We start from the raw sequence: 57,671 nt of genomic DNA on the forward strand, positions 1-57,671 counted from the left end.
CACCGCCGAACACAACGTACGAGTGTGGCCCCCGAATCACCGATTCGGGGGCCACACTCATATACACGACCCGGCCCGGTATTCGACCACCATCGAATACCGGGCCAGAGCCATACCCAGACCCATTTCTCATGCGTCGCTCTCGTGCCGGGGCACGACGATCATCGGTACGGCCAGCACCCGGAGCATTTTGGCAGCGGTGGTGCCGAGGAAGAGTCGTTTGGGTGCAGCGAGCCGGCTCGAACCGACCATGATCACATCGCCGGCATGCCACTCGACGGTGCCGACCGCATCCTCGATGCTCTTGCCCTGTGCGATCGACGTGGTGATCGGTGTGTTGTCGGGTAGGCGTGAGCCCGCGGTGTCGAGAGCCTGCTGCGCCAGCGTCACCGCGGATTCCATGGCGTGTTGTTCGTCGTCTGCCGACCGGTGTCCGGGCATGTCGTCGCGGGAGACCAGAGAGAGGAATCGCAGTGGCAGGTCACCTGCGGTTCCCAGCTGGGCGGCGGTGTCGATGAGGGTCTCGGCGCCAGGCCGGCGGCCGATCGCGGTGGTGAGTTCTCGGATGCGAGGTGCGCCCGTATACCGAAAACCGCTGGGCGCCAGTGCGACCGGGACCGGCGACGAGTGGAGCAGATCGTTGACGACCGAACCCAGCGAATGTCGGCCGACGAGGATGCCCCCACCGGACCCGCCGACGACGAGGATGGTGGCTCGGAGACGCTCCACCTCCTTGATGAGCCCGTGTGCCGCGTTCTCCTCCACCGTGATGTGAGTCTGTACGGAGATGTCGTCGGGTACCGCGGCCCGCGCCTCATCGAGCCACTGGTGGGCCTGTTCCTCGAGCAGCTCGGCGAAATCCGGGGTGTCGGCCGCATGCGAGGCCGTGTCCGGAGGGATCACGAGGGTGATGTCCACCGACGCATGGAAGGTTCGCGCGAGGCAGACCCCCAACGCGACGGCATCGGCGCCGCCCGATGTGGCGATGTAGGCGACGAGCAGCTTCATCGTGTACTCCGATCGTGCAGTCGGGAACGAGACGTCCAACAGTGCGTCCCCATCATCTCAACATGCGCGCGGAACACGTGGTGATGCTTCGCCGCGGCGCGGCCGTCTCCACGAGCGTGTCGTCGAGACGGCCGCGCCCAGCAGCGCCGTCAGCTGAGGTGATGCACCTCCTGCAGTCCGTAGACCGGGGTGGGGATGCCCTCGAGGCGGGCTTTGAGCTGCAAGGCCAGGTAGAGCGAGTAGTGACGTGATTGGTGCAGATTGCCGCCGTGGAACCAGAGCCCTGGTTGGCGCGTGGGCTTCCACATGTTGCGTTGTTCGCCCTCCCACGGTCCGGGGTCCTTGGTCGTCTCGGAGCCGAGGCCCCAGACTTTGCCGACCCGGTCGGCGACCTCCTGGCCCATCAGGTCGGCGGCCCATCCGTTCATCGACCCGTATCCGGTGGCGTAGACGACGACGTCGGCGGGGAGTTGGGTGCCGTCGGCGAGCACCACGCTGTCCTCGGTGAGATGGTCGACCTCGCCGTGTGCGAGCTTGATGGATCCGTCGGCGACGAGTTCGCACGCACCGACGTCGATGTAGTAGCCGGACCCACGTCGCAGGTATTTCATGAACAGGCCGGAGTCGTCGTCGCCGAAATCGAGATCGAACCCGGCCGCGGTGAGACGGTCGTAAAACTCTTTGTCGCGCTCACGGATCTGGTCGTAGAGGGGGATCTGGAACTGGTGCATGATGCGATAGGGCAAGGAGGCGAAGGTGAGATCCGCCTTCTTGGTCGTCATCCCCGACGCGACGGCCTGCTCGCTGTAAAGTGCGCCGAGTCCGATCTCCATCAGTGAATCCGACCGGACGATGTGAGTCGATGAACGTTGCACCATTGTTGTGTCGATCCCGTTGTCCACGAGGGCTTTACAGATGTCGTGGGCCGAGTTGTTGGCGCCGATGACGACCACCTTGCGCCCTGCGTAGCCATCCGGACCGGGATGTCGGCTGGAGTGGTGTTGTTCGCCGGCGAAGACATCCTGTCCGGGGATCGTGGGCACGTTGGCCTTACCGGACATGCCGGTGGCGAGTACGAGCTGGGTGGGGTGCAACGTCATCTGCTCTCCGTCGCGATCGACCTCGACGGCCCACGTCCCGGCGTTCTCGTCGTACTCGGCGGACAGGCACGTCGTGCGGCTCCAGTAGGGCACCTCCATGACCTTCGTGTAGAACTCCAACCAGTCACCGATCTTGTCCTTGGGCGCGAACACCGGCCAGTTGGGTGGGAACGGCAGATAGGGGAGATGGTCGTACCAGACCGGGTCGTGCAGACAGAGGGTCTTGTATCGCTGACGCCATTGATCCCCTGGCCGATCGTGCCGGTCGACGACGACGGAGGGCACGCCCAACTGACGCAGACGGGCGCCGAGCGCGATGCCACCCTGACCGCCGCCGACGACGAGCACATACGGCTGCACCGTGCGGCCGAGTGCGTTCTGCTCGTCGGACAGCTTCTCCGACCAGGATCGACGGTCCGGGTCGGATCCGTGTACGGCGCCGAGAACCCGAGTGGGACCGCTCGGTTCCTCGTGCCCCTTGAGTTCTTGCAGTGTGGTCAGCAACGTCCAGGCGGTGTCGGTGCCGCCGTGCTCGTCGTCGGGGCGCAACCGTAGGTGCCCGACGCCGCGCCCGGTCGCCGTCTCGAACTCGATGAAGGCGGACACGACATCGTCGTCGACCGTCGGTGGTTCGCTGGTGCGCAATCCACACGGATCGGTGTCGTCGAGGCGGTGGGTCAGCATGTCCGCGATCTGCTCACGGCCCTCGACGGTCTTGAGGTTCCAGGTGAACGAGACCAGATCGCGCCAGAAACAGTCGGTGGCAAACATGCCGCACGCTCTCGCTATGTCGCGGGCCGCGAGTGCCGCTTCGAAATCGGCGAGCCAGCGATCGACGCGCTGCTGCGGGTCGGGCGTCCGAACGTCGTCGTCGGTCGACGGTTCCAGGGTTTGCGTCATGCGGTCCTCCTCGATCACGGGGCGGTGTTTGTTCGGTCCGCCGATGTGTGATCCACAGCACACCGCTGCGCGCATCCGGTCGGCAAGGGTTGCATCCGGTTGCGACCGGGCCGACTGGTGCAGGAGACTTTCGTTCGCGTGTGATCTGACGCACAATCGGGCTGTGCCCGAACCGAGCGATGCCGGACCCGAACCCGCGGTCTCCGCGGGCGACGACCCGCGTCGGTACGCCCAACTGTTGAGTGCCGTGTACGACGCGGCGATGGCCGGCGAGAAGATGCCTGCCCGGCCCAGGGCGCTCATCGGCGATTCCTGGGATCGGGTGCTCGATGCCGGAGTGGATCCCGACGCAGGCGCCGGCATACCCGGCCTCGACCGCACGGGGATCGAGACCGGACGGCACGAGTCGGGGCTGGACGCGGTTCTCGATGACCTGACCCGAGGGTTGGATTCGGTGATCGCCGATGGCGACAACATCCTGGTGGTGGCCGACGCACTGGGACGGGTGCTGTGGCGTAGTGGTTCGACGGGAGTCCTGCGCCGCGCCGATCGACTGGGATTCGTCGAGGGCGCCGACTGGGCGGAGAACTCCGTCGGTACCAATGCCATCGGGACCGCCCTGACCACCGGCCGGGCCGTGCAGGTCTTCTCCGCCGAACACTTTGTCCGGACCCATCATTCGTGGACCTGCGCCGGTGCCCCGATCCGCGATCCGCGCACCGGGGAGATGCTCGGTGTGGTCGATGTCAGTGGTCCGGCGGCCACCATCCATCCCACCACGGTGGCGTTGGTCGACGCCGTCGCGAAGCTCGCGGAGTCACGACTCCGTGACCATCATCGGGAATCGCTCGACCGTCTGCGGTCGGTGGCCGCACCGATGCTGGCCCGCTTCGGAGGTCCGGCGGTTGCCGTCGACCACGACGGCTGGGTGGCGGCACTCGACGACGTTGCCCCACGGGCGCGGGTGATGCTGCCGAGTCGCGCCGCGCCCGGGCGGCTCTGGTTGCATGGCCTCGGTGAGTGCGATCTGGAACCGTTGCCCGGCGGTTGGCTGGTCCGTGTGGGTACTGCGGCCTCGTCGGGCACCCGGATCGAACTCGACCTCCGCGACTCGCGGACACCACGTCTCGCGGTGTCCGGGGCCACGGGCACCTGGGCACTGCAGCCGTCCCCGCGGCACGCGCAGATCCTCGCACTGCTCGCAGGCAATCCGGGCGGGTACAGCGCGGCCGAGATGTCGACACGACTTTTCGGCGTGCCCGATCGAACCATCACGGTCCGGGCCGAGATGTCGCGGCTGCGCAAACACCTCGGTGGGCTGCTCGCCGCGAATCCGTACCGGTTCGTCGACGGCGTGACCGTGCGCGTTCACCCGGCGGCGTCCACGACCACGTGTGGCGCTGATCGGTCCGGGGCGGTCGGGTCGCCTACATTCGGTACGTGAGCACCCACGTCGACGGATATCTCGACCACATCATGGCGGTCTGCGCCCAGAACCGGTCGGGCGAGCCCGCCGACTACATTCCCGAACTCGCGCAGGTCGACCCGGAGGGGTATGGCCTGTCGATGTCGGTGCACGACGGACATGTGTACTCGCACGGGGATGCGCAGACGCTCTTCACCATCCAGTCGATCTCCAAGCCGCTGACCTACGCCATGGCGCTCTCACGTGTCGGATTCGTCGAGACCGACGCAAAGATCGGGGTGGAGCCCTCTGGTGAGGCGTTCAACGAGATCAGCGTCGACGGTCGGGGCCGGCCGAAGAACCCGATGATCAACGCCGGGGCGATCCTGACCGCCTCGATGCTCCTACCGCCGGTGCGCGAGTTCGACGCGTCGGTGGTCGACCGGGTCTTCGACGAGATCGTGGACTTCTACTCGGCCTGTGCGGGACGCCGACTGAGCCTCGACGCCGACGTCTACCGATCCGAGGTGGCCACCGGCGCGCGTAACCGTGCGATCGCGTACATGCTCGACAGCTTCGGCGAGGTCGACTGCGACCCCGATGCCGCCCTCGACCTGTACACCCGTCAGTGCTCGCTGCAGGTGACGACCGACGACCTGGCCGTGATCGGTGCGACCCTCGCCAACGGCGGCGTCAATCCCCGTACCGGGCGAGAAGTGATCAACCAGGAAGTGGCGCAACGAGTCCTGTCGGTGATGACGACGTGCGGGATGTACGACGGGGCGGGGGACTGGGTGTCGTCTGTCGGGTTGCCCGCCAAGAGCGGGGTCGGTGGCGGCATCCTCGCGATCCTTCCGGGACAGCTGGGTATCGGTGTCTACTCACCCCGGTTGGACGCACACGGCAACAGCGTCCGCGGGATCGACACGTGCCGCCATCTGTCCACCGATCTCGGTCTGCACATGTTCAATCTGGCCCGTGAGAGCCGGGTGACGATCCGCGCCGTCTACGACATCGACGAGTTCGGTGTCAGCGCGGACTGGAGCGAACGCGAGCGGGGGTATCTGCGCACCTGTCGTGATCGCGTCCGCGTCTACGAACTACAGGGCGACCTGACCTTCTCCGGTGCCGAGAGTGCGATGCGCCGACTCGAGACCGACCTGGGACTCTTCGACGTGGCGATCGTGGACATCTCCCGGATCGGCGTCATCGACCCGGTGGCGCGGACCATGATCCTCAGCTTCAAACACACCCTCGACGATCGTGGTCAGCGAGCCATGCTGGTTGACCCCGACGGCGTGGTGCGCGCCAGCGTGGAGCGACACCGAAATGATCGAATCCTCCCGGATCTCGCTGTGCCCGAAGTACTTCGGGGATTCGATCCGACCCTTCCGCATGTCCACGGGTCGCTGGAGGATGCGGTCACCGACGCCGAGGCGTTCCAGCTGAAGAGACGTTACGGCGACGGCGAGGACTTCGGTGTGGGGTGATTGCCCGGCGCACTGTGATCGCTAAGCTGGCGTCGTGCGACTCGTCATTGCGGAATGCCAAGTGGACTACGTCGGTCGATTGACCGCACACCTGCCGATGGCCAAGCGGCTGTTGCTGATCAAATCCGACGGGTCGGTCAGCGTGCACGCCGATGATCGCGCCTACAAGCCGCTGAACTGGATGAGCCCGCCGTGCTGGATGGCCGAGTCGGCGGTTCCCGACGGCGTCGAGGCGCAGGCGTACTGGGTGGTCACCAACAAGGCGGGTGAGGAACTGCGCATCACCATCGCATCGATCGAACATGACTCCGAGCACGAGTTGGGGGTCGATCCGGGGCTGGTGAAAGACGGTGTGGAGGCCCACCTCCAGGAGTTGCTCGCCGAACACGTGGAGACCCTGGGAGCGGGGCACACCCTGATCCGGCGGGAGTACATGACCGCCATCGGGCCGGTCGACCTGCTCTGCCGCGACGAAGAGGGCGCCACGGTGGCGGTGGAGATCAAACGGCGCGGCGAGATCGACGGGGTCGAACAGCTGACCCGGTATCTGGAGCTGCTCAATCGGGACCCCATCCTGGCCCCGGTGGCGGGCGTCTTCGCCGCGCAGCAGATCAAACCCCAGGCACGCACGCTCGCCGAGGACCGCGGGATTCGGTGTCTGGTGCTGGACTACGACGCGTTGCGCGGTGCCGAGAGCACCGAGTTCCGGCTGTTCTGAACCCCTCGACGGCTGGGTGTGGCAGACCGTCGGAGGTTACGAGTTGTTCTGGGCCCCTGATGAATTCGAGCCTGACGAAGTCGATCCTGATGCCGATCCGTTGACGCTGCTGCCGTTCTTGGTCGACCGCTTGATCTGCGACTGCGGGGACAGCGAACGGTTCAGCAATTCGATGTCGTCGTTGTCGGTGACGTCGGCGAGATCCTCGTGACGATCGAGCAGTTGCGACGGAATCTTGGTCAGCTGGACACGGACCTGCTCGAGCTGATCGACGACCTGTTTGCGCGCGGAATCGACCTGGCCGGCGAGGTCACGTGAGCGCGCGAGACGTTCGGTCACGATCTCGTGGGCAGTGTCCTTCATCCGCTGGATCTCCTGCTGCGCGCGATCACGCTGGGACGCCAGGTCGGCGTCGTGACGTTCGCGTTCGGACTGACGTGTGCGTGAACTCTGCAGCTCGAGTTCGGCCGCCTCGCCCTTTGCCTTGGTGACGATCCGGCGGGCCTCGTCACGCGCGGCGGTCATGGTCTCGGAATGCTCCGACTCCATCGCGGCCTTGCGTTCGGCGATCTGCTCTGCCGCTTCGTCGGCGTCCTGGGCGGCCTGGGCCTCGATGGCGTCGGCCTTCTCGCGGGTCTGGCGTGCCCATTCCTCGGCCGCCGTGGTGGTCTTCTGCGCCTGTTCCTGTGCCTCGGAGCGAATCCGTTCGGCATCCGCCTCGGCGTCGTCGCGCATCGCCTGCGCCTCTTGGCGGGCCACCGACGTGGTCTCGGCGGCTTCGGCAGCTGCTTCGGCCCTGACCTCGGAGGCCTCGTCGGCGGCGAGCTGCAGCATCCGGCCGAGGCGTTCGCTCATCCCCTGGGCGGTGGTGGGCGGCACCGACAGTTTGTCCACCTCGCGGCGCAACTCCTCGATCTCGTTACGCGCCTCTTCGAGGTGTGCGACGAGTTCGGTTGCGTTCGCGGTGGCCGCATCGCGGTCGGCGGCCAGCACCCGCAATTCGGCGTCCATCCGGCGTAGATGATCTGCCACCTGCTCGCGGTCGAAGCCGCGCATCACGATGGCGAACGGGAGGTGCCGTGGTGCGGGAGCTGACATGCGGCACAGTCTAACTCAGGGGGATGGGTCGGTGACCTGTGGAATCCCCGCGGGCCGACCGCTCAGTGCGCGGCGGCTCCGGACGCCGGTTCGACCAACTCGAGGAGTACGCCGCCTGCATCCTTGGGATGGACGAAGTTGATCCGCGAGTCTGCCGTACCGCGCCGTGCCTCCGGGTAGAGCACCCGCAGGCCTGCTGCCGTCAGCCGGGAGACGACCTCGTCGAGGTCGGTCACGCGAACCGCGAGCTGCTGTAGACCCGGACCGTTGCGATCGAGGAACTTGGCGATCGTCGACGACTCGTCGAGTGGTGCGAGCAACTGGATCACGGTGCCACCGGCCTCGGCCGCCGCGCGCGGGCCGACCATTGCCTCCCGGACGCCCTGATCGGTGTTGGTCTCCTCGTGGAGGGTCTCGAAACCGAGGTGATCGAGGTACCACTTCTTGGCGGCGTCCAGATCGGGGACCGCGATACCTGCGTGATCGACGGCGACGACGAGGTCGGAGATGAGGGCGGTCGCGCCGGGGTCTGTTGCTGTGGTGGTCATGCCACCACGGTAGCGTTGGAGGTACAAGCGCACAGAGCGGGCGTTCGGTCCGCGCGGTTTCCCCCGAATGCTGGAGGTCTTTCATGTCCACGAACACCGAACAGTCGTCGACGGTCATCGTCGCCGGGGCGCGTACTCCGTTCGGACGTCTGATGGGGTCGTTGAAGGACTTCAGCGCGGTCGATCTCGGTGCCATCGCCATCAAGGGTGCACTCGACAAGTCGGGTGTGCCGGCATCGGCGGTCGACTACGTGATCATGGGGCAGGTGCTCACCGCCGGTGCCGGGCAGATGCCCGCGCGCCAGACCGCGATCAAAGCAGGTATCGGCTGGGACGTGCCCACCTTGACCATCAACAAGATGTGCCTGTCGGGTATCGACTCGATCGCCCTCGCCGATCAGCTCATCCGCGCCGGGGAGTTCGAGTGTGTCGTGGCCGGTGGTCAGGAGTCGATGACCCAGGCGCCGCATCTGCTGCCGGGTAGCCGGGGTGGCTTCAAGTACGGCAACACCGAGCTCGTCGACCACATGGCCTACGACGGCCTCTGGGACGCCTTCACCGATCAGCCGATGGGTGCGCTGACCGAGCAGGGAAATGACGTCGGCGCGAGCGCGTCGACGGGAACTGTCGCAGGCGGCGGTTTCACTCGCCAGGAGCAGGACGAGTTCGCGGCGCAGAGTCATCAGCGCGCAGCCACGGCCTGGAAGAACGGTCTCTTCGCCGACGAGGTGGTCGGCGTCTCGATCCCGCAGCGCAAGGGCGATCCGATCGTCTTCGCCGAGGACGAGGGCATTCGCGCCGACACGACGGCCGACTCACTGGGCGGACTGCGCCCGGCTTTCCGTAAGGACGGCACCATCACCGCGGGCAACTCCTCGCAGATCTCCGATGGTGCTGCCGCGGTGATCGTGATGAGCAAGGCTAAGGCAACCGAGCTGGGCGTGACCTGGCTGGCCGAGGTCGGTCCGCACGGCGTCGTGGCCGGTCCCGACTCGTCGCTGCAACTGCAGCCGGCGAACGCCATCGAGAAGGCGTGTGCCCGGGCCGGCGTCACGCCCGCCGATCTCGACTTGATCGAGATCAACGAAGCGTTTGCTGCGGTCGGCCTGGCCTCGGCTCGTCAGCTCGGCGTCGATCCGGCGATCGTCAACGTCAACGGCGGCGCGATCGCTGTCGGCCATCCGATCGGTACCTCCGGCGCGCGCATCACCTTGCACCTGGCACTGGAACTGCAGCGTCGAGGCGGCGGGATCGGTGCGGCGGCACTGTGCGGCGCGGGCGGTCAGGGCGACGCCCTCATCGTGCGCGTGCCCAAGAGTTGAGAGACTTCTACTACACAAAGTCGTAGAGACGTGGTCTCTTCGGCACAATGGAGACCATGTCGAACATCCTGGATCTGCGCACCCCGGCGAAACGGTTCCGACTCGTCGCCATCCTCGAAGCGATCACCTGGCTCGCCCTGTTGATAGCCATGTTCTTCAAATGGGTTCTGGGCCACACCGAGGCGGTCGCCGTGCCCGGAATGGTGCACGGCATCGTGTTCGTCGCGTTCGTGCTGATCTCCTTGGTCACCGCCATGCAACTGCGATGGGGTGTCAAGGTCACCGGCCTCGCGCTGGTGTCCAGCATCCCTCCGTTCGGCACCCTGGTGTTCGAGTGGTGGGCGCAGCGCAACGGGCATCTCGCCGAGTTGTCCGACGAGCCGACATCCCAGCGGCTGGCCGTCTGACGAGGAGCCACGGTGATCGTCGCCTTCAGCCTGACCCCCTCGGGTGGGGACGCCGTCGACGATGACGGCGGCATGAGTGCTGCCGTCGCGGACGCCGTTCGTGTCGTCCGGGAGTCTGGACTGCCGCATCAGACGACCGCGATGTTCACCTACATCGAGGGCGAGTGGGATGAGGTGATGGCCGTGGTGAAACGAGCCGCAGATGCGGTCGCCGCGCGTGCCCCGCGAGTCGGGCTCGTACTCAAGGCCGACATCCGCCCCGGTCACACAGGTGAACTGTCGGGCAAGGTGGAACGGGTCGAGCGGCACCTCGCGTGACCCCGACGAGAGCGGCAGGTGCCGTTCGGGCTCGCGTCGCGGTCTCGGCGGTGTTCGCTCTCAACGGGTTCCTCGCGGCGATGTGGGTGGCCCACATCCCCGTCATCGCCGAGCGCACCGGCATCACGCACGACCTGTTGGGCGGCCTGCTGTTACTCCTCGGTGGGGCGGCGTTCGTGGGGATGCAGGTGTGTGGCCCGATCATCGACCGATGGGGTCCACGCCCCACGACCGTCGCCGCTGCGGCGGCCCTGTCGCTGCTGATCCTCGCACCGATCACGGCCACCGGGGCCGGAAGCCTGGCGGCGGCCCTGGCGGGTTTCGGTTTCGCCAACGGGGCACTCGACGTCTCCATGAACGCACAGGCGGTGCGGGTGGAACGCGAGTACCGGCGACCCATCATGTCGTCGTTCCACGGATGGTTCTCGGTCGGCAGCCTGGTCGGTTCGGGCATCGTCGCGTCGATGCTGTGGCTCGATGTGGACGTGCGAGCCACGGTGGCGGGCGCGACGGTGGTCGGGTTGGTGGTGATCGGCTGCGTGATGGGGGACCTGGAACGTGGTCCGGAAATCGATGACGGTGCGCCGATCGCCGATGATCGACCGGTTCCCGAGGGCTCTCGCTGGTGGACCGGGATCGATCTGCGACGCCTGGCACTCATGTCGGCGGTGGCCTTCGCGCTCATGCTCGCCGAGGGCACGGCCTACGACTGGAGCGCCCTGCACATCGTCGAGACGTTCGATACCCCGGAGGCGATCGGTGCCGTCACGTTCGGTGCGTTCAGCGCCGCGATGACGATCGCTCGATTCGGGGTGGACCGGGTGTCGGCGACGATCGGGCCCGAATCGGTGGTCCGCTACGGCGCGATGATCGGGCTGGCCGGGATCACGGTTGCGGTCGTCGCACCGTCTGCGGGGTGGGCGATCGCCGGCTGGACGGTCTTCGGAGTCGGGCTCGCCGGCCTCATCCCACAGATCTTCACCGCTGCCGGCAACCTCAGCGCCACGGCGAGCGGCCGCGCGATCTCGCTCGTCGTCGGTTGCGGGTACCTGGGAATGTTGGCAGGCCCCGCGGTGGTCGGGTTCATCAGCAATCGCAGCAGTTTGGCCGTCGGGTTGGTCGTGGCGATCGTGGCCCTGGCGTTTGCCGCGACCGCAGCGGGTGTGGTGCGCGTACCTGCCGGTGACAGCGGTCGGCCCGCACCGCGCGACATGCCACACTAGAGATGTGACACGACCAACGAATCGGCAGCAGGCGGCAGCAGCCGCCCGGCAGCAGGCACAAGCAGCGGTAGCCATGTCGGGAGCAGTCGACCTCTCGGGACTCAAGGAACGCGCCGACGCGCAACGGCAGCAGGCACAGCGACCTGCGGCACCGGCCGGGGACACCGCGGGCGGTGCGCCTTCGGGAACCGGCGTCGTCGACGTCACCGAGGAGAGTTTCGAGACAGAGGTGCTCGCCCGGTCCACGCGCCAGCTCGTGGTGGTGGACCTGTGGGCGGAATGGTGCGAGCCGTGTAAGCAGCTCTCACCCGTTCTCGAATCGCTGGCCGGCCGTTCGAGCGGACGTTGGATGCTCGCCAAGGTCGACGTGGACGCCAATCCGCGCATCGCGCAGGCGTTTCGCGTGCAATCGATCCCCATGGTGGTGGCCATCGCGCAGGGACAACCGGTCGCGGCTTTCAACGGGGTGCGTTCGGAAGCGGAGATCTCCTCGTGGATCGAGGAGATCCTCGGGCAGGTCGGTGATGCCCTACCCGGTGTGGACGTCGGTGAGTCCGAGCCCGAGCCCGAGGACCCGCAGATGGTGTCGGCCGCCGAGCAACTCGACCAGGGCGACTTCGAGGGCGCTCTCGCCGCGTATCGCGCGATCGCCGAGGCAGATCCGACGAACATCGAAGCAGCCTCGGCTGCAAGGAATCTCGAGTTCGTCCTGCGTGCGCAGGCGCACGATCCCGCGATCGTCGACAACGCCGCGCCCGCCGACCTCGACGCCCAATTGGCCGCCGCCGACGTCCTGCTGTTGGCGCAACAACCGGACGCGGCGTTCGATCGGATCATCGAGGTCATCAAGGTGACCGCGGGCGACGACCGCACCCGTGCGCGCACCCGCCTGCTCGAACTGTTCGAACTCTTCGATCCGGCCGAACCCTTCGTGATGTCGGCTCGTCGGAAATTGGCGACCGCGCTCTACTGACACCTACACCTGGTGAACCGCCCGGTACTGAACCGGGAGTTCCCTCAGACGGGGGAGCCCGCTACGGACGGACCGGGTGCGAGGAATACCGCCGAGTTGGCCGGCAGCATGACCTGGGCAGAGGTCATGCGGCCGTGCCATCCCGGGCCGTCGGCGACGACGCTGCCGAGATTGCCTTTGCCCGCTCCGCTGTAGGCGGCCGAATCGGTGTTGAGGATCTCGGTCCAGGTCCCGGTCTGGGGTAGACCCACCCGGTAGTCGTCGCGGTCGAGACCGGAGAAGTTGAACAGGCAGGCGACCGTCGACCCGTCCGCCCCGTGTCGCAGGAAGCTGATGACGTTGTTGGCGGTGTCGTTCGCGTCGATCCAGGAGTAGCCGTCGGGCGTTGCGTCCTGGCTGTAGAGGGCGGGTGACTCACGGTAGATGCGGTTGAGGTCGGTGACCAGGGCCGAGATTCCCGAATGCAATTCGCCCTCCCAACCCTGCGTTTGATGCCAGTCCAGGCTGCGACTCTCCGACCATTCACCGGTCTGGCCGAACTCCTGTCCCATGAACAGCAATTGCTTTCCAGGGTGGGACCACATGTACGCGAGGAGGATTCGCACGCCGGCGGCTTTGGTGAAGGAGTCGCCGGGCATCCGTCCCCAGAGGGTGCCCTTGCCGTGCACCACCTCGTCATGGGAGATCGGCAGCACGAAATTCTCGGTCCACGCGTACATCAGCGAGAAGGTGATCTCGTGGTGGTGAAAGCTCCGGTGCACCTGATCTCGGCCCAGATAACCGAGGGTGTCGTGCATCCAGCCCATGTTCCATTTGAAGCTGAACCCGAGACCGCCCAGATTTGTCATCTGGGTCACCCCTGGCCATGCGGTGGACTCCTCGGCGATCGTCACGACGCCGGGGAAGTGCTTGGCCACGGTCGCGTTGGTCTCCTGCAGGAACTGCACCGCCTCGAGGTTCTCGCGTCCGCCGTAGATATTCGGCCGCCAGCCGCCATCGGGGCGGGAGTAGTCGAGGTAGAGCATCGACGCGACTGCGTCGACCCGTAGCCCGTCGATGTGGAACTCGGCCACCCAGTACAGGGCGTTGGCCACCAGGAAGTTACGGACCTCGCGGCGACCGAAATTGAAAACGTAAGTGCCCCAGTCGAGTTGCTCGCCACGCATGGGATCACCGTCTTCGTAGAGCGGCGTTCCGTCGAACCTCGCGAGGGCCCAGTCGTCTTTCGGGAAGTGCGCGGGCACCCAGTCGACGATGACCCCGATGCCCAGTGTGTGCAGATGGTCGACGAGATGGCGGAAGTCGTCGGGCGAACCGAATCGTGCGGTCGGCGCGTAGTACGACGTGACCTGATATCCCCAGGAACCGCCGAACGGATGTTCGGCGACCGGCAGGAACTCGACGTGCGTGAAACCCTTCTCGACCACGTAGTCACCGAGTTGCTCCGCGAGTTCACGATAGGACAGTCCGGCCCGCCACGAACCGAGGTGCACCTCGTATACGCTCATCGGCTCGTCGACCGGGGTGCTCGCGCTGCGCCGCGCGATCCATTCGTCGTCGGACCACGTGTGGGTGGACTCGTCGACCACCGAGACGGTCGACGGTGGTGTCTTGGTCCGTCTGGCCATCGGGTCGGCCTTGTCCCGTATCGCGCCGTCGGCACCGTGCACGCGGAACTTGTACTGCTCGCCCGCGGTGATGTCCGGGATGAACACCTCCCAGACCCCACTGCTGCCCAGGGTGCGCATCGGAGCCTGTCGCCCGGTCCAGTTGTCGAAATCGCCGATCACTGCCACGCCGTGAGCGTTGGGCGCCCACACCGAGAAGGCGACCCCGCGCACCTGCCCGTCCGGAGTGGTGTAGCTGATCGGGCGGGCGCCGAGGATCTCCCAGAGTGACTCGTGCCTGCCCTCGGCGAAGAGGTGGATGTCGAGGTCGCCGAGACTGGGCAGGAAGCGGTACCCGTCGGCCACGACATGGCTGGTGGTGGTGCCGTCGGCGTTGCCATAGGTGACCCGGTAGCGATAGTCGACCAGATCGGCGATCGGGACGGTGACCACCCAGAGGTCATCGCTCTGATGATGCATCGGATGGTCGACCCCGCCGATCACGGCGACGACCGACACCGCGTCCGGCCGCAGCGTGCGCAGGATCGTGTGTCCGCCGGGGGCGTCGTGGGCCCCGAGGAAGCTGTGTGGATCGGGATGGGTCAGGTTGAAAAGGCGACGCAGGTCGTGGTCGGATGCGAACGGGTCCGGGCTCGTGGTCACGTCAACCTCACTGGGTCCGGTAGGCGAGTCGTCGGGCACTGGTCGGATCCAGCGGAGGCAGCGCGAGGATGTGAGCGACCTGTCGCCACGGTTCTAGCTGAATGTAATTGGCCTGGCCCCAATGGTATTCGTCGCCGGTGACCTCGTCGGTCACGGTGAATCGATCCTGCCATTCGAAGCCGAGCGCAGGCATGTCGAGCCAGAGCGTGGAGATCTCGGTGCCGAACGGATTGAGGTTCACCACCACGACCACGCGGTCGCCGGATACCGGGTCCAATTTGGAATACGCGATCAGCGCTGGGTTGTCGAGATGGTGAAAGGTGATGTTGCGCAACTGCTGCAGTGCCGGATGACGACGACGGATGGCATTCAGGTTGCTGATCCACGGTTCGAGCGATTCGCCGCGGCTCGCGGCCGCCTTGTAGTCGCGCGGACGCAGCTCGTACTTCTCCGAGTGCAGATACTCCTCGCTGCCCTCTGCGACGGCCACGTGCTCGTAGAGTTCGTAGCCGCTGTAGACGCCCCAGGTCGGGGCGAGGGTGGCCGCGAGCGCGGCGCGTGCCGCGAACATGCCTGGGCCGCCGTGTTGCAGGCTGGCGTGCAGGATGTCGGGAGTGTTGACGAACAGGTTGGGTCGTGCCTCGTCCGCGTGCTCGGCGATCTCCCGGCCGAACTCCTCGAGCTCCCACTTCTGGGTCTTCCACGTGAAATACGTGTAGGACTGGGTGAATCCGATGCGAGCCAGACCGTAGAGCCGTGCCGGGCGGGTGAACGACTCGGACAGGAACAACACGTCCGGATCGCGTTTCTTGACCTCGGTGATCAGCCACTCCCAGAAGTTGGGGGGCTTGGTGTGCGGATTGTCGACCCGAAAGATCTTGACGCCCAGTCCGACCCAGTGCAGCACGACCTTGAGGACGGCTCGGTAGATGCCGTTGCGGTCGTTGTCGAAGTTCAGTGGGTAGATGTCCTGGTATTTCTTCGGCGGGTTCTCGGCGAATGCGATCGTGCCGTCGGGCAGCGTCGTGAACCATTCCGGGTGCTCGCGCGCCCAGGGATGATCCGGGGCGCACTGCAACGCGAGATCCAGGGCCACCTCGAGTCCGAGTTCGCTTGCCCGGCTGACGAAGTAGGCGAAATCGTCGACGGTGCCCAGCGCGGGGTGTATCGCGTCGTGGCCGCCCTCGGCGGACCCGATTGCCCACGGTGACCCGACATCGTCGGGTCCGGCCACCAGGGTGTTGTCACGGCCTTTGCGGTTGATCATCCCGATGGGATGGATGGGCGGCAGGTAGACGACGTCGAAACCCATGTCGGCGATGCGCGGCAGATCATCGGCCGCGGTGAGGAACGTGCCGTGGACCGGATGACCCTCCCCGTCCCAGCCGCCGGTCGAGCGCGGGAACATCTCGTACCAGGAGCCGACGAGGGCGCGCCTGCGGTCCACCCAGATGCGATACGAGCGGGACTTGGTGACGAGTTCACGTACCGGGTGGACGGCGAACAGATCGGCGACCTCCGCGGAGATGGCGAGGTTGACCCGGTTCTCGATACGCCGCCGCCGCGCGCGCAGACCACGGATCGCGTCGTCGAGCGTCTCCTGGGATTCGATCGGCACCCGGTCGCGGGCGGTGGCGAGCAACCGCGCGCCGATCTCGAGATCGTTGGCGAGGTCGGCCGCACCCTGGCCTGCGGCGATCTTCTTGCCGATCGCGTCACGCCAGGTGGCATAGGGATCGCTCCACGCCTCGATGCGGAACACCCAGAAGCCGACGGTGTCCGGGACGAACGCGGCGTTGAACGCGTCTTGGGTGTTCGCCGGCTCCATCCGGATGTCGAGCGACCGCTGACCGGGGCCATCCACGTGCAGAGTCACCCCGAGTGCGTCATGTCCCTCGCGCCAGGCCGTCGCGCTGATCGGGATCAACTCACCCACAACGGCTTTCGCCGGCAGCTGTCCGGCCGACACCAGGGGTTGGATATCTTCGATCCCCATCCGCCCGATCACCCGGGGCCTCCTCTCGTCAGACCTCGCGACTCAGTGCGTACGCGGCCGGCATCGCTGCCGTCCTCAACCGTAGGGGATCTCGGCCAGTCTGCCCAACGCAGAGCGGACCAGATCACCGTCGGTCGTACGCCAGAAGGGCGGCAGCGACGCGAGCAGATATCCACCGTATCCGGCGGTGGCCAACCGGGAGTCCAGAACGGCGACCACCCCGCGGTCCGAGGTCGACCGCAGAAGTCGTCCGGCACCCTGTGCGAGGAGCAATGCCGCGTGATTGGCGGCGATCGTGAGAAATCCGTTGCCACCGCGGGCCTCCACGGCGCGCTGGCGGGCGGTGAGCAGCGGATCGTCGGGTCGCGGGAATGGGATCCGGTCGATCACCACGAGAGTGCACGACGGCCCGGGGACGTCGACACCCTGCCATAGCGAGAGCGTGCCGAACAGGCAGGTCTGCGGGTCGTCGGCGAACTTGCGGACCAGTGCCGACGTCGCGTCGTCGCCCTGACACAGCACCGGGTGGTCGATGCGCGTACGGATCGCCTCGGCGGCCTCCTTGGCGGCCCGCATCGAGGAGAAGAGTCCGAGGGTGCGTCCACCTGCGGCGTCGACGAGTCCGGCGAGTTCGTCCATCGTCGCCGGCGCGATGGCGTCACGACCGGGCCGCGGAAGGTGGCGAGCCACATAGAGGATCGCGGACTTCGGATAGTCGAACGGCGAGCCGGCATCGAGTCCCGACCATCGGACGGGCGCGCGGTCCGACGGCGTGGTGAGGCCCGTGGCCGTCGTGCCGATGTCCGGCTCGGGCAGGGGATCGGGGTCGGTACCCTCGGCACCTCCGGCATCGCGCCGGCGCGCCGACGGAAGGCCCCAGGTGGCCGCGAGCGCGTCGAAATTCCCGCCGATCGTCAGTGTCGCCGACGTCAACACGATTGTGGCCTGCGCGAACAAGGTCGAACGCAGGAGACCACCGACCGAGAGCGGCGCGATCCGCAGGATCGGGCGGGTGTCGTTGCCGACCCGATCGTGTGCAACCCACACGACGTCATGACGTTTCGACTCGTCGGGCTGGTCGAAGTTGCCGATGACACGCACCACCGTGTCATGGGTTTCCTCGAGAGAGGTGAGCGCCGCCGACCGCGCGGCCGCCGAGTCGTCACCACCGGAGCCCGGGGTGCGTACCGGGCCGATCGCGTTGCGCGCCTGCCACAGTCGGTCACGCAGCATCGCCAGTGTCTCCGGGATCCCAGAGGGTAAGCGAGTCCATTCCCGCGCGGGCATCTCGGCGAGGACGTCTCCGAGTTGTTCGCCCGCACCTAACACGGCGTCGCTGATCTCGTCGTCGAGGAGCTTGCCGCAGCGACGGGCGACCAGCGTGATCGACGCCGCCGACAACTCGGCGGTGGAGACCGACGTGATGCGATCGACCAGTTCGTGTGCCTCGTCGATCACCACGACGTCGTGCTCGGGCAGGATGCTCGCCGGACTCATCGCGTCGATGGCCAGCAGCGCGTGGTTGGTCACCACCACGTCGACCTGCCCGGCCGCGCGCCGGGACCGCTCGGCGAAACAGTCATCGGCATAGCTGCAATTGGCGGCGCCGAGACATTCGCGCGCGGTCACGCTGACCTGCCGCCAGGACCGGTCCGAGACGCCGGGGGTGAGGTCGTCACGGTCGCCGGTCTCGGTGTCCGACGTCCACTCCCGCAGTCTGGTGACCTCGCGTCCCGTCCGGGACAACTCGAAGGCGTCGAACAGTTCGGTGGCCGGCTCCTCCGCGGTCCCACTGTGGATCTTGTTGAGACACAGGTAGTTTCCGCGTCCTTTGAGGATCGCGAAGGTGGGCTCCCGGTGGAGTGGCTCCCGCAGGGCCGCCGCCAGGCGGGGCAGGTCCCGCTCGATGAGCTGGCGCTGGAGCGCGATGGTGGCGGTCGAGATCACCACGGTCTTACCGGATTCCGTGGCGTGTCGGATCGCCGGGATCAGGTATGCCAGGGATTTGCCGGTACCCGTTCCGGCCTGTACGGCCAGGTGCTCTCCGGTGTCGATGGCGTGGGCCACCGCCGTGGCCATGCGGACCTGCCCGTCGCGGCGGCTACCGCCGAGGGCGGTGACCGCGGAGTCGAGCAGCGCGGTCACCGGTGGTGTCGTGCTCATCCGGTGTGTGCGGAGCCGTCATAGAGCAGGTCGCCCACCAACTCCACACCGGCAGCGTGCATCGCGTCGAGTGCCGTGGCCGATGTCTCCGGTGACACCGCAGCGGTGAAATTCAGCAGGACTCGGGTGTGGAATCCGGCGGCGACGGCGTCGAGGGCGGTGGCTCGCACACAGTGGTCGGTGGCGATGCCGACCACGTCGACCCGTGTGACACCGTGATCGGAGAGCCACGCGGCGAGGCCGGTGCCGTTCTCGTCGGCACCTTCGAACCCGGAATACGCTGCGCTGTACTGACCTTTGGAGAACACCGCCTGCGCCGCCGTCGCGTCGAAGGACGGGTGGAACCAGACGCCGTCGGTCCCGACCCGGCAGTGTGGCGGCCAGGAGTTCACGTAGTCCGGGTCGTCGGAGAAATGATCTCCCGGATCGATGTGATAGTCGCGGGTGGCGACCACGGCTCGGTATTCGCCGACGATGGTGTTGACCGCGGCCGCGACCGCGGCGCCGCCGTTCACACCGAGCGAGCCACCCTCACAGAAGTCGTTCTGTACGTCGACCACGATGAGGGCCTGGTCTTTGGCCGGTCGCTCAGACATCTCGATCCTCACCGAGTAGATAGCGGGTGGGCACGGCCGGGTCGCCGTGGGACAGACCAAGACCTTCCCATGGCAGGCTGACCAACGCGTCGGCGAGGTGCGCGCGTCCCTCGTCGAGAGTCGGTAGTCCGTCGACGGGATCACCGCCTCGCACGAGCGGGATCTGCAGCGGACGGGCGTCGAGTCCACGCGTGGACGGCGCGTCGTCGGTGGCGCGATAGACGATCTCTTCGACGATGGTGCCCGTCGAACGTGCGGCGCGAATCGCAGTCTTGGCGCCGCCCTTGGATTCTTTGTGGCTCGATCGTTTGGCGACCGGTAGTCCGCCGACCTCGACGAGTTTGTAGACCATGCCCGCGGTGGGTGCGCCGCTGCCGGTCACCAGCGAGGTACCGACCCCGTAGGTGTCCACCGGTTCGGCGCGCAGTGATGCGATGGCGTACTCGTCGAGGTCTCCGGACACCACGATCTTGGTGTTCGGCGCACCGAGGTCGTCGAGCTGATCGCGCACCTGCCGGGCCAGCACCCCGAGGTCGCCGGAGTCGATGCGCACTCCACCGAGCTCGGGGCCGGCCACCTCGATCGCGTTGCGAACTCCGCGGGTGATGTCGTAGGTGTCCACGAGCAGGGTGGTGCCGATGCCGAGGGCCTCGATCTGGGCGGCGAAGGCCGCCTTCTCGTCCGGGCCGTCTGGCCCGGTGAAACCCAGGGTGAACGCGTGCGCGGCGGTGCCTGCGCTGGGCACACCGTAGGTGCGTGCGGCCTCCAGGTTCGAGGTCGCCGCGACGCCGGCGAGGTAGGCCGCGCGGGCCCCGGCCACCGCGGCCCGCTCGTGGGTGCGCCGCGACCCCATCTCGATGATCGGGCGCGAGCCCGCTGCGCTCACCATGCGCGCCGCCGCCGACGCGATGGCGCTGTCGTGGTTGAGGATCGACAGGATCAGCGTCTCGAGCAGGACCCCCTCGGCGAACCCGGCACGGACGGTGAGGATGGGCGAACCGGGAAAATAGAGTTCGCCTTCGCGATAACCGTCGATGTCGCCGGAGAAGCGGTATTCGCGCAACCACTCGACGGTGTCGTCGTCGAGGAATCGGCTCACCGATGCCAACTCGTCGGGACCGAATCGGAATCGCGCCAGCTCGTCGAGGATCCTGCCGGTGCCGGCGACCACGCCGTAGCGGCGGCCGTCGGGCAGACGGCGTGCGAACACCTCGAAGGTGCACTGCCGGTGCGCCATCGGATGACGCAGTGCTGCCGAGACCATGGTCAGCTCGTACTGATCGGTCAGCAGGGCGGTGTTCTCTGTGGTCACGATGGCCTACCCTTGTGTCTTATGGCGCCTGAATCTCGTGCGCACGAGGCTACCCCCGGAGGGACAGCGGTCGCCGAACCCGCTGTCGCCGACGGCGCGGCGGCTCTCGATCGTCCGTGGGTGACGATCGTATGGGACGACCCGGTCAACCTGATGCGCTACGTCACGTTCATCTTCCAGAAGATCTTCGGGTACTCGGAATCCCAGGCGAACCACCTGATGATGCAGGTTCACACCGAGGGCAAGGCGGTGGTGTCCTCCGGCGACCGTGACAAGGTGGAATCCGACGTCCGGAAACTGCATGCCGCAGGGCTCTGGGCCACCATGCAGCGGGACACCTGAACGGGGAGACACACCGACATCGTGCGTACCTGGAAACGCAAGGGCCGAGGTGCGGGTATGCGCATCTGTTCGCAACTCGACCCCCATGAGTCCGAACTGCTCGCATCGATGGTGACGTCGATGCGTGAGCTGCTCGTGGAGCGGGAATCGAGCGCACCTCGCGACGATCTCTCCGAGGTCACCGGTATCCGCACCGGTCACACGGACGCCCCGAACGATGCCACCCTGGGCAGGCTGTTGCCCGACTTCCATCGTCCGGACCAAGACCGCGAGTTGGCCGCGGACGTGGTCAACGGCAACCTCAACGCCGCGCTGCGCAGTGTCCACGAACCGCACATCATCTCCGCGAAGCTCGCTGCGAGCCAGGTCGTGTTGGACACGTTGCCCAGCGGTGGCGGCGAGTTGGCGTTGACCGAAGACCAGGCGATGAGCTGGTTGACGGCGCTCAACGACGTGCGGCTGGCACTCGGCGCGATGCTCGCGATCACCGATGACACGCCGGATCAGCTGCCACCCGATCATCCGTATGCGGCGCATCTCGACGTCTACCACTGGCTGACCGTGATGCAAGAGCTCCTCGTCGAGTCGTTGATGTGAACACGCAACCGCGGGAGGACGATCGATGACGCTGATCGCGCCGCCGGGTAACCGGATCACGGATGTGGCCGGGATCGAGGTCGGACACCACCACCGTGTGGATCCCGATGCCCGGGTCGCCGGGGACGAACCCGGTCGGGGCTGGGCCACCGGCGCCACGGTGGTCCGGATCAGCGCCCCGGGCGCGGTCTGCGCGGTCGATGTGCGTGGCGGTGGGCCGGGCACCCGCGAGACCGACCTGCTGGACCCGGTCAACACGGTGCAGACGGCCCACGCGATCGTGCTGACAGGCGGTAGCGCGTACGGCTTGGCCGCCGCCGACGGGGTGATGACGGGACTGGAACGTGCCGGCGCGGGACTGTCCATGGACGATCGCGGTCATGTGGTGCCGATCGTGCCGGCGGCCGTCATCTTCGACCTCCCGGTGGGGGCATGGGAGAACCGCCCGGACGCCGACTTCGGCCTGGCCGCGCTGGCCGCGGTCACCCCGGACGTCGCCGTCGGCAGTGTCGGTGGCGGAGCAGGCGCGCGGGCCGGCCCCCTCAAGGGCGGCGTCGGTACCGCGTCGGTCTGGTTGGAGTCGGGACCTGCCGCGGGCGTGACCGTCGGCGCACTCGTGGTGGCCAACCCGGTGGGGGAAGTGATCGACCCCACGACCGGATTGCCCTGGGGCGCAACCGATGACGACATGGTGAGGTACCGGCTCGGCACTCCCGTCGCGGACGAGATCGCACACCTGACCGCCTTGTCGGCCAAGCAGACCGTGCTCAACACCACCATCGGTGTGATTGCGACGGACGCGGAACTGGACCCGGCTTCGACACGTCGGGTGGCCATGGCTGGACACGACGGACTGGCGCGGGCCATCACGCCCGCGCACTCGCCGCTCGACGGTGACACGATCTTCGCGGTCTCCACCGGTGCCGTACCGGTCCAGTCGCCGGTGCCCGGATCCCCGCTTGCCGTGCCACGCGGGATGAACCCCGACGTCGCAGTGCTCGCCGAGGTCTGCCGAGCCGCGGCGGGGGTCGTCCGGGACGCCATCGTGCAGGCAGTACTCGCCGCCGAGTCGGTCGCCGGGGTGCCCGCTTATCGCGACGTGTTGCCCTCGGCCGTGCACTGACGAGCTACCGCGCCGAGGATGCACACGGCACCGACGATGCACCGCGTCGGCCACCACCCAGGGCGCCGTCCCGGGGGCGCACGGAATAGCGTTGATGCGGCAGACGTTGGTGCGATCGCGGTCGGAGAAGGTGACGGGAGGAGTCGTCGAGTGCTGACGATCAGTCGGGAATTGGTCGATGCGATGGTGGCCCACGCGCGTGCCGACCATCCGGACGAGGCATGCGGGATCATCGCGGGACCGGAGGGTTCGGACCGCCCGGAGCGGTTCGTCGCCATGACGAATGCCGAACGCTCGCCGACCTTCTACCGTTTCGACTCGGGTGAGCAGCTCAAGGTGTGGCGTGAGATGGATCGCAACGACGAGGAGCCGGTGGTGATCTATCACTCGCACACCGCCACCGAGGCCTACCCGAGCCGGACCGACGTCTCGTACGCGAGCGAACCGAACGCCCATTACGTGTTGGTGTCCACCCGGGACGCCGAGACCGAGGAGATCCGCAGCTATCGCATCGTCGACGGCGTGGTCACCGAAGAACCGATCGAGATCAGGAGCTGAACGCCATGGCGGTAACCGTGTCCATCCCGACCATCTTGCGCACCCACACCGGGGGTGAGAAGCGCGTCGAGGCGACGGGCGCGACGTTGGCAGAGGTCATCGACAATCTCGAGGCGGGCAATCCCGGCATCAAGGAGCGGCTCGTCGCCCCCGACGACAGCGGCGCAGCCAAGCTGCACCGGTTCGTCAACATCTACGTCAACGACGAGGACGTTCGGTTCTCCGGCGGTCTCGCCACGACGATCGACGACGGCGACGACGTCACCATCCTCCCGGCCGTCGCAGGCGGATAGGCGGCGACACAGCAGGTGGCACGCTACAACTCACTGATCGAATCGGTCGGACACACGCCGCTGATCGGTCTGCAACGGCTCTCACCCCGATGGAGTGACTCCGACGAGGGGCCACACGTGCGGCTGTGGGCCAAACTCGAGGACCGCAATCCGACCGGGTCCATCAAGGACCGTCCGGCGCTGCGGATGATCGAGCAGGCCGAGCGGGACGGTCTGCTCTCGCCGGGCTCGATCATCCTGGAACCGACGAGCGGCAACACCGGGATCTCGTTGGCGATGGCCGCGAAGCTCAAGGGCTATCGACTGATCTGCGTGATGCCCGAGAACACGTCCTCCGAACGCCGTTCTCTGCTGCAGATGTTCGGCGCGCAGATCATCTCGTCGCCTGCGGCAGGCGGTTCGAACACGGCTGTCGCGATGGCCAAGGAACTCGCCGCCGAGCATCCCGACTGGGTGATGCTCTACCAGTACGGCAACGAGGCCAACGTGGCCGCCCATTACGAGGGCACCGGTCCCGAGCTCTACGCCGATCTGCCCGAGATCACGCATTTCGTCGCAGGCCTCGGCACCACCGGGACCCTCATGGGGGTCGGACGCTATCTCCGCGAACAGAACTCCGAGATCGAGATCGTGGCGGCCGAGCCCCGCTACGGCGATGAGGTGTACGGACTGCGCAACATAGACGAGGGTTTCATCCCCGAGTTGTACGACGACTCGGTGTTGACCCGTCGGTTCTCCGTGCAAGGGGTTGACGCAGTGGCCCGGGTGCGGGAACTGATCGAACTCGAGGGGATCTTCGCAGGCATCTCCACCGGCGCGATCCTGCAGGCGGCCCGCGGGGTGGCACGCGGTGCACTGAAGAAGGGCCTGCGTGCCGACATCGGGTTGGTCGTGCCCGACGCGGGCTGGAAGTATCTGAGCACCGGCGCCTACGAAGGTAGCCTGGAGCAGGCAGAGCAAGCCCTGTCCGGCCAGCTCTGGGCCTGACGGCCCGCGCCGGTCGCCGGTTCTTCTCTCTCCGGTCGAGTGGCCACGAGCGAGCGCAGCGAGCCCGAGGCGTATCGAGACCACGTCGGGTCCACCCGATCCGAAACCGCCCGACCCGAGACCACCCACCGACCGATGAACTCAGACAGGAACCCCCGATGGCAGCCACCCCCGCGCGACCGGGCATGACTGCGCCGAGTGCCCGTCCGCTCTGGCAGCGGTCGGTGATCATCATGGCGGCGATCACGGTCCTGCTGTTCGTCATCGAGGGCATCGACGCGGCCACCGATTACCGGCTCGACGACGCAGGCATCGAACCGCGCCAGATCGACGGACTCGACGGCATCCTGTGGGCGCCATTGCTGCACGCCGACTGGCAACACCTCATCGCCAATCTCATCCCGGGTCTCGTCCTCGGATTCCTGCTCCTCATGGCACGGCGGTTCGTGATCGTCACGGCCATCGTCTGGGTGGTCTCGGGGCTGGGCGTCTGGCTGTTCGCGCCGCCGCTGACCGTCACCGTCGGCGCCTCCGGGGTGATCTTCGGTTGGTTGACGTTCCTGCTGATCCGCGGTTTGTTCAACCGCAATCTGTGGCAGATCCTCGGTGGCGCCGTGCTGTTCGTGATTTACGGCTCGATCCTGTGGGGCGTGCTCCCCAACAACTCCGGGGTGTCGTGGCAGGCGCATCTGTTCGGTGCGATCGGCGGTGTGCTCGCAGCCTGGTATCTCGCGGACCGGGATCGCCGCCGCAAGGTCGCGCACCCCCAGACCCCGGGGGTGCGGTCATAACGTCGCAGACCGCTCCGATCGGCATCTTCGACTCGGGCGTGGGGGGATTGACGGTTGCGCGCGCCATCATCGACCTGCTGCCCGACGAAGACGTGGTGTACATCGGTGACACCGGTAACGGCCCGTACGGGCCGCTGCCGATCCCCGACATCCGTCGTCACGCGTTGGCGATCGGTGACGATCTCGCCGAACGCGGCGTGAAAGCGATTGTCATCGCATGTAATACGGCGTCGGCGGCCTGCCTGCGGGATGCCCGCGAACGGTACGCCCCGATCCCGGTCGTCGAGGTGATCCTGCCCGCGGTCCGGCGCGCGGTGGTCGCCACCAAGACGGGCCGGATCGGTGTCATCGGTACCGAGGCCACCATCTCCTCACGCGCATACCAGGATTCGTTCGCAGCGGCACGTGACGCCGAGATCACCGCGGTGGCATGTCCACGGTTCGTCGACTTCGTGGAGCGGGGCATCACCAGCGGACGACAGATCCTCGGTCTCGCCCAGGGGTATCTGGAACCGTTGCAGGAGGCCGACGTCGACACTGTCGTCCTCGGGTGCACGCATTACCCGCTGTTGTCCGGTGTGATCCAGCTGGCGATGGGTGACGAGGTGACCCTGGTGTCGAGCGCGGAGGAGACCGCCAAGGATGTGTTCCGGGTGTTGACCGAGGCAGATCTGTTGCACCCGCACACCGATCGCGTGGCGTCACGCGTCTTCCAATCGACCGGTGATCCGGAGTTCTTCGCGCGACTGTCGACACGCTTTCTGGGGCCGGCCATCGGTCAGGTGCAACACCTGTAGGTGAGCGTCGGATCACGAACGGGTCGTTTGTCCAGTCGTTGGCCAGTTGTGACCCGGACGCCTGACCGACCGCATCGGGGGCGTGGCACAGTAGGGCGTATGCGTCTCACGGTCCTGGGGTGTTCCGGCAGTGTGGGTGCACCCGGTGCCGCCTGCTCGGGGTACCTGCTCTCCACCGCCGGGCACCGGCCTGTGCTGCTGGACTGTGGTCCGGGTGTTCTCGGCGAACTGCAGCGGTACGCCGAGCCGATCGACGTCGACGTCGTGCTGTCGCACCTGCACGCCGACCACTGTCTCGACGTGCCCGCCATGCTGGTCTGGCGCAGGTATGCACCGCGGCCTGCCACCGAACGCGCAGTGCTGTACGGGCCACCGGGCACCGCCCTGCGCCTGGGTGCCGCCTCCGCGGAGATCCCGGGCGACATCGACGACATCTCCGACACGTTCGACACGCAGGAATGGCAGCACGGCTCGGAGGTCTCGATCGGCGGCCTCGAGTTCCTCCCGATGCAGGTCAATCATCCGCCGCAGACCTTTGGCCTGCGTATCACGGGGCCCCAGGACCAGGTGATCGCCTACAGCGGCGACACGGCCATGTGCGATGAGGTCGTCGACCTCGCGCAGGGCGCCGACATCTTCCTGTGTGAGGCCACCTGGTCGCATGCGCCCGACGAGCGCCCGCCGAATCTGCACTTGTCGGGATACGAGGCGGGACAGATCGCGACCAAGGCGGGCGTGCGATCGCTGGCGCTGACCCACGTCGCGCCGTGGTCCGACGCCGAGACGATCCTGGCCGAGGCCCGATCCACGTTCTCCGGTCCGGTGGACCTCGTCCGGGCCGGCCAGGTCTTCGACCTCACTGCGTGAGCCCGTCGGTCCGGGCCGGATCGCCCGTGTCGAGTGGCGTCGGCACGCATCGTTAGAGTTGACGCCGTGACGACACGAGCTGACGGCAGGGCCGACGACGAACTCCGACCGATCACCTTCACCCGAGGATTCACCGGTCACCCGGCGGGTTCGGTACTCGTCGAGTTCGGCCAGACCCGGGTGATGTGCACGGCCAGCGCCACCGAGGGTGTGCCCCCGTGGCGCCGGGGATCGGGCCTTGGGTGGCTCACCGCGGAGTACGCGATGCTGCCGGCGGCTACCCATGAGCGGTCTCGACGGGAATCGGTGAAGGGCAAGATCGGTGGGCGTACCCACGAGATCAGCCGGCTCATCGGACGGTCGCTGCGCGCGTGTATCGACCTCGCGGCGCTCGGCGAGAACACCATCGCTCTCGACTGCGACGTCCTGCAGGCCGACGGCGGAACCCGCACCGCGGCCATCACGGGCGCCTACGTCGCGCTGGCGGATGCGGTGACATGGCTCGGTGCCGCGGGCCGGCTCAGCGATCCGCAGCCGCTGTCGTGCATGATCGCCGCGGTCAGCGTCGGGGTGGTCGACGGGCGGGTGCGTCTGGACCTGCCGTATGAGGAGGACTCGCGCGCCGAGGTCGACATGAACGTCGTCGCGACCGATGCCGGCACCTTGGTCGAGGTGCAGGGGACCGGCGAGGGCGCCACCTTCCCGCGGGCCACCCTGGACAAGCTGCTCGACTCGGCGATGGCCGGTACCGAGCAGCTCTTCGCCGCACAGCGGGCGGTGTTGGCCGACCCGTATCCCGGCGTCCTGCCCGGCGCGGACAAGTGACCACCGTCCTGCTCGCCAGCCGCAACGCGAAGAAGCTGGCGGAACTGCAGCGCGTCGTCGACGCGGCGGGGATCACCGGCCTCGAGGTCGTCGGCCTCGACGCGGTCGCGGAGTATCCCGAGGAACCCGAGACCGGCGCCACCTTCGAGGAGAACGCCCTCATCAAGGCCCGAGCAGGTGCGCGGGCGACCGGATTAGCTTGTCTGGCAGACGATTCCGGGCTCGCCGTCGACGCTCTGAACGGAATGCCCGGCGTGCTCTCGGCGCGTTGGTGCGGACGCCACGGCGACGACCCGGCCAACAACGAGCTGTTGCTCGCACAGATCTCCGACGTACCCGACGAGCGCCGCGGCGCGGCGTTCGTGTCGGCATGTGCGCTCGTCGAGAGCGACGGCACCGAGACGGTGGTGCGCGGAGAATGGCGCGGCACCATGTTGCGTGGGCCGCGCGGCGCCAACGGGTTCGGCTACGATCCGCTGTTCGTCCCCGACGATGCGGTGGCACAAGGCCGTTCGTCTGCGGAACTGTCCCCTGCGGAAAAGGACGGGCTCAGCCATCGGGGCAAGGCGCTGGCGCAACTCGTACCCGCCCTGCGGGAATTGTCCCGCCGCTGACCTGTTGCCGGGCCTGACGCGGGCACGCCGGGGCCCGAGCTCACCGTGCGAGGTGACGTGATTCGAACGTCAGCCGGTGCGATCCGTGAGTGACGGAACCGATCCTCGACCACGGTGCACGGCCAGCATCCGGTCCACCGAGTCGGGCCAGCGATAGCGTTCGGCCCGCGTGCGCGCGGCGCGCTCGCGGGCCTGCCGCGAGACCGCGAGCACCTGCTCGATCGCCGCGGCGAAGCCATCGGCGGAGTTGCTCGCCAGGGCGCCGCAACTGTCATCGACCATGCCGGCGACCGCCGATGATCGCGAGGCGACCACCGGTGTCCCGGACGCCAACGACTCCAACGCCGACAGGCAGAACGTCTCGTGCGGTCCCGGGGCGAGCGAGATCTCGGTGGTGGCGAGCAACGCGGCGATCCGACTGCGGTCGGTCACGTGGCCGAGGAAGGTGACCGGCAGGCCACGGGCGGCGCGTTCGAGGGCCGGACGGCGTGGGCCGTCGCCTGCCACGACGAGGTGAACCGGTCGGCGGGCACCGTGGAGTCGGGCCACCGCGGCGATGCTGCGGTCGGCGCGCTTCTCCGGCGACAGTCGCCCGCAGTGGGTGACCAGGGTCGCGGTGTCGTCGGCGTACAGCGCGCGCAGCCGTGGGTCGGCGTGACGCGGGTCGAACGCATCGAGGTCGACGCCGAGCGGTGCGCGATGGACATTCGGCGCACCGATCCGGTCGAACTCGGAGGCGGCGAAATCGGTGGTGCACACGATGGCGTCGAACGACCGTGCGGTGCGACGGTTTGCCTCGTCGGCGAGTGCCCGTGCGGCGCGCTGCGGTAGTGCCATGCCCAGCAACCGGTCCAGACGTTCGTGGGAGACCATTGTCGCGTGGACGTCCCGGTCGCGGGCCCACCGGCCGAAACCGCGCAGCGTCAACCGGTCCGACACCTCGAGTGCGTCCGGACGTAGATGTCCGAGGACGTCGGCGACCCGACGTGCAGATGCGATCCGGTAACCACCGGAACAGGGGAGCATGTGTGCTCGCACGGTCAATCGCTGCACGCCGGTCGGCAGGATCTCGGCGGCGTCGTCGGTGCCCGGGACGACGAGGGTCACCTCGTGGCCTGCGGCCGCATAGCCGGCTCCCCACCGATCGACCGCGGTGCGCAGACCACCGGACCGGGAGCCATAGAAGTTGGCGAGCTGCACGATGCGCACCCGGACAGTGTTGCCCGGCGGGGATGAACGGACGCGGTCGGTCAGGTCACGAGTCGTCGATCACCTCGTGAACGACCTGCCCCGTCAGAGGTTGTACTGCGCTTTGACTTCCTTGGTGCGGACGTGCTCGAACCAGAAGGAGAGGAACGGGATGGTGCCTGCGATGGCTGTGATGATGATCTTGCCCAGCGGCCAGCGCACCTTGATGGCCAGATCGATGGTGAAGATCAGGTAGACGAAGTACACCCAGCCGTGCACGATCGGGACGAAATCGAGGGCATCGACGCCGAAGCCGTACTTGATCACGAGCTCGACGACGAGCAGCAGCAGCCACAGACCGGTGATCCACGCCAGGACGCGGTAGCGCAGCAGTGCCCCACGCACCTTCTGCACGGGCGTGTCGGTGGCGGGTGTGGTGGTCTCGGTCACGTGCGGTGTTCCTCACTGCTCGGTTCGGTGGACGCCGACCGGCCCAGGTCGGCCAGGTACGCGTTGTAGTCGGCGAGCGTCGTGTCGTCTCGCTCGGATGGGGTCGATCGCAGAGAGGACGCACTCGGGGTCGTCGGGCGTTCGGGCAGGATGCCCGCCGGGATCTCGGTGGCGCCGTTGTGCTCGGTGAGCTTGCGTTGTTCGTCCGGGTCGTTCTCCAAGACCACGAACCGTCGATACGCCCAGATGACCGCGACCGCGAAGGCCGGCCACTGCAATGCGTAGCCGAGATTCTGCCCGGTGCCTGATGCGGACTCGTATCGACTCCATTGCCACCAGGCGAGCAGCAGGCACGCCACGGCTGCGACGACCACCAGCACGATCAGTGCCGGACGATGCCGCCGCCGGGGGGCAGCCGATCCGGATTCCATACCCTCGACGGTACCTGGCCAGCGATGATCGCTTCGCGGGCGGTAGGCTGACGCAGGCGTCGGTGTGGCCGACGACACGCGCGAGTGGCGGAATTGGCAGACGCGCTGGATTTAGGTTCCAGTGTCTTCGGACGTGGGGGTTCAAGTCCCCCCTCGCGCACGTTTGTGCCTTACGGGCGTGACAGCCAGGACGCTCTCCTCGTCGAACAGGAAGCCTCAGTCTGGGGACGACGACGATCTAGATGCTCCGCCAACGTTTCTCGTAGTCGCATCCCTCGGTTGTGCACCCGGCCACCCAGTCCTGGCGGACGACCTCGCCGGGCCACGAGGTCGTCGGATCGCTCACCTTTTCGACCTGCGCCGTGCGATTGCCGCACTGCGGGCATCGGCCGGTTTTCATGAAGGGGTCCTAGTGGTTTTCGCATGCTGGCCGGAGCGCGAGTTTTACCGTATCGGGAATCCTTGTTTTCCGATTCACCGACTGCCGCGCGATCTCCGGGGCCGTCGCGCTAAACGTCGCGCCGAATCTGCGCGGACCGCCGCCGATTTCAGGGATACGTTGTCAGAGTTCGATTGTCGGCAGGGCCTCGACCAGAGCTCGTCCGAGCTGCTGCGGAGTCATGCCGAGCCCGGCTGCGAGTAGCGGAATGTCCTCAACCGTGATCGAGGTTCGCCCGTTGGCGCGGTTCTGGACCCACTTCCCGTCCTTCTCGATCCGGCGTGCTAGTTCGTTCATGCCGACTTTTCTGCGAGCCATCTCGGCCCGGAGCTCGTCGGCGGCAGCATCTCGCGACGTCTGGTCGGAGTGGGGGCGAGCGGGCATCGACTCAGGGTAGCCGGGTGGGTTGACATCCACCTGCAGCGGTCTACTGTAACACTCATCACGTCACTAAGTGGTGTACACCCCGTGGTGTATGGAGTTCGTCATGACGAAGGCTGTTGCCGGATCGATCGGTATCGCGGCGATCGCCGCAGCTCTCGCGATGGGTGCAGGTCACGCCGACGCTCGATGCACTTCGTATGACGAGCACGGCAAGGTCGTGATGAGTGACTGTCCGAACGGGGTCCCGGGAGATCGGGAGAATCCGAACTCGGAGACGCCGGGGCCGAACCCGTATCCAGAGGACTACGGCTGGTCTGTGACGGTCAACCCCGAAGGGCTGGCGATCTGAGGTATCGCGCGCCGCATCTGCGAGGGCAGCGGAGACGTGTTCATCGCGGAGTGGGCCCTCAATCGGGCCACGCATCGAGCCGCGACCATTCCCCGAATGGCGGCCTTGATGACGCTTCCACGATGAGACCTCCGCTGGCGATGTACTTCGGGTGGTATCGCTCGATCTCGAACTTGATGGTGCTTTCTTCCGGAGAGCTTCTGTCGTAGATGAAGTCCGGAAACCCGATCCTCGATGCAGGTGAACTCACTGTCGGTGCGTTTCCAAAGTGGCCATCCCGGACCGATCTCGTTTGCCATGTCGGGCAGCGTAGTTCGATTGTTTGCGCCGACGGTGGAAATGGCGGAAGTGTCCTTTCATGATGAAACCGTTGGTGCACAGAGCAATTCGCTAGTTTGGTTAACTACAGATCGAATGGCGGAGGTGGGAGTGATGCCGGTGACGGAGAGATTCCATGATCCGTTCGGGAGGTGTCCATGGCCGTGCTGACGGGTCGCACGCGTGCAGTTGGCATATGTCGGTGCGGCGCAACCATCGTGAAACACGAGTACTACTCGAAGGTTCCTGGTCGTCCAACCCTGTGGGGCAGGCCGGAGTGCCCGATGGCCGAGGGGTGTGAAGTCAAGAGCAAGGGCTGGGAAGAAGAATACTTAGGGGAATCCGGCCAGATTTGAGGTGACCATGTCGCCCGAGTACCACGACACCGACGAGCCTTGCCCGGAGTGCGACCGGAGTCTGCTCAAGCTACGTATCGATCGCATCTGGTCCCGGGAGAGCCCCTTGCCGGCGCGGACCGATTGGTGGGCTCTCTGCGGTGACGATCGCTGTGGCTACGAGAGACTCATGAGAACCGAATACGGGTGATGCCGAATGCGGGTGTCGTGCTCTGAAATCGCGTAGTCGACTACTCGCGACGGCGTCGTTGCGGTCATCTTCAATCGATCCGTGGGCCGGTCGGCCCGCAGCCGGATCGACGAGGAGCCACATGATGACGAAGATGCTGCGGGGGATGATCGCCGGGGCCGGCGCGTTGGCGGTGATGTCTGGCGCCGCGGTCGCGGCGCAGGCGGCGCCGGCGATCGCGCCCACGCCGGTCACCTACTACCAGAACTGCACCGCGGTCCGCGATGCGGGCAAGGCGCCGCTGTATCGCGGAGACGACGGCTACGACACGCATCTCGATCGGGACCGCGACGGCATCGCGTGCGAGTGAGTCGCCGTCGAGGCGCATGAGGCCGACGGCCGTTCAGCGCTCGTCGGCGAAGACGATCCCGATGTCGGCGCGGATACGGTCCATGATCTCGAGCGTGGCCACGACGTCGCGGTGCGGATGGATCGCCGACTCGACGGCGCCCACGGCGACGCGTCGAGCCGCCTCGACAGCCGAGAAGTGCAGGCCGTCTTCGTGTCCGCCCTTCTCCTCGTCGTGCACCAAGAACTCGCCGTCGCGCATCGTCACCGTGAACGGCCCGGGCTGATAGAACGGGCCGGGCATCGACAGGTACCCGTCGGTGCCCGCGATGAACGCGCTCGTCGGTGTGTCGGCCAAGATCGTCGTGGTGAGCAGGGACTGTCCACCGTCGGCATGGCTCATCGTCGCCGAGATCTGGCCGTTCAGTTCGTGGTTCGCGGCTTGGCCGAGAGCGTGGAGGTCGGTGACCTCGCCGAGTACCCACGAGGCGAACGCGATCGGGTAGGTGCCGAGATCGAGCATCGGCCCACCCGCGAGCTCAGGATCGTAGATCCGGTGATCGGTGGTGAAGAACTCGCCGTGATCGGCGACGACGGTGCCCGGCGTGCCGAGTAGGCCGTCGGAGAGGAGTTGGCCGAGCACATCGAACTTGGGCAGGAATCGGGTCCACATCGCCTCCCCGGCGAACACCCCGGCGCCCCGGGCCGCCGCGAAGACCTCGGCAGCCTGGGATGCGTTGAGACCCATGGGTTTCTCGACGAGCACGTGTTTGCCCGCGGCGACAGCGTCCAGGGCGCACCGGTGGTGGTGCGGATGTGGGGTGCTGACATAGACGATGTCGACCCCCGGATCCGACAGCAGCGCCTCGTACCCGCCGTGGGCGACCGGGATGTCCATTCGGCGGGCGAAGTCGTCGGCCCGTGTCATCGAACGGGACCCGACAGCGGTGACCTGCTGCGTCGTGTGCTTACGCAGCGCGCTCACGAATCGTTGTGCGATCCATCCGGGACCCAGGATCCCCCACCGGAGCGGTGGTGCGGATCGTGCCTCCGGCGTGCGGGAGGTGGGCAGCAGACGCGTCACGGCGGGTGGTCCTTTCCGTCCGGACGGGTCATGCCCGGTATTTGGCGACGTAGTCGGTCATGGTGGCGAGTTGGTATCGCGAGACCTCTTGCGCATTCTCGTTCTCCGCGAAGACGCTCGAGACCATCACCGTGTCGTCCCGGTCGTAGAAGCCGATCTCGGCGAGGGTGCCGAAGAACTCGTCCCAGTCGACGTCGCCATCACCGATCTTGAGGTGCTGATGCACCCGGACCGCGTTACCCGGCGGATTGGTGATGTATCGAAGACCATGTGACGCATGATGATCCATGGTGTCGGCGACGTGGACCAGACGCAGCATGTCGCCCGCGGTGGTCATGATCTCGCGCATGTTGCCGCCCATGTGGAAACTGTGGCACGCGACGTAGACGAGCCCGAAGTTCTTCGAGTTGATCCCACGGATCATGCGGATCGCGGCCAGTCCGTCTTCGACGAAATCGTCGGGGTGCGGGTCGATCCGGACGTCGATCCCCTCGCGTTCGATGATCGGGACGAGCTCTTCCATCGAGCGGTAGAAGGCACGTTCGGATTCCTCGGGACGTTCGGGCCGGCCGGAGAACTCGGTGTTCATCACGTTCACACCCAGGTCGACGGTGATCTGGATGGCCCGCTTCCAGTAGCGAACCGCGGCTTCGCGCGCGTCCTCGTCGGGGCCGGACCACCGCAGCACCGGCAGTACCGACGCGATACCGACACCGGCATCCGCGCAGGCGCGACGGAACTTCGCGACCAGGTCGTCGTCGGCCTTGGGATGGTTGAAGAACGGGATCATGTCCGCGTGCGGGGTCAACTGGAGGTATTCGTAACCGAGATCGGCCACCACGCGGGGCAATTCGAGCAACGAGTGACTGTGGTGAAACGGGGTGGGGTCGAGCGCGACCTTCATCGTGTGTCCTCTCAGAGGTGAGCGGGTTCGACGTCTGGAGTCAGCGGAACCGGACGGCGGGCACGCCACAGGTGCCCAGATACTTCTGCGTGCGTGTGGCGATGGGCAGGGGAGCGTCTGGCGAACAGGGGTACATGTCCTGCTCGACGATGGCGAAGATGTCGATGCCGAGATCGGCGACCGCCTCGAGAAGTGGCGGCATCGCCGGGATGCCGCGCGGTGGCTCGGTCATCGCACCCAACTTGACGGCCTCGCCGAACGGCAGGTCGTCGGCCTCCACCTTCGCCCGGACGGCCTCGTCGACCTGCTTGAGGTGTAGGTAGCCGATGCGTTCGGGGTGGGCGGCGATGATCGCGAGATTGTCTCCGCCGCAATAGCTCACGTGTCCGGTGTCGAGGCAGAGGTTGACGAACTCACCGTCGGTGTTCTCCAGGAACCGGTAGATGTTCGCCTCGGTGTCCACATGCGAATCGGCATGCGGATGGTATTGCGCACGGACCCCGTACTTCTCGAACATGGCCTTGCCGAGTTCGTTCATGCCGCGGGTCTTCTTGAGCCACTGCTCGTCGGTCAGGTCACGGTCCTCGAGCACCTCGCCGGTGGCCGGGTCGCGCCACATCTCGGGGATGACCACCACGTGTTTGCCGCCGACGGCGGCCGTCAGCCTCGCGACGTCCTCGATCTGCGTCCAGACGGCATCCCACGAATCATCCTGGTGCAGATGTTCGAACACGGTTCCGGCCGACAGTTTCAGGCCGCGCTCGCCCAGCTCGGCGAGCAACTGTTCGGGATCGGTGGGGAGATAGCCGAAGGGGCCCAACTCGATCCACTCGTAACCCGATGCCGCGACCTCGTCGAGGAACCGGGTGTAGGGGGTCTGCTGCGGGTCGTCGGGGAACCAGACGCCCCACGAATCCGGAGCGGAGCCGACGATGATGTTGCTCATGGTGAGAGTCCCTTCGTGTGAGGTCAGTGGGTGGCGGCCGAAAGGGCCGGATAGACGATGGGTTGGGGAATGCCGGTGCGCAGCGACCGGGTGGCCGCCTCCGCGATGGCCTGCGCCTTGAGGGCTTCGGGCAGTGTCGGACCGAGCGTCTCGCGTTGCGCGAGGGCGTCGACGAAATGGTCGAGTGCGCTGCGGTAGGTCGGCGCGACCCGTTCGAACCAGCCTGCGTGCATGCCGTCGCCGACGACCCGGCCGGCGTGGTAGCGAGACACTGCGCCGACATGACGGCGACCGGCCTCGATCATCCCGTCGGAGCCGAGGACCTCGATGCGTTCGTCGTAGCCGTAGCCGATACGTCGCGCGCTGTCGATGGCGACCAGTGCGCCACTGGGCATCCGCAGCGTCACGACCGACGTGTCCACGTCGCCGAGTTCGGACACCCGCGGGTCGGTGAACACCGATCCGGTTGCGAACACCGTCTCGGGATCCTCGCCGGTGATCCAGCGAGCGAGGTCGAAGAAGTGCACGGTTTGGTCGCGCATCTGTCCGCCGGACACCGCGAGGTACTCGAGCGGTGGGAGTGCCGGTCCCCGGGTGGTCATCTGCACGAGTTCGACACCGCCGACCTCACCGGCGCGGACGGCCTGTCTGAGTTGCGTGTAGTCGCGGTCGAATCGTCGGTTGAAGTCGACCATCATCGGCCTGCCATCGAGGTCGATCGCGGTGACCACGGCGACCGCACGGTCGAGGTCGAGGTCGATCGGTTTCTCGCAGAGTGCCGCCAGACCGACTGTTGCGGCGCGTCGCAGGTGCTCGGCGTGGGTGTCGGTCGACGACGCGATGAGGACCGCGTCCACCGAGTCCGGATCGAATGCCTGGTCGAGATCGATCGCCGTGGTCGCGTGTCGCCGAGCCAGCGACGCCGACCGGGTCGGGTCGATGTCGGCCACACCGACGAAGTCCACATCGGGATGCGCGGCCAGATTGCCGGCGTGTACCGAACCGATGAAGCCGGCGCCGACAAGGGCGAATCGAATCATCTCAGGGCCTCCTCTGGTGGGTGGTGGGTGGCGAGCTCGCCTATGGGGCTCGTTGCCGGGGCTGTCGGATCCGCCACTTCTGTGGGACAGTTGTGGGACCGGTCCCAGTCACCATACGTGGCGTGGATCACGAGAGCAATAGGATGTGCGACGTGACTGACGATGAATCCTCGACACGGCTCGATATGGCGAGCCCCACCGGGCGTCGCGCCGCCACGATCCGCGACGTCGCGGCCCATGCCGGGGTGTCGAAGTCCGTGGTGTCCCGGGTTCTTCGTGATGAGCCGAATGTCAGTGAGGAGCGTCGGGTCCGCGTGCGCGCGGCGATGGACGAACTCGGATATCGGCCCAATTCGATCGCACGGGGATTGTCGGAGGCCCGCAGCGGAACCGTCGGTGTGGTGATCAACGATCTCCGTAATCCGTGGTACGTGAGCCTGCTCGAGGGGCTGGCGACGACTTTCGACGCCGTCGACATCGCGCCGCTGCTCGTGGACAGTCGGCTCGATCATCAGGTCGGGCGGGACACCGTGGAGACCCTGTTGTCGCGTCAGGTCGACGGGTTGATCGTGGTGGGCACCACCGACGCCCCGGTCGACGTGGAGCGCGCCGCGCGGTCGATCCCGGTGGTGTTGGCGGGCACGCTCGAGCCGGACCTGTCGAATGTGGACATCTCCGTCGACGACGACGTGGCCGGTGCCCGGATGGCGACCGAGCACCTGCTGCGCCTCGGTCATCGACGCTTGGCCCACATCCAGGGGCCGGGCATGGTGGGTACGTTGCGCCGCAAGGGTTTCGAGGAGACGATCGCCGCTCAGGGCGATGGGGGCGAGAGTGTTCTCGTCGAGTACGGGGGGACCACCGAGGAGGGTGGTCACGCGGCGGCGTTGCGTTTGTTCGACGCGCCGCACCCGCCGACCGCGATCCTCGCCTACAACGACATGACGAGCCTGGGCGTGATGTCGGCCGCCGACGACCGGGGACTGTCGATTCCCGCGGATCTGTCCCTGATCGGCTATGACGACACGCGTTTGGCCAGCCTGCGGCACATCTCGTTGACGTCGGTCGACAACGGCAACTTCACCGTCGGGGTGCAGGCCGCGAAGTTCCTGCTGCAACGTCGGGAGCGTCCGGACTCGCCTCAGCGTGTCTACCGGCACATGCCGCGGCTGGTGGTGCGCCGGACGGCGAGCGCCCCCCGCGTAGAGGGTTGAGCCTGCGCGACCCGCGCGTCAACTACGGTTGACGGCGCGCGTGTGCTCGGGCACGATGGGCGCATGAAGACGGGTATCGACAGCGACGACGGCGAGACGCCCATCGAAGCGCTGACACGCATTGCCGCGCAGCGCCGTGACCTCGCTCGTGATGAAGAGGTCGCGGTCCGGAGGGCTCGGCATGCCGGACTGTCCTGGGCCGAGATCGGGCTCCTGTTGGGTGTGACGAAACAGGCGATGCACAAGAAGTATCGGAAGGTCGGGTGAGTCGCATTCAGCCGCTGCGCGACGAGGACGTGGTCGACCGGATCGGCGCGGATCTGCGTTCGGCCGGATACACGACCGACGGGGTGGCAGACCTGTTGGGGGACACCGCCAACGAGGCGCTCGGACGTGGGATCTGGTGGCCTGCACTGCATGCCACCGCTGCGGGGGCGGCAGCAAATGCCCGCCTGTCGAGTCTGGTTCGACTGTTCCTGCTGGGGGCCGACGAGCCCGAGACGGCGGTGGCCGAGGCTTTTCCGTCGGTCACCGTGGACGTGTTGGTGGACAACGGTGTCCTCGAGCGCACCGACGCAGGCGAGGTGCGGGCCGCGCTCGACATCCGCCCGCACGCCGACGACGCACGCGAGTATCTCGTCGTCTCCGACCAGGACGCCGCGATGCGCAGCGGACCCGTTGCCCGTGACCACGTGCTCGGCATCGGCGGGGCATCGATCTCGCTGGCGCGAGCGGTGATCCGCGCGCCTGCCCGACGGGTACTCGACATCGGCACCGGATGCGGCATCCAGGCGCTTCATCTCGACGCCCACAGCGACGAGATCGTCGCCACCGACACCAACGCGCGTGCGCTGGCACTGGCCGCCGCCACCGCACGACTCAACGGTATGCGGTGGGATCTGCGGCAGGGCAGTCTGTTCGATCCCGTTGCGGGTGAACGGTTCGACCTCATCGTCTCCAACCCGCCGTTCGTGGTCGGGGCGGGGGAGCAGGACTACATCTACCGCGATTCCGGTGTTGCCGGGGACGCACTGTGTGCCGAGCTGATCCGTCGCATTCCCGAGCATCTCAATCCCGGTGGGACCGCACAGATCCTGGCGAACTGGATCGTTCCCACCGACGCGGAGTGGACCGAACGGGTGCGCGGGTGGCTCGCCGGAACCGGGCTCGACGCGTGGGTGGTACAGCGTGAGCTCGCCGACCCGGTCAGCTACATCGCGCTGTGGCTGTCGGACGCGGGTGAGTCGTCGGAGGCCGTCGCGCAACGCGGTGCGCAATGGCTCGACTGGTTCACCGAGTCCGACATCGCGGGAATCGGTATGGGACTCATCACCCTTCGTCGTCGCATCGACGGTGAGGCCGGCGAACCCGACCAGGTCGTCGAGGAGATCACCGGTGCGGGTGAGGAGGTGACGGGACACGAGGCCGAGGCGTTCCTGGCGCGGCGCCACTATCTGAGGACGACGACCGACGCGCAGCTGTTGGCCGCGCGACTGTCCACCGCGCCGATCTTTCTCGAGGAGCAGTCCCTGCCGGGTGAGCAAGGATGGCAACAGGTCTCGGCCACGGTCCGAAGGCCGGGCGGACCTGCTGCGGTACTGGGGGTCGACGAGGTCTCGCGTGCCCTGCTCGCCGGCTGCCGGGGAGAGGTGCCGCTGGCGGCGTTGATCGAGTTGCTCGCCGACTTCCACGGTGTGGATGCCGATGCGCTTGCCGAGGCCGCGCTCCCGGTGGTCCGCGAGGCCATCGGACGGGGCATCCTGTACCAGGCGACCTGATCGGTCGGCGAGGTCAGGCGAAGGTCGCGTCCAGGGCCTGTCGCAGATCTGCCGCCAGGTCGTCCGGATCCTCCAGCCCGACAGAGAAACGGAGGTGACCCCAGCGGCGGAAGTCCTCGGGATAGGCGGCGACTCGGGGGCCGTCGGTCCCCACGTGCACGATCAGGGACTCGTCGTGGCCGAGGGACACCGCCGATGTGATCACCCGCAGGTGGGAGACGAACCGATTCTGGGTGGTCGGGTCTCCGTCGACGGCGAAGGCCATCATCGCGCCGAATCCGCGACCACCGAACTGCCGGGCCGCCAGTTCGTGCTGCGGATGCGTCACCAGGCCGGGGTAGGCGACGAAGGCGATCCGCTCGTCGTCGGCGAGCAACTCGGCGATCCGCTGGGCGGTGGCCTGGTGCTGGGCCAGCCGCAACGGCAACGTCACCGCGCCGCGGCTGATCAGCCATGCATTGAAGGGGGAGATCACCCCGCCCACGTCGACCATGGCTTCGGCTCGGATCGGCTCGAGCAGTTCTCGCCGACCGATGATCGCACCGCCCATCGCGTCGCCGTGGCCGTTGATGTATTTGGTGAGTGAATGTGCGACGAGGTCGGCGCCGTCGTCGAGTGGGCGATACAGCGGCGGCGGCGTGAACGTCGAGTCCACCACGAGCAGGGCCCCGGCATCGTGGGCGGTTCGCGCCAGAGCGCCGATGTCGGTGACCTTGGTCGTCGGGTTGGCGACGACTTCGGTGACCAACAGTCGGGTGTTGTGCCGCATGGCCGCCCGTACGGCGTCGTGATCGGTTGCGTCGACGAAGGTGGCCTCGATGCCGTACTTGCGCGGCAACAGATCCGACCACAGTTTCCAGGTCGCCTCGTAGGTGGTGTCGGAGACGACGACGTGGTCGCCCGCGGCGACATGGGTGAAGAAGATCGCGTGCAGCGCGGCCACCCCCGACGCCAGTGCGACGGCATCCTCGCCGTGGTCGAGGGCGGCGAGTTTGTGTTGCAGTGCAATCTGATTGGCGCCCGAATTGCGAGAATAGAAGAGCTGGTCGGTGCCGGACCAGTCCATCGTCGACGGATCGTCGGGCAGGTGATACGAGTTGGCCATCGTGATCGGGGTGCGGATCGCGCCGTCCGTCGTCGGGGTGTTGCCGACGTGGACGCACACCGTGTGGTCGCCAAGGCTGTCCGGGCGTGCCGGGTCGGGTGGGGTCGACGGCGTCATGGGGTGGCTCCTACGGGTTCGGCGGTGTGGGGACGTGATTCGGTCTCCGGGGTGGGCCCTCGCCGCCACAACGCGACGCGCTGCGCGATGATCACCGGCAGGCGATGGAGTTTGTCGATGCCGTAGGCGCGGCGGAACTCCGCCCAGGCCCAGCACAGTCCGAAGACGAGTAACACGACGAAGGTGGTCGTCACCGCCGACCACGGACGATGGGCCACATGGATCGGCACGATCACGAGAGCGATCGCCTGCAGCACATAGGAGTCGAGACTGCGCGTACCGGTCATCACGAGCGGCCGCAGCCAGTCCTTGTGCCACAAGCGCAGTGCGAGTCGGAAGATGCCGTAGATCGCGGGCACCGCGACCCAGGCTCCGATCGCTCGAGCGGGACGGAAATCGAGTTTGTCGGCGATGTCTGGTTCGAACCGTGCCCACGGCCCGGCGTCGAAACCGAAATGGAAGAACAGGGCGACACCGACCGCGACGGCGACGATTACGGGCAGCCACCGGTCGACGATCTCGGGCACATGCCAATCCCGCCATTTCCATCCCAGCACCACCGCCGGGACGAACATGATCTGCCAGCCGGCCCAGTTCTGGATGCGGGGACCGGCCATGTGGGCGGTGAGGTAGAACCAGTCCGGCGACCACACCAGGGAGACGATGTAGAGCGCGAACGATGCGCCGAGCACCATCACCCACCACCCGCGCATGAGCATGGGGAACAGGAGGTATGCCGACGCCATCAGCACCATGTAGAGCAACAGGATGTTGCCGCCGCTGGGTAGGTACTGCATCGTGAGCGACAGCTCCACACCCTGGCGCCAGCCGTCGATCGGCAACAACAGGGTCAACCAGCGGTGTCCGGCCATCGCTGCGGCCACCGCCACCAGAGCGATCGTCAGCTGGCACACGTAGAGCACCGCGATCCGCTTGGTCAGCCGCCAGTAGCCGTGACGCAACGAGACACGCTCGATCCAGCGTCGGTAGACCAGGCCGAGCACCAGACCTGACAGCAGGACGAATGCCGACATGCCGTCGACATAGGGGAAAGAGTGTGTCGGTGCGGCGATGTAGGTGCCTGCGGCGAAATGTAGCGAGATCATGCTCCAGATCGCGAGCCCCCGCGTCGCATCGATGGCGAGATCTCTGTTCATCGGTGACTCACCCTACCCAGGCGTCGTGGTGGCCCTCGCCATGCACGCCGAGGGCAACCAGTTTCCCGCCGACAGCAACCACGAGCCCGCTGACAGCAACCACGAACCCGCCGAGAGCACCGGATGGTGGTTGGTCTCGGCGGGTTCGTGGTTGCGCTCGGCGGTCGGCCTCACCTTCCGGTGAAGGCCGGGTCACTCTAGGTGTAGAGGTCGGCGATGGCCTTCTTGTACGCGTCGTGGATGACGTTGCGCTTGAGCTTCATCGTGGGGGTCAGCTCGCCGGACTCGATGGTGAAATCGCCGTCGAGAACGGTGAACTTCTTGATCGCCTCCGCCTTGGACACCTTGTTGTTGGCGTCGGTGACGGCCGCGTCGATCTCGGCGAGCAGCTCGGCGTTACGTGCCAGGTCGGCCGGCGAGGTGTCGGCAGGCAGATGGTGGCGTTCCAGCCATCCCGGTACCGCCTCGGGATCGATGGTGATCAGCGCGCCGATGAACGGTTTGTTGTCGCCGACGACGAGGCACTGACTCACCATCGGATGTGCCCGGATGGTGTCCTCGAGCTGGGCGGGGGAGACGTTCTTGCCGCCCGCGGTGACGATGAGTTCCTTCTTGCGTCCGGTGATGAAGAGGTAGCCGTCCTCGAGTCGGCCGATGTCGCCGGTGTGGAACCAGCCGTCGACGATCGCCTCGGCGGACGCTTCCGGGTTGTGCCAATAGCCACCGAAGACCACGGGGCCACGCAGCAGCACCTCGCCGTCGTCGGCGATGGCCACAGAGACGCCCGGGACCGGCCGACCGACCGAGCCCACGCGCTGGTGGTCCTCGTTGTTGGCGGTCACCGCCGCGGTGGTCTCGGACAGCCCGTAACCCTCGTAGACCGGGATTCCGACGCCGCGGAAGAAGTGGCCGAGACGGGCGCCGAGCGGCGCACCGCCGGAGATGGCGCCTTCGCACTGTCCGCCGAGCGCCGCGCGGAGTTTGCCGTAGACGAGTCGGTCGAACAGCGCGTGCCGCAGCTTCAGGCCGAGCCCGATCTTCCCCGATTCCATCGCCTTGCTGTACTCGATCGCGGTGTCCGCGGCGCGATCGAAGATGGAACCCTTGCCGCCGTCGTAGGCCTTCTGCTTCGCGGAGTTGTACACCTTCTCGAACACGCGGGGCACCGACAACACGTAGTTGGGTCGGAACTTGCCGAGGTCGTCGATGAGGTTCGGGATGTCGCTGGTGTGACCGAGGATGACGCCGTTCTCCACACACCCGACGGCGACGACACGGGCGAACACATGCGCGAGCGGGAGGAACAGCAGGGTGGACTTGCCCTCGACGAGGCCCGCACCCACGGCGTCGCGGGTGGCCGCGCATTCGGCGAGGAAGTTCGCGTGCGTGAGCACGACACCCTTGGGCCTGCCGGTGGTTCCGGAGGTGTAGATCAGTGTGGCCGCATCCGACGACAGGGCGTTGGCATGCCTGGCGTCGAGTTCTGCGTCGGCGATCTCGGTGCCGCGCTTGATGATCGTCGCCAGTGCGTGATCGTCGATGACGAAGGTCTCGCGCAGGTCGGGCGCCCCGTCGATCACGCCGAGGTGCTTCGAGTGGTGCGCGTGCTCCTCGACGAAGAGCAGGGACGTGCCGGAATCCTCCAGGATCCACTTCACCTGGTCCGGAGCGGAGGTCTCGTAGATCGCGACCGTGGTGGCGCCGGCCCGCCAGATCGCGTAATCCAGGACGGTCCATTCGTAACGGGTCGACGACAGGATCGCGACGCGGTCGCCGGGTTTGATCGCGGAGGCGACGAGTCCCTTGGCCACGGCGTCGACCTCGTCGGCGAACTGCTTCGCGGTGACGTTGATCCACTGATCGCCCGCCCGCTTGCGGAACAACGGCATGGTGGGACGCTCGGCGCGGTAGCGCAGGATGCTGTCGACGGTGGTCGCCTTGTCCTCGATGGACAGGTTCGACGGGGTGGAGTATTGCTCCATGACGGGCTCCCCCTGGGCTCGACTGATTAGGACATTTCGGACATTGACTCGCCCGGGTGAACGACATCAACGGCTTTTGAGTGTCACTGACAGTACCAGTATCCGTGTGCGCCATCACAGGCTCGACGTCGTGATGGCGTGACCACCGGATCCGTGATGACGTGGCCGACGCAACGATTCCTCGCAGAAGCCCTCGGACGACTACAGTTGACACCGATGAATGAGACAGACCGCCCATGAGCGACTCGCGCGACAAGCGGGACGCGCCCGCCGACGACGATCCCATCGGCTCCTTCGACGACCTGCAACTCGACGAGCGGGTCCGTCAGGCCATCACCGATGTCGGCTACGAATCCCCGTCGCCGATCCAGGCCGCAACCATCCCGCCCCTGATGGCCGGGCGGGACGTGGTTGGCCTCGCCCAGACCGGAACCGGCAAGACCGCGGCGTTCGCCCTGCCCATCCTGTCTCGGCTCGATCCCTCGGCGCGCCGTCCCCAGGCGCTGATCCTCGCCCCGACCCGCGAACTCGCGTTGCAGGTCGCCGAGGCGTTCGGGAGTTACAGCGCGCACATGCCCGAGGTGCGGGTGCTGCCCATCTACGGCGGCCAGGCCTACGGTGTGCAGCTGGCCGGCCTGCGTCGCGGTGCTCAGGTCATCGTCGGTACGCCCGGTCGCGTCATCGATCACCTCGACAAGGGCACGCTCGACATCTCGCAGCTCGACTTCCTGGTGCTCGACGAGGCCGACGAGATGCTCACCATGGGGTTCGCCGAGGACGTCGAGCGGATCCTTGCCGAGACCCCCGACACCAAGCAGGTCGCCCTGTTCTCGGCGACCATGCCCAATGCGATCCGCCGGCTGGCGCAGAAGTACCTGAACGATCCGCAGGAGATCACGGTCAAGGCCAAGACCGCGACCGCGCAGAACATCAGCCAGCGGTATCTGCAGGTCTCGCATCAGCGCAAGCTCGACGCACTGACCCGCGTCCTGGAGGTCGAGACCTTCGACGCGATGATCGTGTTCGTCCGCACCAAGTCGGCGACCGAGGAACTCGCGGAGAAACTGCGGGCCCGCGGTCTGTCTGCGGTGGCCATCAACGGCGACATGGCGCAGGCGCAGCGTGAACGCACGATCAACCAGCTGAAGAACGGCCAGATCGACATCCTGGTGGCCACCGACGTGGCGGCGCGCGGTCTCGACGTCGACCGGATCTCCCACGTCGTCAACTACGACATCCCGCACGACACCGAGTCGTACGTACACCGCATCGGTCGTACCGGACGCGCCGGACGGTCGGGCAACGCCCTGTTGTTCGTCTCGCCGCGCGAGCGGCATCTGCTGCGGGCCATCGAGCGGGCCACCCGGTCGACGTTGACCGAGATCGGACTGCCCAGCGTCGAGGACGTGAACGCTCAGCGAGTGGCCAAATTCGGTGACTCGATCACCGAGAACCTCGGGTCCGATCACCTGGACATGTTCCGCAAGCTCATCGAGGATTACGCGCGCGACAAGGACGTGGCGATGGCCGACATCGCGGCCGCGCTCGCACTGGAGACCCGTGACGGCGGCTTCCTGATGGCTCCGGACCCGCCGGAGGGGGAGCGTCGCGAACGGCGGGAACGTGCCCCACGGCAGTCGGGTGGCAGCTTCGCGACCTATCGGATAGCCGTCGGCCGCAAGCACAAGGTGTCGCCGGGCGCGATCGTGGGTGCGATCGCCAACGAGGGCGGGCTGACCCGCGGGGATTTCGGCAACATCAGCATCAGGGACGATTTCTCCCTGGTGGAACTCCCCGAGAGTCTCGACAACGAGACACTGGCGTCGCTGCGGCACACCAGGATCGGGAAGACGCCGATCGACATCCGTCGCGACTTCGGTCCACCGCGCTCGCGAGGCGGCGCCAAGCGTGGTCAGGGGCAGCGCGGCGGCGGCCACGGCCGTGACGGTCACGGCAAACGTTCGGACGGCTACGGCAAGCGTTCCACTCCTCGGGTGGCCGGTCGTGGGCGCGGCTGAGGTCTGAGCCGCCCGTCGCGGCGCCGTGGCCCGGCGTCGAGGAGGCGCGACTCGCCGACATCGTGACGTGGGGTTGCCGGATCGAGATAATTCCGTAACCTTTTGGTGTAGGGGGAACGACGTACCTCATAGGACACCCCGCGGGGGCCAATCGTCTCGACGAGAGCTTCTGCGTGTCCGAAACATGTTGGGCCACAGCGATTTAACAGGGAACGGTGAGTCACCGGTGTCAGTGGTGAATTCGATAACAGCAGCCGATGCGATGCAGCACTGCGCACACGATCACGCGGTGATCGTCGATGCGCGGCCTCAGGTGATGCGACATCAGGGCAGTGTGCCCGGTGCCGTCGTCGTGGAGCCGGATGATGTGCGGGAGCGGTTCCGTCCCACCCCGTCGGGCACCTTCCCGGTGGTGCGCGACCCGGACACCGAGATCGCCGTCGTCTCGGTCCGCTCGCAGGCACCCGCCATCGCGGAGGAGATCGCCGATCTCGGGTACACCAATGTGCACTACGTCGACGGCGGATACGGCGCCCTGCGCACCTTCCGCGGCGAGTAGTCCGCTCGCACAAGGCGTTCCGATCGGGAGCGTCTCCCACACACGCAGTACACGCCAGTGCGTCACGCCGACGACGCCGGGTCGGCGTACGGAGGAGGAATCGACACGGTGACCGACGGCACGCGTGCACAGCGGGTCGACCGGGTGATGCGCCTGGTCGGCTTTTTCCGTGAACTGGTGCTCGCGAGGTCGGAGATCGTCACCGATGTCGATCGCCATCCAGGGGTGCTCTGGCTCGGAGCCTCGACGTCGGCGCCTGCTCGTTCCACTGCCCGGGCCGGACAGACGGTCGTCGAGATCGCCCCGTCGTCGCCGGCCCACGCACAACTTTCCGGTCTCGTCGACGACCTGCATGCCGCACCCGAATCGTTCGAGTTGGTGCTCGCCAACGCCCTGGTCACGGTCTCTGCCGTCGACGGCGAGGCGTCGACGGCAGAGCGTCCGGTGCCGCTGGTACACGACCATCTGGTCAGCCAGCACGTCGTCGCCGAACGCGACGAGTCGGGCACCATCCGGATCAGCATCGGCTCCGGGGCGGTGCCGGCGGTGCGTGACACCTACCTGCTGGCGGCGATTCCCGGTATCGACCTGTCGGGAGCGTTGAAGGCCCGAGGCGCGCTCGCCGACCTGCCCAGTCCGCTCAACGGCGGTGTCGCCGACCTGATCGACGACTGGCGTGACGCGATCTCTGTCGACTCCGATCAGGTCTCGGTCTCGATGGACATGCGACCTGCGCTCGTGCTGCGCAAGCGCGGCGTGACCGCCGCACTCGACTTCTACGACGCCATGCTCGCCGACCTCCGCGACGCCACCGACGTTCCGATCGGGCTCGCCCAGCTGATCGAGCCGATCGAGGCGCCCGAACGCATCGCCGCACTGTCCGCATCAGGTGCGATGCCGGCCGACGACATCGTGCGCGACGCTCTCTACCCGTTGCCCGCCAACGTCGAGCAGCGTGACGTACTGGCCCAACTCGGCGTGGACACCGGGGTGGTGGTGGAAGGCCCACCGGGCACCGGCAAAACCCACACCATCGCGAATCTCACCGCGGCGCTGCTTGCCAAGGGCCAGCGGGTCCTGGTGACCAGCGAGAAGACGCATGCGCTGCATGTCCTGCGAGACATGTTGCCTGCCGAGATCCGAGATCTCGCGGTGTCGATCGCCGATGTCGAGCAAGACGATTTCGAGGCCACCGTGGACGGCGTCGAAGCGATCGCGTCACGCAAGGCCGCGTATCAGCCGCGCGTCGTCGCGGCCGAGATCGCCGATCTGCTCGACAAACGCGAACAGGCGACCACCAAACGCGAACGGGTGCTGAGACACCTCTGGGAGGCTCGGGAATCCGAGACCGAGGTCCATGAATGGATCGCAGGTGATTACCGGGGCACCGCAGCCGAAGTGGTACGCCAGTGCAACACCGATGCGCCGCGACACGACTGGCTGCCCGGCCCCGTCGAGGGCACTCTGCCGCCGTTGCCTGCCGACGACTTCGACCGGTTGCTCGAACTGTTCCGGGCCACCGAAGGCGTTTCGTCCAGGATGGGCCAGCGGTTGCCGGATCTGACCGATCACCTACCCGACTCGGCCGCTCTGGAACAGATCTGTCGACGTATCGCCGATCGTCCACACGAACCGATGGTCGGCAGCGGCTCTCTGCTGTCGATCCTGTCCGACGTCGACAGTCCTCGCCTGGTCCGGATCAAGGAGCTGTGCGAACGTCTCGCGGCGGCGTGCGGCGAGGTCGTGACCTTCCCCCCGGCCATCATCGAGATGGCCGACCAACTGCTCGACGGACAGGCGACGCACCTGTGGTCGCGGGTGATCGGACTCTCGCCGATCATCACCGAGGCGGCCGAGCGTGACCGGTCGCTCGGTGCCCACGCGGTCGGTGCCGACGGCGCACGCCCCGGTGACGCGGCGGTCTTCCGCGCCGCCGCCGACCATCTCGCCGCGGGTGGTCGCTGGCGCAGTCGGCTTCTCCGGTCGGCCGAGCAGCGCGCGGTCGAGGAGTCCGGTGTGCGGGCGAGTGTCGACGGCCGTACGCCGACCGACGAGGTCTCGTTGCGCATGGTCGCCGATCACCTCGCCGTGCTCGAAGCAGTGGCTCAGGTGCAGCGTGTTCTCGCGGATCTGCATGTCCCGGTGGATAACTCCGGTTCGCGATCGGCGCAGCTGAACACCCTGGTGCGACTCGACCGTCAGCTCGCCTGGGTCTCGGACCTGCTCGCCGGGCGCGACCGACTGGTGCGGGAACTGGAAGGGATCAGTCCCGGTGGGCCGCGTCCGCGGACGGTGGCGGCTGTCGCGGAGGTGGCCGCCCAGGCGGGAACGATCGCCGCCACCAACGATGCGGTGCTCGCCGAGCACGAACTCGCCGAATGCGCGTACCGGCTCTCCGCCGAGGTCGACCTCGGCCCGTCGCCGGAAGGCGATGCGATGGTGGCTGCGCTCGCGAATGCCGACGCCGATGCGATCAAGGCGGCGCGACGCCGGTGGAACACCGCCCGCGACGAGCTCGCCGACCAGGTCGAGCTCGATCTGCTCACGCTGCGGTTGCGCAGCAAGGCCCCGAGGTTCTTCGAGATGCTGCGCGAGCGCCCGGACAATCCGGCGTGGTCGGCGCGGTTGCGAGACGTGGGGGATGCCTGGGCGTGGCGTTGCGCGTACGACTGGGCCAGTGAACGCAGCGACCCGACCCTCGAGTCCCGGCTGCAGGCCGAACTCGACGAGCACGAGGCCGACATCGCCGCGTTCACCTCCAAACTGACCGCCGCGCACGCCTGGCGTTCCTGTCTGGATCGCATGAGTGTCGCGCAGGTGCAGGCACTGCAGTCCTACCGCGATCACATGATCAACCTGGGGCGCGGTTCGGGAAAGCACGCCAACCGGTTCCGTGCGGCCGCGCGCGCCGCGATGGCCCAGGCGCACAGCGCGGTGCCCGCCTGGATCATGTCCATCGGTCAGGTCGCCGAGACGGTGCCGCCCCAGCGCGACGCGTTCGACGTGGTCATCATCGACGAGGCGAGCCAGGCCGACATCAGCAGCTCGTTTCTGCTCTGGCTCGCGCCGCGGGTGATCGTCGTCGGCGACGACCGGCAGTGTGCCCCGAACGGTCTGGCTGGGACCACTCTCGACGATGCATTCGCCAGACTGGACGCGCATCTGCCGGACCTGCCGCAGTACCTGCGAGATGGTTTCACCCCCCGGTCGAGCCTGTTCTCGTTGTTGCGCAGTCGGTTCGGGCATCTGATCCGGCTACGTGAACATTTCCGGTCGATGCCCGAGATCATCGAGTTCTCGTCGCGACAGTTCTACGGACGGGCCCCGCTGCTGCCGGTGCGACAGTTCGGCGCCGATCGACTGCCGCCGCTGCGGACGGTCCTCGTCGAGGGGGCGACTGCCACCGGGCAGGGTGCCGGTCTGGTCAACGAGGCAGAGGCCGCGGCGATCGTGGACAGACTGTGCGCATGCCTGCGTGACCCCGCCTACGACGGGCGCGATTTCGGTGTGATCGCACTGACCGGCGCCAAGCAGGTCGACGAGATCACCCGCCGCCTGCGCGCGGTGATCGAGGACGCGCAGTGGCGGGAGCGCCGCGTCCGGGTGGGTACACCACCGGATTTCCAGGGCGATGAACGCTCGGTGGTGATGCTGTCCTTGGGGGTCACGGATCCGTCGGCCATCGCGCCGCTGACCCGGGCCGAGTCGCAGCGACGGATCAACGTCGCGGCGTCGCGGGCGATGGACCAGATGTGGATGTTCCATTCCGTGGAGGTCGTTCAGCTCAAGCCGACCGACCTGCGTCGTTCCCTGTTGGGTTATGTGCAGGCAAACCAGGGGGCGAGCACCCCGTCGATGCCCACCGACGTTCCCGATGACGTACGCCGACAACCCTTCTCGAGCCTGTTCGAACAACGCGTTTTCAATCGGCTCGCCGACCGCGGCTACCACGTGGTGCCGGCGACGACGGTGAACAATCGCACGATCGATCTGGTGGTCACCGGGGCGGACGCGCGGATGGCCGTCGAGTGTGACGGCGACTCGTTCCGCACCACCGGCGAGCAGGCGCGTTCGGACATGGAACGTGAACGCGAGTTGCGGCGCTGCGGATGGGAGTTCTGGCGTGTCCGGGAATCCGAGTTCGAACTCGATCCCGACCGCGCTCTCGACGGGCTCTGGGAGGTCTTGGACCGGCGCGGGGTCAAACCCGGGTCGGTCGAGGACGTCGACACCGACGGTACTTCCGAAAGGCGTTGGGAGCCCATCGATCTCAGCGCTGACTGAGTCGACTCCGGCCGATTCGCTCGTGGGGGCGGGGGCGGGGGCGCTAGCCCTGCCGCACCGCGGCCAGGAGTGCCGGTAGTCCGACCGCGGCGGATGTACGGATGCTGTGTGTGGCGTATCGGGTCAGCGCCGACGGTTCGGGATTGAACTCGATCACCCCGATGCCTGCGTCGGCAGCCCGTTCGGGAAGTCCCGCGGCCGGACGAACGATACCGCTCGTCCCGACGACGATCACGACATCACTTGCCGCAAAGGCTTTTTCCGCGCTCGACCACTGATCTGCAGGAAGCGGCTCCCCGAACCAGACCACCCCGGGGCGCACCGTGGACAGGCAGATCGGGCAGGTCGGCGGTTCGACACGGAGCTGTTCGACGGCGTCTGTCGGGTCCGCGTCGGTGCCGTGGTACGGATGGCCGCAGTGACTGCAGCGCGGCGCGAACAGGCTGCCGTGGAGATGGCTGATCACATCGCTGCCCGCGCGCTCGTGGAGGTCGTCGACGTTCTGGGTGACGACCATCACCGCGCGATCGGCGGCCAGGTCCGCCAACGCGCGATGCCCCGCATTCGGTTGCGCCGCCAGTACCTTGCGGGCGCGCCACTGATACCAGGCCCAGACCAGGGCGGGATCGTCATGCCACGCCTGCGGTGTGGCGAGTGCCATCGGGTCGTACTGCTCCCACAGGCCGGTGTCGGTGTCGCGGAAGGTCGCCAGGCCGCTTTCGGCCGACATGCCGGCCCCGGTGAAGACGGTCACCCATTCGGCATCGCGGACCGCCTCCACGGCCGCGGACGGGATCTCGATGCCGGGCGGGGGTGCGGGGTCGTGGTCGGTCACCGTAGATCGGCGCCCAGTTCGGCCCGCAAGATCTCGGCCGTCTCGTCGGGATCGGGGTCGCGGCGGACCACCAGGCCCTTGGCGAAGCTCAGCTTGTCGCCGTCGTGGCGGGGCACCACGTGCAGATGGGTGTGGAACACGGTCTGGAAGGCGGCCCGCCCGTCGTTGACGACGAGATTCACGCCGTCGGCGGCCAGTGCGCTCGAGCGCATGGCGCCTGCGACGCGTTGGCCCGCGGCGAAGAGTCGACCGCCCAGCTCGGGGGAGAGGTCGGCCAGCCCGGATGCGTGCGTGCGTGGCACCAGCAGGGTGTGCCCTCGGGTCACCGGCCGGATGTCGAGGAACCCGAGCACGTCGTCGTCTCGATAGATCGTCCGAGCGGGCGCCGTTCCCGAGACGATGTCGCAGAACACGCACGTAGTCATGTGCACACACCCTACGTAGTCGCCGGTGCGCAATTGTGGCGGTCGGGCGTCGGTGGCGAAATGTCCTGGTGCGGCACTCGGCGCGCAGGGAGTGCACCACGTCACATAACGATTGTATAACGGAATTCTGGGCCTCGCCCGACCGCCGATCGAGCGCTCGGGCACCGCGTGTGATCTGCGCGGATCGTGCACCTGTGCGGAGGCGTTCGAGTGCACACCTGTACTACTCCCGGGGTTACCGACGGGTATACCGCCGCGTCGCCGACAAACATGAGGAAACCCTCATTTTTGTGTGTCATGATTGGGGCACGTTCACGCCGACGGTGACTCACCGAAGAGCCCCGCGCGCCGCAAAGCCGTTGCGCGACAGGTGTGTTCAGCCAGTGTGCCAAAGACGGGCCGCACTGGGGGAACCCGCAGGCCACAAATCCAATCGACCTCGAGCGGGCATCCCCATGCCCGCGCATGCCAGACCCACGACGACAGAACCGCGACACTTCGTCGAGACAGAGGAGAACCCGTGACCGTCGACCAATTCCGCTCCGGCTCACAGGGCTCGGCACACGCCGACCGCCCGACAGCGACCCTCATCGATCGTCTGTCCGATGGCGAGCCGTATGCGATCAGCTTCGGCGGTCAGGGATCGCCGTGGTTGCCGACCCTCGCCGAACTGGTGGTCGACGCCGACCTCGAACATCGCATCGCCCAGATCGTCGCCGCCGCCGAGCGGATCATCGATCCGGTCGCGGACCGGATCACCATCGCGTTGGCCGACGGTTTTCACCCGCTCACCTGGGTGCGGGCGCTCGACGCCGAAGAGTCCGTCCCCACCGACACCGAACTGGCCGATTTCACCCTGTCGGGTCCCGGCGTGCTGCTCACGCAGCTGGCAGCGGTGGAAGCGCTGAAGAAGCAGGGCCTCGACACCGCGCTCATCTCGCCGAGCGCGGTCATCGGGCACTCCCAGGGCTCGATCGCGACGCACGCGATCGGCGCCGACGGCAATGTCGCCGAGTCCGGTCAGGGACTGCTCCTGGCCATCGCCCAGCTGCTCGGCGCAGCAGGCACCATCGTGGCCCGTCGTCGCGGACTGACCACGACCACCGACGGCACCCCGATGCTCGCCATCAGTGGTGTCGAGCCCGCGCGCGTCGAATCGATCCTGTCCGAGTACCGGGCCGAGCTGGGCGCCGATGATCTGGCAACGGCGCCCGTGGTGGCGATCAGCAACGGCCGACGGTCCGTGGCCTTGTCGGGCGCACCTCGCCACCTGGCCGCCTTCGCAGCGCGCTGCGAACGCATCGCCGCCGCCGAGGCAGCCGACCGCAAACGCAAGGTCACCGGTGGCGCGCCGTTCGATCCCAGCTTCGATCACCTCAACGTGAGTGTCGCCTTCCACCACCCGACGATGGCCGAGGCCGTCGAACTCGTGGGGCAGTGGGCGCAGGAGTGCGGGATCGACCGCGACACCGCGGTGCAGCACGCGAACGCCGTCCTGGTCGACCCGGTCGATTGGGTGTCGACAGTGGACGAGACCGTTCGTGGCGGCGCCAAGTGGATTCTCGACTTCGGTCCGGGCGACCTCGCGACCCGCCTCACCTCGTCACTGGTTCGTGGCCAGGGGGTCGGCCTCGTGTCGGCAGCGCTGCGCGTCGGCCAGCGGAACCTCTTCAGCCCGGGTGGGATCCCCGAGGTCGCACGCCCGTGGACCCAGTTCGCCCCGCAACTGGTGGAGCTGCCCGACGGTCGCAAGGTCGTCGACACCGCGTTCACCCGGTTGACCGGACGCTCACCGATGCTGCTGGCAGGAATGACCCCGACGACGGTCGATCCGGCGATCGTGGCCGCGGCGGCCAACGCCGGACACTGGGCCGAGCTCGCCGGCGGTGGCCAGGTGACCGAACAGATCTTCGCCGACAACGTCGCCAAACTCACCGAGTTGCTGGACGACGGTCGTCAGGCCCAGTTCAACGCGCTGTTCCTCGATCCCTACCTGTGGAAGTTGCAGCTCGGCGGCAAGCGACTCGTGCAGAAGGCGCGTGCCCAGGGCGCCCCGATCGACGGTGTCGTGGTGTCCGCGGGGATCCCCGAACTCGAGGACGCGGTCGCGCTCGTCGACGAGTTCGTCGAGGCCGGACTGCGTTTCGTCGCGTTCAAGCCGGGTACCGTCGAGCAGATCCGCGCCGTCGTGCGGATCGCCAACGAGGTCCCGCATCATCCGGTCATCGTGCAGATCGAGGGTGGCCGCGCAGGCGGCCACCACTCGTGGGAGGACCTCGACGACCTGCTGCTGGCCACCTACGGTGAGCTGCGCGCCCGTCCCAACGTCGTGATCTGCGTCGGCGGCGGCATCGGCACGCCGCAGCGAGCAGGCGAATACCTCACCGGCGCATGGTCTGCCGAGTACGGATATCCGGCCATGCCGCTCGACGGCATCCTGGTCGGCACGGCCGCGATGGCCACCAAGGAGGCGACGACCGCTCCCGAGGTCAAGCAACTGCTGGTGGACACCGTCGGATGCGACGAGTGGATCGGCGCAGGCCACGCCACCGCGGGTATGGCCTCGGGTCGAAGCCAGCTCGGCGCCGACATCCACGAGATCGACAACACCGCATCACGATGCGGCAGGCTGCTCGACGAGGTGGCCGGGGATTCGGACGCGGTTCAGGCGCGTCGCGACGAGATCATCGCGGCGATGGCCGACACGGCCAAGCCCTACTTCGGCGACGTCGCCACCATGACCTATCGCGATTGGCTCGATCGCTACGCCACCCTGGCGGTCGGCGACGGGCGCTCGGATCAGGTCGCCTGGGCCGACATCACCTGGCAGCAGCGTTTCGTCGAGATGCTGCAGCGCACCGAAGCCCGGATGAATCCGGTCGACTCCGGCGAGATCCCGACGATGTTCGGCAGTGCAGGCAGCACCGACGATCCACATGCCGCGATCGACGCGCTCGGCAGCGTCTACCCGGAGATCGAGACCGACATCCTGCACCCGGCCGACGTCGCGTTCTTCCTCGACCTGTGCCGCATCCCCGGAAAGCCGGTCAACTTCGTCCCGGTCATCGACAAGGACGTGCGGCGCTGGTGGCGCAGCGACTCGCTGTGGCAGGCACACGATCCCCGATATCCCGCAGATGCCGTCTGCGTCATCCCCGGTCCGGTCGCCGTCTCCGGCATCACCCGGGTCGACGAACCCGTCGGCGAACTCCTCGATCGGTTCGAGGCGCACGTCGTCGCAGATCTCGAGGGTTCGGGCGTGCAGGCAGCCGCGGTGGACACCCGCAAACGTGCCGGACTCGTCGCAGGTGACGGAACGATCGTCGCGGTCCTCGAGGCCGACGATGTGGAATGGGTCGGCCGTATGGTGCCCAATCCCGTTGCGCTGTTGGGTGACCGGGACCAGTGGCAGCTCGTGGATCCGGACCGTGCCGAGCACGAGCCCACGGGCGCGGTGCTCGAGCGCGTGGCCGGCACCCCCGCGAACGGCTCGTCGGCGGCCGGCGCCGTCGCCCGCTTCGACCTGGTGGCCCCGATCTCGGGTGCGTCCGTGCGGATTCCGCTGCACGTCGACGCCACCCTCCTCGACGGCGGCAATCCGCGTGTGGGTATCGACGAGGCCGCGCAGGCGATGCGCGAGATCCTGACCGTCGCTGCCGGTGGCGACCTCGCCGAGGTGACCGACGGCGCGTCGGTGACGACCGTGGCGTGGGATCCCGACTCCGTCGCCGACCACGCAGCGGTCACCGGATACACCCTCCCGAACAATCTGCGGCCCACGGTCCCGACCGAACCCTTCGGATTCGCCGTGCCGGACACGCTCGTCGGGGCTTCGTGGCCGAGTGTGTTCAGCGTCATCGGTGCCGCGCGCACCGCCGACGGCGCACCGGTCGTCGAAGGACTGCTGGACCTGGTCCACCTCGACCACGTGGTGGAGCTCGTCGGTGAGATCCCCACCGTCGCCACCGAACTCACCGTCACCGCGCGCAGTGGGGCAGTGCACGACACCGAGGTAGGACGCGTCGTCGAGGTCTCCGTGGAGGTCGCCGGGCCGCAGGGTGCCATCGCCACGTTCGGCGAGCGGTTCGCCATCCGTGGACGTCTCGGCGCCGCGGAATTGACCGATCCGGCCCGCGCCGGCGGCGCGGCGACCGACGAGCAGTCCGCGACGCGCAAACTCCTGCGACAGGCCACCCTAACCGCACCGAGCCGGATGAACGGATTCGCCGCGGTATCCGGCGACCGCAACCCGATCCACACCGACGCCAACGCAGCCCGGCTGGCCGGACTGGGCGATCCGATCGTGCACGGCATGTGGCTCTCGGCAGCGGTCCAGCAGGTCGTGACCGCCACCGACAGCAAGAACCCGATCCCGTCGGCACGACCGCTGATCGGCTGGACCGCACGCTATCTGGGCATGGTCCGCACCGGGGACAGCGTCACCGTGCGGGTCGACCGGGTCGGGCTCGATGCGGGGCGTGAGGTCGTCGAGGTGAGCGCCAAGGTCGGTGACGACCTGGTGATGAGCGCGACGGGGCTGTTGGCGGCGCCGCGTACCGTCTACGCCTTCCCGGGGCAGGGCATCCAGAGCAAGGGCATGGGCCTCGATGCACGGGCGCGATCGAAGGCCGCGCGTGAGGTGTGGGACCGTGCCGACAAGCACACGCGTGGCGCACTGGGATTCTCGATCCTCGCAGTGGTCCGCGACAACCCGACCACGCTGGTCGCCAACGGAACGACATACAACCATCCCGACGGCGTGCTGAACCTGACGCAGTTCACCCAGGTCGCCATGGCCACGCTGGGCGTCGCGCAGATCGCCGAACTCAAGGAAGCCGGCGGATTCGTCGAGGGCGCCATCACCTGCGGGCACTCGGTGGGCGAGTACAACGCCCTCGCGGCCTGCGCCGGTGTGCTCCCGTTGGAAGCGGTGCTCGAAGTGGTCTTCCAGCGAGGCGAGGCGATGCACCACCTCGTGCCGCGCGACGAACTCGGCCGCAGCGACTATCGGATGGCGGCCATCCGCCCGAGCCAGTTCGGACTGGCCGACGACGACGTCGCCACCTGGGTACAGGAGTACGGAGAGTCGGTCGGTGAGTTCCTCGAGGTGGTGAACTTCAACCTGCTCGGTTCGCAGTACGCGCTCGTCG

The 57,671-nt window shown here is 67.2% G+C and carries 51 protein-coding genes and 1 tRNA gene (1 of these 52 running past the window's edge); 30 read left to right on the plus strand and 22 right to left on the minus strand.

Features of this window, described 5'->3' with window-relative positions; translation table 11 throughout:
* Positions 1-129: 129 nt before the first annotated feature.
* Positions 130-1,008: a universal stress protein gene (locus AAFP35_RS22670; protein ID WP_419223923.1), complete on the minus strand. Its 879-nt coding sequence runs from the start codon at positions 1,006-1,008 to the stop codon at positions 130-132.
* Positions 1,009-1,157: 149 nt separating this feature from the next.
* Positions 1,158-3,008, minus strand: coding sequence for an NAD(P)-binding domain-containing protein (locus AAFP35_RS22675; RefSeq protein ID WP_419223924.1), 1,851 nt, complete (start codon positions 3,006-3,008; stop codon positions 1,158-1,160).
* 163 nt (positions 3,009-3,171) lie between these two features.
* Here AAFP35_RS22675 and AAFP35_RS22680 point away from each other — a divergent pair, with 163 nt between their 5' ends.
* The 3 genes from AAFP35_RS22680 to nucS are packed head-to-tail and all read left to right on the plus strand — an operon-like array spanning position 3,172 to position 6,621.
* Positions 3,172-4,452: a GAF domain-containing protein gene (locus AAFP35_RS22680; RefSeq protein ID WP_419223925.1), complete on the plus strand. Its 1,281-nt coding sequence runs from the start codon at positions 3,172-3,174 to the stop codon at positions 4,450-4,452.
* Positions 4,449-5,903, plus strand: a complete 1,455-nt coding sequence (glsA, locus tag AAFP35_RS22685) for a glutaminase A (protein ID WP_419223926.1) — start codon at positions 4,449-4,451, stop codon at positions 5,901-5,903. Before AAFP35_RS22680 ends, glsA begins: the two co-directional genes overlap by 4 nt.
* Positions 5,904-5,937: 34 nt before the next feature.
* Positions 5,938-6,621 carry an endonuclease NucS gene (nucS, locus tag AAFP35_RS22690; protein WP_419223927.1) on the plus strand — a complete coding sequence of 228 codons (684 nt, stop codon included), beginning with the start codon at positions 5,938-5,940 and terminating at the stop codon, positions 6,619-6,621.
* A gap of 36 nt (positions 6,622-6,657) precedes the next feature.
* Here the strand turns inward: nucS and AAFP35_RS22695 are convergent, their stop codons facing one another.
* Positions 6,658-7,719 carry a hypothetical protein gene (locus AAFP35_RS22695; RefSeq protein WP_419223928.1) on the minus strand — a complete coding sequence of 354 codons (1,062 nt, stop codon included), beginning with the start codon at positions 7,717-7,719 and terminating at the stop codon, positions 6,658-6,660.
* A 62-nt stretch (positions 7,720-7,781) separates the two neighbouring features.
* The gene (gene mce, locus AAFP35_RS22700) at positions 7,782-8,267 is read right to left on the minus strand and encodes a methylmalonyl-CoA epimerase (RefSeq protein WP_419223929.1); all 486 of its coding nucleotides are present in this window, start codon (positions 8,265-8,267) and stop codon (positions 7,782-7,784) included.
* Between the two features lie 83 nt (positions 8,268-8,350).
* On the opposite strand from mce, the gene AAFP35_RS22705 reads away from it, so the two are divergent.
* The 5 genes from AAFP35_RS22705 to AAFP35_RS22725 all read left to right on the plus strand — a co-directional run bounded on the left by AAFP35_RS22705 (position 8,351) and on the right by AAFP35_RS22725 (position 12,510).
* On the plus strand, positions 8,351-9,589 hold the full coding sequence (locus tag AAFP35_RS22705; protein ID WP_419223930.1) for an acetyl-CoA C-acetyltransferase: 1,239 nt from the start codon (positions 8,351-8,353) through the stop codon (positions 9,587-9,589).
* Between the two features lie 47 nt (positions 9,590-9,636).
* Positions 9,637-9,996 carry a DUF3817 domain-containing protein gene (locus tag AAFP35_RS22710; RefSeq protein ID WP_419223931.1) on the plus strand — a complete coding sequence of 120 codons (360 nt, stop codon included), beginning with the start codon at positions 9,637-9,639 and terminating at the stop codon, positions 9,994-9,996.
* Positions 9,997-10,008: 12 nt separating this feature from the next.
* On the plus strand, positions 10,009-10,314 hold the full coding sequence (locus AAFP35_RS22715; protein WP_419223932.1) for a thiamine-binding protein: 306 nt from the start codon (positions 10,009-10,011) through the stop codon (positions 10,312-10,314).
* An 80-nt stretch (positions 10,315-10,394) separates the two neighbouring features.
* On the plus strand, positions 10,395-11,537 hold the full coding sequence (locus AAFP35_RS22720; protein WP_419224009.1) for an MFS transporter: 1,143 nt from the start codon (positions 10,395-10,397) through the stop codon (positions 11,535-11,537).
* Positions 11,538-11,610: 73 nt separating this feature from the next.
* Complete coding sequence (locus tag AAFP35_RS22725) at positions 11,611-12,510, plus strand: tetratricopeptide repeat protein (RefSeq protein WP_419224010.1); 900 nt, start codon at positions 11,611-11,613, stop codon at positions 12,508-12,510.
* A 44-nt stretch (positions 12,511-12,554) separates the two neighbouring features.
* On the opposite strand, the gene glgB is transcribed toward AAFP35_RS22725, so the two are convergent.
* The 5 genes from glgB to AAFP35_RS22750 form a co-directional block, all read right to left on the minus strand.
* Entirely contained in the window at positions 12,555-14,780 is a 2,226-nt protein-coding gene (glgB, locus tag AAFP35_RS22730; RefSeq protein WP_419223933.1) for a 1,4-alpha-glucan branching protein GlgB, read from the minus strand.
* A gap of 7 nt (positions 14,781-14,787) precedes the next feature.
* Positions 14,788-16,788, minus strand: a complete 2,001-nt coding sequence (locus tag AAFP35_RS22735; RefSeq protein ID WP_419223934.1) for a maltotransferase domain-containing protein — start codon at positions 16,786-16,788, stop codon at positions 14,788-14,790.
* A 63-nt stretch (positions 16,789-16,851) separates the two neighbouring features.
* A complete protein-coding gene (locus tag AAFP35_RS22740) occupies positions 16,852-18,939 on the minus strand; it encodes an ATP-dependent DNA helicase (protein WP_419223935.1) in 2,088 nt (695 codons plus the stop codon).
* Positions 18,936-19,535, minus strand: coding sequence for an isochorismatase family protein (locus AAFP35_RS22745; protein ID WP_419223936.1), 600 nt, complete (start codon positions 19,533-19,535; stop codon positions 18,936-18,938). Before AAFP35_RS22745 ends, AAFP35_RS22740 begins: the two co-directional genes overlap by 4 nt.
* A complete protein-coding gene (locus AAFP35_RS22750) occupies positions 19,528-20,847 on the minus strand; it encodes a nicotinate phosphoribosyltransferase (RefSeq protein ID WP_419223937.1) in 1,320 nt (439 codons plus the stop codon). The genes AAFP35_RS22745 and AAFP35_RS22750 overlap by 8 nt, the downstream gene beginning before the upstream one ends.
* Positions 20,848-20,868: 21 nt before the next feature.
* Here AAFP35_RS22750 and clpS point away from each other — a divergent pair, with 21 nt between their 5' ends.
* The 11 genes from clpS to rdgB all read left to right on the plus strand — a co-directional run bounded on the left by clpS (position 20,869) and on the right by rdgB (position 28,641).
* Positions 20,869-21,189 (plus strand): ATP-dependent Clp protease adapter ClpS, encoded by a 321-nt coding sequence (clpS, locus tag AAFP35_RS22755; protein ID WP_419223938.1) that lies wholly within the window; start codon positions 20,869-20,871, stop codon positions 21,187-21,189.
* Between the two features lie 21 nt (positions 21,190-21,210).
* A complete protein-coding gene (locus AAFP35_RS22760; protein WP_419223939.1) occupies positions 21,211-21,786 on the plus strand; it encodes a DUF2017 domain-containing protein in 576 nt (191 codons plus the stop codon).
* 25 nt (positions 21,787-21,811) lie between these two features.
* Entirely contained in the window at positions 21,812-22,909 is a 1,098-nt protein-coding gene (locus AAFP35_RS22765) for a P1 family peptidase (protein WP_419223940.1), read from the plus strand.
* A gap of 150 nt (positions 22,910-23,059) precedes the next feature.
* Complete coding sequence (locus AAFP35_RS22770) at positions 23,060-23,467, plus strand: Mov34/MPN/PAD-1 family protein (RefSeq protein ID WP_419223941.1); 408 nt, start codon at positions 23,060-23,062, stop codon at positions 23,465-23,467.
* 5 nt (positions 23,468-23,472) lie between these two features.
* Positions 23,473-23,760 carry a MoaD/ThiS family protein gene (locus AAFP35_RS22775; protein ID WP_419223942.1) on the plus strand — a complete coding sequence of 96 codons (288 nt, stop codon included), beginning with the start codon at positions 23,473-23,475 and terminating at the stop codon, positions 23,758-23,760.
* Between the two features lie 15 nt (positions 23,761-23,775).
* Complete coding sequence (locus AAFP35_RS22780; RefSeq protein WP_419223943.1) at positions 23,776-24,747, plus strand: PLP-dependent cysteine synthase family protein; 972 nt, start codon at positions 23,776-23,778, stop codon at positions 24,745-24,747.
* A 158-nt stretch (positions 24,748-24,905) separates the two neighbouring features.
* On the plus strand, positions 24,906-25,538 hold the full coding sequence (locus AAFP35_RS22785; RefSeq protein WP_419223944.1) for a rhomboid family intramembrane serine protease: 633 nt from the start codon (positions 24,906-24,908) through the stop codon (positions 25,536-25,538).
* Positions 25,535-26,335 carry a glutamate racemase gene (murI, locus tag AAFP35_RS22790; protein ID WP_419224011.1) on the plus strand — a complete coding sequence of 267 codons (801 nt, stop codon included), beginning with the start codon at positions 25,535-25,537 and terminating at the stop codon, positions 26,333-26,335. Before AAFP35_RS22785 ends, murI begins: the two co-directional genes overlap by 4 nt.
* 99 nt (positions 26,336-26,434) lie before the next feature.
* On the plus strand, positions 26,435-27,202 hold the full coding sequence (locus AAFP35_RS22795; RefSeq protein ID WP_419223945.1) for a cyclic nucleotide-degrading phosphodiesterase: 768 nt from the start codon (positions 26,435-26,437) through the stop codon (positions 27,200-27,202).
* A 66-nt stretch (positions 27,203-27,268) separates the two neighbouring features.
* Positions 27,269-28,027 carry a ribonuclease PH gene (rph, locus tag AAFP35_RS22800; RefSeq protein ID WP_419223946.1) on the plus strand — a complete coding sequence of 253 codons (759 nt, stop codon included), beginning with the start codon at positions 27,269-27,271 and terminating at the stop codon, positions 28,025-28,027.
* Positions 28,024-28,641, plus strand: coding sequence for an RdgB/HAM1 family non-canonical purine NTP pyrophosphatase (gene rdgB, locus AAFP35_RS22805; protein WP_419223947.1), 618 nt, complete (start codon positions 28,024-28,026; stop codon positions 28,639-28,641). The genes rph and rdgB overlap by 4 nt, the downstream gene beginning before the upstream one ends.
* A gap of 69 nt (positions 28,642-28,710) precedes the next feature.
* Here rdgB and AAFP35_RS22810 read toward each other — a convergent pair whose 3' ends face one another.
* The 3 genes from AAFP35_RS22810 to AAFP35_RS22820 form a co-directional block, all read right to left on the minus strand.
* A complete protein-coding gene (locus AAFP35_RS22810; protein WP_419223948.1) occupies positions 28,711-29,850 on the minus strand; it encodes a glycosyltransferase in 1,140 nt (379 codons plus the stop codon).
* An 84-nt stretch (positions 29,851-29,934) separates the two neighbouring features.
* Positions 29,935-30,279 (minus strand): DUF3817 domain-containing protein, encoded by a 345-nt coding sequence (locus AAFP35_RS22815; protein ID WP_419223949.1) that lies wholly within the window; start codon positions 30,277-30,279, stop codon positions 29,935-29,937.
* The gene (locus AAFP35_RS22820) at positions 30,276-30,710 is read right to left on the minus strand and encodes a transcriptional regulator (RefSeq protein ID WP_419223950.1); all 435 of its coding nucleotides are present in this window, start codon (positions 30,708-30,710) and stop codon (positions 30,276-30,278) included. Before AAFP35_RS22820 ends, AAFP35_RS22815 begins: the two co-directional genes overlap by 4 nt.
* A gap of 78 nt (positions 30,711-30,788) precedes the next feature.
* Here AAFP35_RS22820 and AAFP35_RS22825 point away from each other — a divergent pair.
* Positions 30,789-30,870 (plus strand) — tRNA-Leu (locus AAFP35_RS22825).
* 402 nt (positions 30,871-31,272) lie between these two features.
* Here AAFP35_RS22825 and AAFP35_RS22830 read toward each other — a convergent pair.
* Positions 31,273-31,533: a helix-turn-helix domain-containing protein gene (locus AAFP35_RS22830; protein ID WP_419223951.1), complete on the minus strand. Its 261-nt coding sequence runs from the start codon at positions 31,531-31,533 to the stop codon at positions 31,273-31,275.
* 103 nt (positions 31,534-31,636) lie between these two features.
* Between AAFP35_RS22830 and AAFP35_RS22835 the strand changes: the two genes are divergently transcribed.
* Together AAFP35_RS22835 and AAFP35_RS22840 are read left to right on the plus strand one after the other, a co-directional pair.
* Entirely contained in the window at positions 31,637-31,882 is a 246-nt protein-coding gene (locus AAFP35_RS22835; RefSeq protein WP_419223952.1) for a hypothetical protein, read from the plus strand.
* Positions 31,883-32,870: 988 nt separating this feature from the next.
* Positions 32,871-33,095, plus strand: coding sequence for an excalibur calcium-binding domain-containing protein (locus AAFP35_RS22840; RefSeq protein ID WP_419223953.1), 225 nt, complete (start codon positions 32,871-32,873; stop codon positions 33,093-33,095).
* Between the two features lie 33 nt (positions 33,096-33,128).
* Here AAFP35_RS22840 and AAFP35_RS22845 read toward each other — a convergent pair whose 3' ends face one another.
* The 4 genes from AAFP35_RS22845 to AAFP35_RS22860 are packed head-to-tail and all read right to left on the minus strand — an operon-like array spanning position 33,129 to position 37,047.
* Positions 33,129-34,157 (minus strand): Gfo/Idh/MocA family protein, encoded by a 1,029-nt coding sequence (locus AAFP35_RS22845; RefSeq protein WP_419223954.1) that lies wholly within the window; start codon positions 34,155-34,157, stop codon positions 33,129-33,131.
* A 28-nt stretch (positions 34,158-34,185) separates the two neighbouring features.
* Positions 34,186-35,061: a sugar phosphate isomerase/epimerase family protein gene (locus AAFP35_RS22850; RefSeq protein WP_419223955.1), complete on the minus strand. Its 876-nt coding sequence runs from the start codon at positions 35,059-35,061 to the stop codon at positions 34,186-34,188.
* A gap of 40 nt (positions 35,062-35,101) precedes the next feature.
* Positions 35,102-36,007 (minus strand): sugar phosphate isomerase/epimerase family protein, encoded by a 906-nt coding sequence (locus AAFP35_RS22855; RefSeq protein ID WP_419223956.1) that lies wholly within the window; start codon positions 36,005-36,007, stop codon positions 35,102-35,104.
* 23 nt (positions 36,008-36,030) lie between these two features.
* Entirely contained in the window at positions 36,031-37,047 is a 1,017-nt protein-coding gene (locus tag AAFP35_RS22860) for a Gfo/Idh/MocA family protein (protein WP_419223957.1), read from the minus strand.
* 152 nt (positions 37,048-37,199) lie between these two features.
* On the opposite strand from AAFP35_RS22860, the gene AAFP35_RS22865 reads away from it, so the two are divergent.
* The 3 genes from AAFP35_RS22865 to AAFP35_RS22875 all read left to right on the plus strand — a co-directional run bounded on the left by AAFP35_RS22865 (position 37,200) and on the right by AAFP35_RS22875 (position 40,039).
* Positions 37,200-38,261: a LacI family DNA-binding transcriptional regulator gene (locus AAFP35_RS22865; protein ID WP_419223958.1), complete on the plus strand. Its 1,062-nt coding sequence runs from the start codon at positions 37,200-37,202 to the stop codon at positions 38,259-38,261.
* Between the two features lie 63 nt (positions 38,262-38,324).
* On the plus strand, positions 38,325-38,528 hold the full coding sequence (locus AAFP35_RS22870; protein WP_419223959.1) for a hypothetical protein: 204 nt from the start codon (positions 38,325-38,327) through the stop codon (positions 38,526-38,528).
* The gene (locus AAFP35_RS22875) at positions 38,525-40,039 is read left to right on the plus strand and encodes a DUF7059 domain-containing protein (protein ID WP_419223960.1); all 1,515 of its coding nucleotides are present in this window, start codon (positions 38,525-38,527) and stop codon (positions 40,037-40,039) included. The genes AAFP35_RS22870 and AAFP35_RS22875 overlap by 4 nt, the downstream gene beginning before the upstream one ends.
* Before the next feature lie 13 nt (positions 40,040-40,052).
* On the opposite strand, the gene AAFP35_RS22880 is transcribed toward AAFP35_RS22875, so the two are convergent.
* Entirely contained in the window at positions 40,053-41,261 is a 1,209-nt protein-coding gene (locus AAFP35_RS22880; RefSeq protein ID WP_419223961.1) for a trans-sulfuration enzyme family protein, read from the minus strand.
* The gene (gene opgC / locus AAFP35_RS22885) at positions 41,258-42,418 is read right to left on the minus strand and encodes an OpgC domain-containing protein (RefSeq protein WP_419223962.1); all 1,161 of its coding nucleotides are present in this window, start codon (positions 42,416-42,418) and stop codon (positions 41,258-41,260) included. The genes AAFP35_RS22880 and opgC overlap by 4 nt, the downstream gene beginning before the upstream one ends.
* Between opgC and AAFP35_RS22890 the strand changes: the two genes are divergently transcribed.
* Positions 42,399-42,602 (plus strand): hypothetical protein, encoded by a 204-nt coding sequence (locus AAFP35_RS22890; RefSeq protein ID WP_419223963.1) that lies wholly within the window; start codon positions 42,399-42,401, stop codon positions 42,600-42,602. The two genes, opgC and AAFP35_RS22890, sit on opposite strands and share 20 nt — an antisense overlap.
* A gap of 13 nt (positions 42,603-42,615) precedes the next feature.
* Here AAFP35_RS22890 and AAFP35_RS22895 read toward each other — a convergent pair whose 3' ends face one another.
* Positions 42,616-44,400: an AMP-dependent synthetase/ligase gene (locus AAFP35_RS22895; protein ID WP_419223964.1), complete on the minus strand. Its 1,785-nt coding sequence runs from the start codon at positions 44,398-44,400 to the stop codon at positions 42,616-42,618.
* A gap of 236 nt (positions 44,401-44,636) precedes the next feature.
* Between AAFP35_RS22895 and AAFP35_RS22900 the strand changes: the two genes are divergently transcribed.
* The 3 genes from AAFP35_RS22900 (at position 44,637) to AAFP35_RS22910 (ending at position 51,261) form a co-directional block, all read left to right on the plus strand.
* On the plus strand, positions 44,637-46,418 hold the full coding sequence (locus AAFP35_RS22900; protein ID WP_419223965.1) for a DEAD/DEAH box helicase: 1,782 nt from the start codon (positions 44,637-44,639) through the stop codon (positions 46,416-46,418).
* 226 nt (positions 46,419-46,644) lie between these two features.
* Positions 46,645-46,977 (plus strand): rhodanese-like domain-containing protein, encoded by a 333-nt coding sequence (locus tag AAFP35_RS22905; protein ID WP_419223966.1) that lies wholly within the window; start codon positions 46,645-46,647, stop codon positions 46,975-46,977.
* A gap of 108 nt (positions 46,978-47,085) precedes the next feature.
* Positions 47,086-51,261 (plus strand): AAA domain-containing protein, encoded by a 4,176-nt coding sequence (locus tag AAFP35_RS22910; protein WP_419223967.1) that lies wholly within the window; start codon positions 47,086-47,088, stop codon positions 51,259-51,261.
* Between the two features lie 43 nt (positions 51,262-51,304).
* Here the strand turns inward: AAFP35_RS22910 and AAFP35_RS22915 are convergent, their stop codons facing one another.
* Complete coding sequence (locus tag AAFP35_RS22915; protein ID WP_419223968.1) at positions 51,305-52,096, minus strand: SIR2 family NAD-dependent protein deacylase; 792 nt, start codon at positions 52,094-52,096, stop codon at positions 51,305-51,307.
* Entirely contained in the window at positions 52,093-52,521 is a 429-nt protein-coding gene (locus AAFP35_RS22920) for an HIT family protein (RefSeq protein ID WP_419223969.1), read from the minus strand. The genes AAFP35_RS22915 and AAFP35_RS22920 overlap by 4 nt, the downstream gene beginning before the upstream one ends.
* Before the next feature lie 520 nt (positions 52,522-53,041).
* Between AAFP35_RS22920 and AAFP35_RS22925 the strand changes: the two genes are divergently transcribed.
* Positions 53,042-57,671, plus strand: the 5' portion of a protein-coding gene (locus AAFP35_RS22925; RefSeq protein ID WP_419223970.1) for a fatty acid synthase subunit beta domain-containing protein. 4,643 nt of this gene lie beyond the right edge of the window; only the first 4,630 of its 9,273 coding nucleotides appear in the window; it begins with the start codon at positions 53,042-53,044; its stop codon lies beyond the right edge, outside the window.

It is taken from the genome of Gordonia sp. CPCC 206044, from assembly GCF_048537895.1.
Classification (GTDB): Bacteria; Actinomycetota; Actinomycetes; order Mycobacteriales; family Mycobacteriaceae; genus Gordonia.

Excerpts from the sequence above, each read along its gene's own strand:
- AAFP35_RS22670 (WP_419223923.1), bottom strand. The coding sequence starts at position 1,008 with ATGAAGCTGCTCGTCGCCTACATCGCCACATCGGGCGGCGCCGATGCC.
- AAFP35_RS22675 (WP_419223924.1), bottom strand. The coding sequence starts at position 3,008 with ATGACGCAAACCCTGGAACCGTCGACCGACGACGACGTTCGGACGCCC.
- AAFP35_RS22695 (WP_419223928.1), bottom strand. The coding sequence starts at position 7,719 with ATGTCAGCTCCCGCACCACGGCACCTCCCGTTCGCCATCGTGATGCGC.
- mce (WP_419223929.1), bottom strand. The coding sequence starts at position 8,267 with ATGACCACCACAGCAACAGACCCCGGCGCGACCGCCCTCATCTCCGAC.
- AAFP35_RS22705 (WP_419223930.1), top strand. The coding sequence starts at position 8,351 with ATGTCCACGAACACCGAACAGTCGTCGACGGTCATCGTCGCCGGGGCG.
- AAFP35_RS22710 (WP_419223931.1), top strand. The coding sequence starts at position 9,637 with ATGGAGACCATGTCGAACATCCTGGATCTGCGCACCCCGGCGAAACGG.
- AAFP35_RS22720 (WP_419224009.1), top strand. The coding sequence starts at position 10,395 with ATGTGGGTGGCCCACATCCCCGTCATCGCCGAGCGCACCGGCATCACG.
- AAFP35_RS22725 (WP_419224010.1), top strand. The coding sequence starts at position 11,611 with ATGTCGGGAGCAGTCGACCTCTCGGGACTCAAGGAACGCGCCGACGCG.
- AAFP35_RS22740 (WP_419223935.1), bottom strand. The coding sequence starts at position 18,939 with ATGAGCACGACACCACCGGTGACCGCGCTGCTCGACTCCGCGGTCACC.
- AAFP35_RS22745 (WP_419223936.1), bottom strand. The coding sequence starts at position 19,535 with ATGTCTGAGCGACCGGCCAAAGACCAGGCCCTCATCGTGGTCGACGTA.
- clpS (WP_419223938.1), top strand. The coding sequence starts at position 20,869 with ATGGCGCCTGAATCTCGTGCGCACGAGGCTACCCCCGGAGGGACAGCG.
- AAFP35_RS22765 (WP_419223940.1), top strand. The coding sequence starts at position 21,812 with ATGACGCTGATCGCGCCGCCGGGTAACCGGATCACGGATGTGGCCGGG.
- AAFP35_RS22775 (WP_419223942.1), top strand. The coding sequence starts at position 23,473 with ATGGCGGTAACCGTGTCCATCCCGACCATCTTGCGCACCCACACCGGG.
- AAFP35_RS22785 (WP_419223944.1), top strand. The coding sequence starts at position 24,906 with ATGGCAGCCACCCCCGCGCGACCGGGCATGACTGCGCCGAGTGCCCGT.
- AAFP35_RS22795 (WP_419223945.1), top strand. The coding sequence starts at position 26,435 with ATGCGTCTCACGGTCCTGGGGTGTTCCGGCAGTGTGGGTGCACCCGGT.
- AAFP35_RS22820 (WP_419223950.1), bottom strand. The coding sequence starts at position 30,710 with ATGGAATCCGGATCGGCTGCCCCCCGGCGGCGGCATCGTCCGGCACTG.
- AAFP35_RS22830 (WP_419223951.1), bottom strand. The coding sequence starts at position 31,533 with ATGCCCGCTCGCCCCCACTCCGACCAGACGTCGCGAGATGCTGCCGCC.
- AAFP35_RS22835 (WP_419223952.1), top strand. The coding sequence starts at position 31,637 with ATGACGAAGGCTGTTGCCGGATCGATCGGTATCGCGGCGATCGCCGCA.
- AAFP35_RS22840 (WP_419223953.1), top strand. The coding sequence starts at position 32,871 with ATGACGAAGATGCTGCGGGGGATGATCGCCGGGGCCGGCGCGTTGGCG.
- AAFP35_RS22850 (WP_419223955.1), bottom strand. The coding sequence starts at position 35,061 with ATGAAGGTCGCGCTCGACCCCACCCCGTTTCACCACAGTCACTCGTTG.
- AAFP35_RS22855 (WP_419223956.1), bottom strand. The coding sequence starts at position 36,007 with ATGAGCAACATCATCGTCGGCTCCGCTCCGGATTCGTGGGGCGTCTGG.
- AAFP35_RS22860 (WP_419223957.1), bottom strand. The coding sequence starts at position 37,047 with ATGATTCGATTCGCCCTTGTCGGCGCCGGCTTCATCGGTTCGGTACAC.
- AAFP35_RS22870 (WP_419223959.1), top strand. The coding sequence starts at position 38,325 with ATGAAGACGGGTATCGACAGCGACGACGGCGAGACGCCCATCGAAGCG.
- AAFP35_RS22880 (WP_419223961.1), bottom strand. The coding sequence starts at position 41,261 with ATGACGCCGTCGACCCCACCCGACCCGGCACGCCCGGACAGCCTTGGC.
- AAFP35_RS22890 (WP_419223963.1), top strand. The coding sequence starts at position 42,399 with ATGGCGAGATCTCTGTTCATCGGTGACTCACCCTACCCAGGCGTCGTG.
- opgC (WP_419223962.1), bottom strand. The coding sequence starts at position 42,418 with ATGAACAGAGATCTCGCCATCGATGCGACGCGGGGGCTCGCGATCTGG.
- AAFP35_RS22895 (WP_419223964.1), bottom strand. The coding sequence starts at position 44,400 with ATGGAGCAATACTCCACCCCGTCGAACCTGTCCATCGAGGACAAGGCG.
- AAFP35_RS22900 (WP_419223965.1), top strand. The coding sequence starts at position 44,637 with ATGAGCGACTCGCGCGACAAGCGGGACGCGCCCGCCGACGACGATCCC.
- AAFP35_RS22920 (WP_419223969.1), bottom strand. The coding sequence starts at position 52,521 with ATGACTACGTGCGTGTTCTGCGACATCGTCTCGGGAACGGCGCCCGCT.